The sequence below is a fragment of the Holophagales bacterium genome (assembly GCA_016699405.1).
In the GTDB taxonomy this organism is placed as follows: domain Bacteria; phylum Acidobacteriota; class Thermoanaerobaculia; order Multivoradales; family JAGPDF01; genus JAAYLR01.
The window spans coordinates 1457501-1514402 of record CP064972.1 but is presented as its reverse complement, the minus strand read 5'-3'; the positions used below and the strand labels follow the sequence as shown (position 1 = coordinate 1514402).

Here is a 56902-nt window from a genome sequence, read left to right as displayed (position 1 = left end):
GCGCGGCGGCCGACTCGAGGCCGCCTTCGCCGGCTCCCGCTCGACTCCGGCGATCGATCTCGCCGATCTCCCGTCAGGAATCTGGAGCACTCCGCATCGGGCGATCTTCCCGGCCGACGGCTTTCCCGGCGATCGCACCGCCTTCCGGCGGCTGGCGGAGAACGGCGTGCGCTATCTCTTCCCGCTCGTCGTCCGCCAGAAGCCGATCGGTCTGCTGCTGGTCGGACCCAAGGGCTCGGGCGTTCCGCTCAACAGCGAGGATCTCGATCTGGTGCGCTCGCTGCTCGACCAGGCCGCACTCGCGGTGGAGAACGCGCAGCTGCTCGATCAGGTTCAGCATCAGCTCGAACAGGTCACCGACCTGCAGCGCCACAACGAGCGAATCATCGAATCGTCTCCGGCCGGCATCGCCGTCATCGACGAGAGCGCGCACATCCGCCAGGTCAACGAGGCGTTTGCAGCGCTCGTCGAGCGCTCGGCGGCTGGCCTCGTCGGATTGCCGATCGGCGACATCCTCCCGGTGACGGGGATCCCGGCGCCCGGCTCCCCGTCCTGGCAGGTCGAGTGGAGCGCGCCGGACGGCGAGGTGCGGCATCTGCAGGTCGGTGTCGCGGCGATGCGCTCGAGCGACGGCCCCGGGGGACGGATCCTCGTCGTGCAGGACGTCAGCGACCGGGTCAAGATGGAGGCGGCGCTCAAGGAGCAGGACCGCCTTGCCGCCATCGGCCTGCTCGCCGCCGGCGTCGCGCACGAGGTCAACACGCCGCTGACCGGCATCTCGAGCTACGCACAGCTCCTGCTCGCCGACACACCGGAAGGCGACCCGCGGCGCGAGCTGCTGCAGAAGGTCGAGCGCCAGACCTTCCGCGCCGCCCGCATCGTCAACGGCCTTCTCGATTTCGCCCGGCAGCGCGGCGGCGAGAAGGGTTTGCTCGAGGTCGGCGCGGTGATTGGCGACTGTGCCGATCTGCTTCGCGAGCGCTTCTCCCGGAGGGGGATCCGATTCCGGTACGATGCCCCGGCCGAGCCGATTCACGTGCTCGGCAACGAAGGGGAGCTGCAACAAGTCGTGACCAATCTTCTTCTCAATGCCGTCGACGCGATGCCGGGCGGCGGCTCGCTCGTCGTCGAGCTCTCGGCTGACGCCACGATGGCCCAGCTTGTCGTCACTGACAGCGGCCACGGGGTTCCCCCCGAGCTCCTCGACAAGATCTTCCAGCCTTTCTTCACCACCAAGGCGGGCCAGGGCGGGACCGGACTCGGCCTCGCGATCAGCCAGCAGATCGTTGCCCAGCACAGCGGGCGCATCGGGGTGGACAGCCGACCCGGAGAAGGGACTCGCTTCACCGTCGTGCTGCCCCGGCAGGAGTCCCCCGGCACGCTGCCCGCCTCATGAACATCCTCATCGTCGACGACGAAGAAGTACTGCAGGACGTCCTTTCCGTCCTGCTCCGCCGCGAAGGGTACAACCCGGTCGTCGCGCGGACAGGGGAGGACGCGCTGCTGGTGCTCGAGCGCGAAGAGATCGATCTCGTGCTCCTCGACCTGATGCTTCCAGGGATGTCCGGCATCGAGGTTCTGCGCCAGCTCAAGGGGCGTGACCCGGACCAGGTGGTGATCGTGGTGACCGCCTACTCCTCGATCGAAGGTGCGATCGAGGCGATGCGCGAGGGCGCCTTCCACTACATTCCGAAGCCGTTCAAGAACGAAGAGGTCCTGCTCACCGTGCGGCGCGGGCTCGAGCAGCGCCGGCTCTGGGTCGAGAACCGGGCCTTGCGCGAGAAGCTCGGGCAACGATTCGGGCTCGACAACCTGATCGGCAAGAGCCGCGAAATGCAGCAGGTCTTCGACCTCGTGCGGCTCGCCGCACCGGCCAAGAGCAATATCCTGATCCTCGGCGAAAGCGGTACTGGCAAGGAGCTCGTCGCCAAGGCGATCCACCAGCACAGCCGCCGGTCGCAAGGGCCGTTCATCACCGTCAACTCCGGCTCGATGCCGCCGGACCTGCTCGAGAGCAACCTCTTCGGACACGTGCGTGGCGCCTTCACCGGAGCGATCGCCAACAAGAAGGGGCTCTTCGAGCTGGCCAACAACGGCTCGATCTTCTTCGACGAGATCGGCAACATCCCCCTCGAGACGCAGGCCAAGCTGCTGCGCGTCATCCAGGAGAAGGAGTTCATGCGGCTCGGCGGGATCGAGACCCTGCGAGTCGACGTGCGGATCATCGCGGCGACCAACGCGGAGCTCGAGGCCTCGGTGCGCCAGGGGGCATTTCGCGAGGATCTCTACTACCGGTTGAACGTCATCACCATCCAGCTCCCGCCGATGCGCGATCGGCGCGAGGACATCCCGCTGCTCGCCCGCCACTTCCTCGCCCGCTTCGCGGCGGAGAACGACAAGCCGTTGCGGGACATCGCCCCACGCGCCATGGAGCTGCTGCTCGACTATCGCTGGCCGGGCAACGTCCGCGAGCTCGAGAACGTGGTCGAGCGCGCCGTGGTGCTCTCGGAGGGCGAGGTGCTCGACGTCGACCTGCTCCCGGCCACCCTGCGGCGTTCGGCGAGCGAACCGACGGCCATCCCCCTGCCCCCCGAAGGGGTATCGCTCAAGGAAGCGATGGCCTCCTACGAGCGGCAGATGATCGTCCGGGCCCTGCAAAGCGCTGGAGGGGTACAGAAGCGCGCTGCCGAGCTCTTGCGGGTCAAGCCGACGACCCTCCACGAGATGATGAAGCGGCTGAATATCTCGGCCGAGGGCACCTCCGCCTGACCCGATCTGGGGGCAGAACCGGTCACCCGGACCCCTCGGCCCACGGTCCGGCATGGACAGACCCGCCCCCTCCGGCTAGAATGCCGGGTTCCGGGCCCGCGCGGCGGGACCGGCGGCCCGAAGGACTCCGACCATGAAAGAGAACATCCATCCGAAGATGTACCGGGTCACGGCGGTTTGCGCCTGTGGCAACACCTTCGAGACGCACTCCACGAAGAAGGAGCTGCGGCTCGAGATCTGCAACGCCTGCCACCCGTTCTTCACCGGCAAGCAGAAGCTGATCGACACGGCGGGTCGCGTCGAGCGCTTCAACCGCCGCTACCAGCGCACCGCCTGAGCACCCGGCTCCGCCGCCGGGCGCTTTCGCACCTGCCCCGGCGGCGATTCGCCCTCTCCCCCTGACCCATGCTCGAGAAGCTGGAGCAGCTCGCCAAGACCCATGACGAGCTGACGGCCCGCCTCGCCTCACCCGAGGTGCTGGCCGAGCCGCGCCTGTACCGGGAGGCGAGCAAGGCCCTGGCCGAGATCGACCGGGCCGTGGCGCTCTATCGCGAACGTTGTCGCGTCGATCGGGAGCTCGCCGAGGCGCGCGAGATGCTGGCCCATGCCGGCGACGAGCGCGACCTCGCGACCCTGGCCGAGCAGGAAGTCGCCACGCTGGTTGCGCGGCGGGACGGAATCGACGCCGAGCTGCAGCTCGAGCTCGTCCCCAAGGACCCCAACGACGGACGCAACGTGGTGCTCGAGATCCGCGCTGGGACCGGCGGGGACGAAGCCAGCCTCTTCGCGGCCGAGCTCTTCCGCATGTACAGCCGCTACGCCGAGCGACGGGGCTGGCGGGTCGAGGTGATCGACCTCTCCGAATCCGAAGCGGGAGGGGTCAAGGAGGTCTCGGCGATCATCGAAGGCGACGCCGCGTTCAGCCGCCTGAAGTACGAGGGGGGGATCCACCGCGTCCAGCGGGTACCCTCGACCGAGAGCGCCGGGCGGATCCACACCTCCGCGGCAACCGTCGCCGTGTTGCCAGAAGCCGAGGATGTCGAGGTCGACATCGCCGAGAAGGACCTGCGGGTCGATCGCTACTGCGCCTCCGGGCCGGGCGGCCAGGGCGTGAACACGACCTACTCGGCGGTGCGCATCACCCACCTGCCGACCGGGATCGTCGTCACCTGCCAGGACGAACGCAGCCAGATCAAGAACCGCGCCAAGGCGCTGCGCGTCCTGCGCGCGCGCCTGCTCGAGGCCGAACGCGAGAAAGCCGACTCGGCGCTGGCCGCCGAGCGCCGACGCATGGTCGGCTCGGGCGATCGTTCCGAGAAGATCCGCACCTACAACTTCCCGCAGAATCGCGTCACCGACCACCGGATCGGGGTGACGCTGCACCAGCTCCCCGACGTGCTGGAGGGCGGTCTCGACCCGCTGCTGGAGGCGCTGGGACGACACTTCCAGGCCGAGTTGATCGCCGAGACCGCGCGCTCGGCCGCTGTCTGATCGGCCTGCGCAGCTCCCGACTTCGACTTCAGACTTCGCCGCCAGGGCCGAGTGCCGGCGCTCCCGCCTCCGCCGTGGCGCCAGGCCGCGACGGCACGAGCACGATGAGCACGACCGCCACCAGGATCAGTGCCGCGGCCACCAGGATGCGAACGGAGAGCGTCTCTCCGGCGACGAGCCAGCCGAGCAGCACGGCGATCACCGGGTTGACGAAGGCGTAGGTCGAAGCGAGCGTCGGATGGGCATTCCGCAGGAGCCACCCGTAGGCCGAGAAGCCGATCAGGGTGCCGAAGATCATCAGGTAGAAGAATGCGACGACCGAGCGGGTCGAGAAGGTCGCCGGGTCGATCGTGCCCCACTCGCCGCGGACCATCCCGGCGATCGCCAGCAACGCTCCGCCGCTTGCCAGCTGCATGCCGTTGGTCAGCCAGATCGAACGCGGCATCGCCGCGCGCGAGGCCGCCAGCGAGCCCACCGCCCAGGAGAGTGCGGCGAACACGAGCGCCGCGGCTCCGAGCGGGTCGACGGCCCGGACTCCGGTGCCGAACGGATTGCCGATCAACAGCGCCACACCGCCGAAGCCAACGAGCAGCCCGGCGGCGGTCGACCAGCGCGGCCGGAAGCCGAACGGGCCGAGCGACCCGAGAACGGCGATCCAGAGCGGCTCCGTGGCGACCAACAGCGCCGTGAGCCCCGACGGAACGTACTGCTGCGCCCACACGACGCCGCCGTGTCCGCCGAGCATCAGGAGCGCACCGATACCGATCGCTGCCGGCCATTGCCCTCGCTCCGGACGAACGCCCTCGTGCCATCGGCCCCAGGCATAGAGCAGCAGGCCGGAGATCCCGTAACGCATTCCAGCCATGGTGAACGCCGGCAGCGTCTCCAGGGCATAGCGAATCGCGAGGTAGGTCGATCCCCAGATGATGTAGACCGCGAGCAGGGCGAGAATGAGCCGCGATCGCACCATGGACCCAGTCTACCCAATGCACGGACGCCCCCTTGTCGCCACCTCCAGGCAGCGATAGAACCACCGGCGTGACGACGGTCCGCGCCCTGCTCGCCGCGGCACGCCGCCGCCTCGCCGCCGCGCCGTTCGACGCGCCGCCGCGCGAGGCGCGCCTGTTGCTCGCCCACGTGCTCGGAAAGCGCGAGGTCGACCTGCTCGGCGGCGACGGCGATGCGATCTCCGCATCCGCCGCCGCGCGGTTCGCCGAGCTCCTCGAACGGCGTCTGTGCGGCGAGCCGGTCGCCTACCTGCTCGGCGAACGCGAGTTCTGGGGCCGGAGCTTCCGCGTCGATGCGCGCGTCCTGGTGCCCCGTCCGGAGACCGAACACCTCATCGAGGCGGCGCTCGCGCTCCCGCTCCCGCCGCAGCCGCACTTCCTCGACCTCGGTACCGGTTCGGGCTGTATCGCGACCACGCTCGCCTGCGAGCTGACGGCGGCGCGGGGTGTCGCCCTGGATCTCTCTCCGGCTACGCTGGCGGTAGCGGCTGGCAACCTCCACCGTCACGGCGCGAGCTCCCGCGTTCGACTCCTCGCCAGCGACCTCGGACGCGGTCTCGCGCTCTCCCGCTTCGATCTCGTGGTCTCGAATCCTCCGTACCTGGCGCTCGCCGACGCGTCGGCGATCTCGACCGAGGTCCGCGACCAGGAGCCCCACCTGGCACTCTTCTCGGGAGAGCGCGGCCTCGACACGATCGAGCGCCTGCTCTTCGAGGTCGGCCCAGCGCTCGCCCCGGCCGCCTGGCTCGCCTTCGAGATCGGCGCCGGCCAGCTCGATCCGGTCCTGGAAATGGCCGAACGCTCGCGGCTCGAGCCGGCACACTGGATCGCCGACTTGGCCGGGATTCCACGAGTTGTGGTACTAAGGCGCCGGGCAACGTAGCCTCGATCTCCGGAGCACTCATGGACCGATTCCGTATCGCAGGTCCGGCCGTCCTGGCCGGACGGGTGGCCGCCAGCGGTGCGAAGAACGCCGCCTTGCCGGCCATGGCCGCGACCCTTCTCACCGACCGCCCCGTGCGGCTCCAGCGCCTGCCGCAGGTACGCGACCTCGCCACCCTGCGACGACTGCTCGCGCATCTCGGCCAGGGATCGCAGGAGGAAGGCGACGTCACCACTTTCGCCCCCGCCGGTGAGCCCTGCCTCGACGACGCCCCGTACGAGCTGGTCAAGACGATGCGGGCCAGCGTTCTCGTCCTCGGTCCACTCGTGGCGCGGCGTGGCCACGCCCGCGTCTCGCTGCCCGGCGGCTGCGCCATCGGCGTGCGCCCGATCGACCAGCACCTCGCCGGGCTCGTCGCGCTGGGGGCCGAGGTCCGACTCGAGCACGGAAATGTCGACGTCGTCGCGCCCCGCCTGGTCGGCGCCCGCTTCCGCTTCTCGACCGTCACCGTCACCGGCACCGAGAACCTGCTGATGGCGGCCGTGCTCGCCCGCGGCACGACGGTGCTGCAGAACTGCGCGCGCGAACCCGAGGTCAACGACCTGGCCCGGTTGCTCGTCACCTTGGGCGCCAAGATCGAGGGGATCGGCGAGGAGACGCTGGTCGTCGAGGGCGTCGAGGCCCTCGATGGCGGTGCTCACACAGTGATCGCCGACCGCATCGAGGCCGGGACCTACCTGATCGGCGCCGCCCTGACGGGCGGCGATGTGACGGTCGACGGCGTGCATCCGGAAGCCTTGGCGTCGCTGCTCGAGAAGCTCGGCGAGGTCGGCGCCGAGGTGGAGACCGAGGGGACGGCGATTCGTGTGCGCCGCTCCGGGGAGCTGCGCTCGCGCGACGCTCTCACCGCTCCCTTCCCCGGATTCCCCACCGACCTGCAGGCCCAGTACATGGCGCTGATGACCCAGGCGCGGGGCGTTTCGACCATCTGCGAAAGTGTCTTCGAGAATCGCTTCCAGCATGCGGCCGAGCTCGGCCGCATGGGCGCCGACATCCGGCTCGATGGCCGTTTCGCCCGCGTGCACGGTCCGACGCCGCTCTCCGGTGCCGCGGTGATGGCCACCGACCTGCGCGCCTCGGCTTCGCTCGTCCTCGCCGCCCTCGCGGCGCGCGGCACGACGATCGTCGACCGCATCTACCACCTCGATCGCGGCTACGAGGCGATGGAGACGAAGCTCGGCGTGCTCGGCGCGACGGTCGAGCGACTCAGCGGCTCGTCCCTGGCCGCGCCGCCTTCGACGAAGGAGGAGCCTCATGTCGGATAGCTGCATCTTCTGCAAGATCGCGAGCGGCGAGATTCCTGCCCGTCGACTCTACGAGGACGATCTCGTCCTCGCCTTCGAGGATCTGAGCCCGCAGGCCCCGACCCACCTGCTGGTGATCCCGCGCCGCCACCTCGCGAGCCTGCTCGACGCGAAAGCCGACGACGAGGCGCTGCTCGGCAGGCTGCACCTGGTCGCTGCGCGGCTGGCGCGCGAGCGCGGCCACGACCATGGCGGCTTCCGCGTGGTCACCAACACACTCGGCGACGCCGGGCAATCCGTCTTCCACCTCCACGTCCACGTGCTGGGCGGTCGACGCTTCGCCTGGCCACCGGGATGATGCTGTTCGCCGCGCTCGCGCTGACCGCGGCGCTCGGCACACCGGACCCGCGGCCGGTGATCGCCGAGCAGGTGCGGCGTGGCGAGATCGACGCGGCGCTTGGCGAGGTGCAGGCCGGCATCGCCGCCGATCGCAATCCGGCGTCGAGCGAGGGCCTGCGCCTCCTCGAAGGCCGATTGCTCCTGGCGAAAGGCCACATCGACGAGGCCCGCCGCGCCCTCGAGCGTTCGATCGGTGACGAGCCGACACTCGCTCCTTGGGCACACCAGGAGCTCGGCGAGATCGAGCTCGCCGCCGGAGCCCCGGAGCGTGCGGCCGGTCGTTTCCTGCTCGTCCTCGGAAGCTCGACCGACCGTCGCCTACGCGAGCGCGCTCATGCGGGGCTGCGGCGATCCGCCGAAGCGGGAGGGGGGTGCCGCGCCGTGCTCGGCGCTCTGCCGTCGCGGCTCGAGCGCGACGATTTCCGACGACTCAAGCTACTCGCCTCGGAATGCGCCCTCGCCGCCGGCGACCTCGCGACCGTCGCCGAACGTTGGAAGGCCCTCCTCGTCGAGCGCGACGATGACCGTGTCGCCCAGGAGATCGTCGACCGGCTGGCCCGGCGCGAGCTCGCCGGCCTGCCGCTCCCCACCCTTCCTCCAGACCGACTCGGCCTGGCCTATGCACGCCAGCGGGATTTCGAACGAGCGATTCGCGCACTCGAACCGGCGCTCGCCTCGGCCCAAGGTCCGCGAGCGTGGGAGCTGGCCCTCACGCTCGCGCGCAGCCGGTTCTGGGCCGGCGACCACCTGACGGCCGCGCGCGAGCTGGAGCGTCTCGCCACCCAACCCCTGACGGCGACCTCCCGCGCCGAAGCGCTCTTCTACGCCGCGCGGGCACGCGAGCTCGCCGGTGACGCCGCCGGTGCGCTCGCCGACCATCGCGCTGCCGAGCTCGCGGCTCCGCGGGGCGGATGGTCCGATGCCTCGCGCTTCGCCCAGGTCCGGTTGGCTTCCCAGGCGGGCGACGAACGGGAGGCCATCTCCGCGATCGCCCGGTTCGGCCCCGGACGCGACGCCGCAAGTGCTCGCGCCCGCAGCCTGCTGACGTTGGCGGTGAACGATCTCGTCGCCGGACGCGGCGACCGGGCCGAAGCCTGGCTCGCGCAGGCCCTGCGCGCCGAGCCGGGAACAGACCGCGAGGTCGCCTACTGGCAGGGGCGACTCGCCGAGCTCCGCGGTCGCCAGGACGAGGCGCTCCTTCGCTATCGCCGCGCGTTCGACGGCCGGCCACACCATCCGTTCGCCGAGGCCGCCGTCGTGCGGTTGCAGGGCCAGACACTCCGCCCGTCGGCCGACGCGTCGGCGGCGCAACTGCTCCAGGGCGACCTGCCGGACCGGATCCGGGGTGCTGACCTGGCCCGGGCCCTCGGGTCTCTCGCGACAGGTGCCGGCGATCGCCTTGCGCAGGCGATCCGAAGCGACCCGCGCTACGCCCGCTTCGCCGCGCTGTCGCCCCTCTGGCCACCTCCCGGAGGCACGAAGGAGACGACGCCGGAGGAGCCGACGAAGCGACTCCTCCGGCTCGGTCTCTGGCGCGAAGGAGCGGCAGCTGCCGGGCTCCTCTCCCGCGGTGACCTCGCCGCGGCGCTGGCCGCGTCGATGTTCCTGCTCGAGGCGGGCGAGCCGTCCGCCGCCATGGCGCTGGCTGAGCGAGTCGGCGGAGCTGCCCCTCGTGGGCTCGGCGAATCGCAGTGGCCGCTCGTACTCCGGCGCCTCGTGCTGCCGCTCCCCTACCGCGAGCGGCTTCTCGCCGCGGCGACGCGACACCGCGTCGACCCCGCACTGCTCGCCGCGATCCTGCGAGAGGAGAGCCGGTTCGATCCACGCGCATTCTCGCCAGCGGCCGCTCGCGGCCTTGGGCAGTTCGTCCTGCCCACCGCTCGCCGCCTGGCGGCGCAACTCGGCCTGACAGACTTCGCCGCGAGCGCCCTCGACCAACCCGACGTCGCCATCGAGCTCGCCGCGGCCCACCTCGCCGAGCTCCTCGAACGTTTCGAGGGCCGGCCTGAACTGGCGGTGGCTGCCTACAACGCCGGAGAACCCCAGGCCGAGGCCTGGGCTCGCTCCTGCCGGACGGCGGAGACCGCCGAGCTCTTGAGCCGGGTCAGCTTCCGCGAGACACGAGGCTACCTGGCACGAGTCTTGGAAGCCCGGGGGCGGTACCGGGAGATTGCCGATTGGCCATCGATTCCCACCCCGTGATAGGTTTCCTCGCAGTGTCCTCGGACCTGGAGCTCCCTCTCGCGCCTGCGCCGGCCGTCGAGCCGGTGCAGCTGCTCCTCCCTTCGCCGATCGGCACACTGGGCCTCGAGCTCCAGGGCGCGGTGGTGACACGCCTCGTGCTCTCGCCTCCTCCCAAGGAGCGCAAGCAGTACCTCCCGCTCGGCAAGGTCACGCTCACCGACGAGATCGACGAAGTGGTCGGGCGGCTGTCGGAGTACTTCGCCGGCGCCCGGCGCAACCTCGAGCTCGAGTACGACCTCGGTCCGTCGGGAGCCGACGCCTTCGCGCGGCGCGTGCTCAAGGAGACGACACGCGTCGGCTTCGGTCGAACTCGCACCTACAAGGAGATCGCCGCGGCGCTCGGTCGGCCGAACGCCTACCGCCAGGTGGTCTCGATTCTGCTCGACAACCCGATTCCGATCATCCTGCCCTGTCATCGGGTGGTGCCCAGCAAGGCGGGGATCGGCGGCTACGTCGCCGGTGAGGCGAAGAAGCGCTGGCTGCTTCGCCTCGAGCGGATGACGCCGGCGGCCGGCTAGGAGCGATGGCGTCGGGATCGACGCCTCACCCCCGCCGGCCGCGACGAAGAAACGACCTCAGTTGATCGCCTCGAGCTCGATCTCGAGCTCGACCTCGGCCCCCGCCGAAGCCTCGAAGCTCCGCTCGACGCTGCGATAACCCGGCCTCACGACTTCCAGCCGATGCTGCCCGGGGTCGACCAGGAGGCCGGAGTGGAGTCTCGCGAGCTCCTCGCCGGTACCGAGGAATCGTCCGTCGAGATAGACCGAGGCATCCGCGGGGACGATTCCGAGTTGGAGCCGCCCCGGCTCGCCGCGCAGATCAAGCGCTCCGCGATCCTCGGGCGAGGGCTCGGCAGAGCGCGGCCGGAGGACGAGCTCTTCCTGACGCTCCCGGTCGCGGCGCAACCGCTCCTCGCGGCGCACCGTCGACTTCGAGGCGAGGTCTTCGGGCTTGACGGCATCGCCCGGCTCCATCCGGTCGTCGATCTGAACGAGCTCGCCCGCCTCGAGGGAAATCTGCCGTGCGATGGTGACGAATCCCGGCTCGTAGATCGCCAGGTCGTGCGTCCCCGGCTCGATCCAGAGGTAGTCCGGGAAGCCGTCGAAGTCGTCGCAGACCCCGACGAAGCGGCCGTCGAGGTACACCGAGGCCCGCTCCGGACTCACATCGAGATCGAGCGCTCCCGCTCGTGCGCCGTGGACCGGGCTGCCACCCGGAACGACGACGATTTCCGGTCCGTAGTAGGGGTAACCGTACCAGCCGTACCAGCCCGGGTAGTAGCCGCCCCAGCCCCACCCCAGGCTCCCGCTCCAACCCGGACGGACCCCCGGATGATGGCCTGGCCGCGAGGAGGGCCGATAGCGTCCATCGTGGGAGCTGCCCGGACGATGTCCGCCGGGTCTGCCCTCGGGTCGAGCCGACGGCGGCGCCCCACGATGGCTCTGCGCCGACACCTGCGGAGCACTGTGGTCGCTTCCCCCCTGAACGGCCGACGAGGTCTGGCCCTGCTGCCCGTGCCTGCCCCCGCCATGCTGCTCCTCGGCCACGGCAGGTGAGACGAGGGCCGGAAGCAGGCCCAGCGTCAGCGAGAGGAAGATGATCCGCCGGTCAAGCGGACGATTTGGGTTCCTGCGATCCTGCGGCTTGGCGCTCCCCATGGGAGATCTCCTTTCGTCCCGCCCCGACGACCCGATCCTGCCAACCCCGGTGGAGCCCGCGAATGTAGTGGTACCGAAGTGCGGCCTCCCAGAGGCGGGGGCAATTCACCGGAAACCTTTGCAAGGCCCGCGCCACCCCCTCTCTCAGCCACTGCAACGCACCTGACGGCAGCGGCGGCGGCCCCGCGGGAGAGAGCCCGAGGAAGGGCCCCAGCTCCGGATGCAGGCGGTAGAAGACGACCGCACAGTAGCCTGCACGCTCCTGCCGAATGGTGAACCGGTGAAACGACGTCGGGTGATCGTGCGCCACGCGCGCTTCCGGGGCATAGACCATCCGTTGCCCTCGTCGATCGAGCCGGTAAGACACCTCGATGTCCTCCCACGCAGCATAGGGAAAGGCGGTGTCGAACGGCTCGGCGAGCAGGCGATCACGGCCCAGAGAGATATTCGAGGTGTAGAAGAAATTGAACGGCACCCGCTCGGGATCCGAGATCAGCGCGAAACCGAACTGCAACCCGTTTTCGTTGATGTGCTCGAGAAAGGGGGTCCGCCGCATTCGTCGATGCCAGTCGGTGCGACCGAGCACCGTCACGGCCGGGTCGGCCCCCCGGCGCTGCCACGCCGCAGCATGAGCGGCAAGCCACCCCGGGGAGGGGACGGTATCGTCCCCCAAAAAGGCCACCCGCAGCCCCCGGGCGATGGCCACTCCGGCGTTGCGGGCAGCAGCCGGGCCGCGATTCTCCTGGCGGAGCGACCGGAAAGGGAACGCAGGCCGGAACGAGTCGATCCAGGCCGGCGTTCCATCGCTCGATCCGTCATCCACGACCACGACTTCGAATGTCGGCGCCTCCCGCTGGTCACCGAGCGCGGCGAGCACCTCGGGCAGGACGTCGAGCCGGTTGAAGGTCGGGACGACGACGGTGAAGAACGGATCACCGCCCGCTGGTCGTTCGCGAAGGGCGCTCATCCGCCGAGCTCCATCATTTCGGCGAGCGTCCGCTCGACGAGCGGCAGGTCCGCCGGCAACCAGGCGCGGAACCCTGGACTGGCGAAGAGCGCCGCGTCGCCCGGATAGGTCGGCACCAGATAGAGCGGAAACTTCTCGAACAGCTCGCGATCGCTCCTCCGCCGTCGTTCCTGCACCTGGCGCCGCTTCTCGGCGGAGCGGTCGAGATGCCCGAGGAGGTGGCTCATCGCTCGCAGCTGGGCGATCGACCGCGGATCGTCCAGCGCCACGCCGGGGCCTTCCATCCCGGCCACGAGACGCTTTTCGAGCGCACCGGTCGGATCGGCCAGGCGCGCCAGTCGCCTGGCCAGGCGCGCGGCAAGCGCTCGTGCCCGCCGCGTCAGCGCCCCGCCCCGTGCCGGCGCCCCACCGGCGCTCGGGACGGAATTCGCGCGATAGGGGTCTTCGTCGAGCAAGGCTCCTCCGGCGTTGCCCTCGACCAGCATCGCGCGAGTCCGCGAGAGGAAGGTCAGCAGAATCGCCGGCATCAGCCGCTCCCAGGTTCCCGCTTCGAGGTTCTTGCAGGCGGTAGCGAAGGCGTTGCGCTCGAAGAGCAGACCGCGATTGAACATGCCGAGCCTGTCGCTCGTCCCACTGGAGCGGTGGTGAACCACCGCCGCCGGCGACGAGACGACGCGCTCGCCGCCCGACCAGAGGCGCCAACCGAGATCGACGTCCTCGAAATAGGCGAAGTAGTCGGGATCGAACCCTCCAGCGGCGAAGAACGACTCTCGGCGGACCAGCATGTTGCCGCCACACGGGAACGGCAGCTCTTCCCCAGGGGCCGGCAGCGCCGCTGCCGCGAGGCGACGACGGTGGTCGAGCTGGAAGGCGTGGCCGTCGAAGGTCATCACCCCGCGCCCGAAGTCGAGCCGCTCCCCCTCCCAGTCGACGATCAGCCCCGCCACCGCCGCGACGTCCGCGGGCTGGGCGGCAGCCGTTGCCACCAGCTCACCCAGCCACTCCGGCCGCGGCCGGGTGTCGTTGTTGAGCAGCACCAGCGCGTCGCCGGTGGCCGCCTCGGCCAGCCGCATGTTGCCGGCGCAGAAGCCGAGGTTCCGCTCGCTCGCCAGCAACCGCACGTTCGGATAGGCGGAGCGCACCCAGTCGACGGTCCCGTCTCGCGAGCCGTTGTCGAGCAGCAGGATCTCCCACGGCACGCCCGGATCGTGTTGAGCGACGAGCGCCGGCAGACAGCTTTCGAGATGCGCTCGCCCATTCCAGGTGAGCACCAGAACCGAGACTTTGTGCGGCGCGCTCATCGCCCCTCGCTCGCTTTCAGAAACGTCGGCCGATGCCGCTTCAGCCAGCGCCGCAACCGCAACGAGAAATCGTCCGGTGGAGAGGCCGTGCCCGGACGAAAGGCAAAGGCCTCTTTCGTCGCATCGCGACGCGGTCGCTCGAGGAAGGACACCAGGGGAGCGATCGCCCGCTCCCAGACAAACGCCTGGGCGAGCTCACGTCCGCGCTCGATCCGCCGTTCGACCGCCTCGCCGCCGGCGAGGACCTCGCGCAGCGCCGCAGCGAGATCCTCCGGCCGCTCGGGCGGGACGACCCACCCCGCCGATTCGGCTTGCAGCATCCGGCTGAGCGCTCCCCCTTCGGAGGTCACCACCGGGCAGCCACAGGCCAGCGCCTCGAGGAAACGCGTGCGCAACGCCAATCGCGTCTCGAGCGTCAGGCGATGCGGGGCCACCAGGAGGTCGGCATCCCGCAGCAGATCGAAGCGACGATCGGCCGGAAGCCAGTCGAGTGCGTGCACCCGCTCGCCCCACCAACCGAGCGCGCGGCAGCGGCGCTCGACCTCGGCGAAGAGCCGTTGCGGCGTCGCCTGCGGGTTCGGATTGCGCAGCAGCCAGAGCGACCAACGTCGGTCCTCGAGGCGCTGCAGCGCGTCGAGAAGGGTGAACGGGTCGTACCAGTCGTAGAGACCGCCGAAGAGGATCCGTCGTTCGCCCGAGCTGCGGGCAGGAAGAACCGGCCGATGGCCGGGAAGGTGATCCGGCACGCCGAACGGGACGACGTCGATCAGCCCGCGCAGATCGGGGTCCTCGCGCAGACGGTGCGGGTTCACCCGGCCGAGCGCGCTCAGGAATCCGAGGTAGAACTGCCGCTGCTCCTCCGACGAGCAGAGGAAGAAGTCGCCGCGCGACATCTGCAGCACCCAGGTGGCGTGGTCGTTGCGATATGGATCGAGTCCGAGGCTCTCGACATACTGGAGGTTCTCGACCAACCACGGGTCGTAGAGGTCGATGACCACCGGGCGATCCGGGGCGGCGAGCACGGCGTCGTTGGCCAACTGCCCCTGGGCGACGACGACCTCGCGGTCGGCCAGCTGGTCGGCGAGCCGTTGCGCGTCGAATTGACGAAGCGAGCCCGCCGGCAGGCCGAGGGCAGCCATCTCCTCCACCGAGGCGGGCGAGATCGTCACGACGTCCAGGCCGCATCCGGCCAGACGTCGCGCCAACTCGAGGTAGCGGATACCGATGCCCGCCAGGCGGGGACGCAGCGGCTCGCTCGAGAGGAGGGCGACGCGCGTCACGGCTCCGACCGCGCCGGCGACCGATGAAGCCATCGATGAAGCCTCATCGCCCGCGTCGACTCCATCTCGCGGATCAAGGCACCGAGCCGCTCGATCTCGCCGTAGGTCGCTCGCAGACTCTCGTCGCGCGCGGCGAGCTCCCGACGCAGCGCGGCCTCTTCGCGTCGCAAGGCCGTCTCGACGTCGAACAGCCGCCCCACCTCCGCGTGAAGTCGCTTCTCCTCGCCGAAGAGGCGATCGAGCTCGGCTTGGCGCTCCTCGAGCACCCGCTCCAGCCGTTCACGCTCTTCGCGCAGGCCAACGGTTTCGCCGTGAAGGCGGTGGTAGTCGCTTTCGAAGCGTGCGGCACGACGAGCCAGATCCCGGCGTTCGCGCGACTCGCTCGCCGCTCTCTCGGACGATGCAACCTCTTCGTCACGCAACCGGGTCACGACGCGCGCCAGCCGCTCCGGGGAAAGCCGCTCGAAGTGGCGCTCGATGACCCGCGCCTTGACCGCGAGGAAGTCGCCTCGCTCCCGGGGGCTCTCGCCGAAGACCTGGGCTCCGCCGCGGAAATGGCGGTATTCGCAGGTCACCTGGGCGCGATGCTGGAAGGCCGCCACCTGGGCGAGGCGAACGAGCAGCTCCCAGTCCTCGAAGAAGGGCAGCGACTCGTCGACCGGGCCGACCGCGAGCAGGAGGTGCCGCTCGACGAGCAGCGTGTTGAAGGGAATGTAGTTGTCGACCAGCAGCAGATCCGGATCGAAGTCGCGACTGTAGGGCAGGCGGCGCTCGACCTCGAGCCAGCCATGCACCGGGTCCAGCTCGTAGATGCCGACCGCCGCGTCGCTGTAGGCAACCCGCGCGCCGGTGCCGTCGACGAGGCCGGCGAGCACCTCGAAGTGTGCCGGCTCGACGCGATCGTCGTCGTCGAGGAAGGCCACGAAGTCGCCGGTGGCCGCGGCGATCCCGGCGTTGGCCGCCGCCGCGCGGCCACGTGGCTCCCGGTGGTCGACCTGTCGCAGCGGAAACGGGAGGTCGACCGGGAGCTCCGGGGGCTTCCCGCCGTCGTTGACCAGGACCAGCTCGAGGTGGCGGTAGCTGCTGGCGGCGAGGCTGGCGATCGCCTCGGAGAGGAGCGCCGGCCGATCGCGGGTCCGGACGACGACCGAGATCCGCGGCCCCGCGTGCACCTCACGGCGTTCCAGGCTCCCGCCGAGCCGACCCACCAAGCCCTCGAGCCCGTGCGTCCGGAAATCGGCGCTCGTCAGGCGACGGTAGCCCTCGGCTGCCGTCACCGCCGGCGAGAGGGTCAGCGTGCGGTATCGGCGCAGGCCGAGCGCGGCGTTGAGGTAGGGGTGACGCTCTTCCTGGCTCGCGTAGTGCCGCATCGCCGTGGAAAGCGATTCGATCCGGCTGCCGACGTCGACGAGCAGGTCGGGAAACGCCGGCCGATTCACTTCGTAGACGAGGACTTGCAGCTCCTCGGTGGCCACCGACAGCGGATCGCCGCGCCGCAGCGGCGAGAGCACCCGATGCAAGGCGGCGAAGGCGGCGCGATGGTCCTCGGTCAGCTCCAGCGGAGAGGGAACCAACAGAAGCTGCGGGCGCTGCATGGTGATCGCGCGGGTGATCGCGGAGCTCGCGGCGTCGAGATGCGCGGCCAGCTCGCCGTCGGGCAGGTCGAGGAATTCGATCCCCACGATGCCGAGCACCGCGCCGGCGCGCGCCGCCTCCTCGCGACGGCGGCGGGCGTAGCCCGCGGGCGTGTCGACGGCCTCCGCACCGCGCCCACCCGCCCCGTCGGTCAGGAAGAGAATTCGGATCGCCGCACCCGCCTCCGCCAGCGTCGCGAGCAGTCCGCCGCAGCCGACCACCTCGTCGTCCGGGTGCGGCGCGAGCACCAGAACGCTCGCGGCGCGGACCTCGTCGGTGACCCCGGGAAGCTCCGGCTGCCGGATCACGCGCCCCCCCTTTCGGTCGACGGCTCGGGGCGCCCACGGGCGGCGAGCCGCCAGCGCAGGCGGACCACGTCACGCAGCATGCCGAGCGACGACCAGACGGGATGGACGCGCGACCCGTCGGCGTTCGCCCACTCGACGCCCACCTCGGCGATGGCATGGCCCCGCTGGCGCGCCCGCAGGACCAGCTCCACGTCGAAGGCGAATCCGTCCACGGTCATCTCGGCGAACAACTCGCGCGCGACCTTGCCGTCGAAGAGCTTGAAGCCGCACTGGGTATCGCTCAGCCCCCCGACGCCCAGCGCCCGGATGATCAGGTTGAACCCCCGCCCCATCGCCTGCCGGTACCACGGCTGATGGCGCACCACGCGAGAATCGTCCAGGCCGCGACTGCCGAAGACGAGCGGCGCCGCGGAGAGATGCGGTTCGAGGCGTGCGAGCTCGGCGATCGGCGTCGAGAGGTCGGCGTCGGAGAGCAAGACGGTGTCGCCACGGCTCGCGGTCACCCCGGCACGCACCGCCGCCCCCTTGCCACGATTGCCGGGCAGTCGGAGGAGGATGACCCCGCGTTCCCGGAACGGGTCGACCGTCGCCGCCGTCCGGTCGCCTGATCCGTCGTCAACGACGATCACCTCGGCCCCACCCTCGCGAGTCGCCACGAATTCGAGGACCTTCTCGAGGGTCGGGCCGATGCGGGACTCCTCGTTGAAGGCCGGAATGACGATCGACAGGCGCATGGCTGTGTCATTCTACGTCTGTCGTCCGGGCAGCATCGCGTCACACCCGGCCCAAGCGACCGCACCCTCCGCGATGACCGATCTCGAAGACACCCGGCCGGACTCGCCCGTTGCCCGACTGAGCTCCGCAGAGGTCCGCCTCCGGGCCTACCGTCCTGGGGACGAATCCGAGATCCTGAGACTCTTCGAGCGATGTTTCCACGTCCAACGCTCGCTCGAACAGTGGAATTGGCTTTACCGCGTCAATCCCTTCGGTGGGCCCTGGATCGAGCTCGCGGTCGATCCGAACGACCGGATCGTCGGCCACTACTCCGGCTATCCAGTGCGTTTTCACCGGCAGTTCGGCGGAGGATGGCGCGACCTCGTCGCCTCGCAAGTCGGCGACACGATGACCGCACCCGAGGTCCGCCACCTCGGTCGCGGACCGACGAGCCTTCTCGCTCGCCTGGCCGCGACCTTCTACGCCCGCCGTCGTGCGGACCGTGTGGCCTTCAGCTACGGATTCAATACCGGCAACATTCACCGCTTCTCGTTGCGCTACGTCGGAGCTCGCGAGCTCGAAGAGGCTCGTCAGTGCGTGCTGCGCCCCGCTCGGCTGGCCGAGTCGACTCGCGCGAGCGGGCGATCCTTGAGGCTCTGGGGCGCTCGCGTCGAGGTGCTGGACCCTCGCGATCGCCGTCTCGACGCGCTCTTCGAGCGGGTCCGTCACGGCTACCGCTACCTCGTGCGTCGGGATGCGGCTTACCTTGCTTGGCGCTACGGGGCGGCTTCGGGCCGGGACTATCGGGCATTCGCCGTCACTCTGCGCGGCGAGATTCTCGGTTGGTCGGTCTTTCGCCGCGAAGGCCCGCGGCTGCTCTGGGGCGATGCGCTGTTCGACCCGACAGCGACCGGAGCCGCAGCCCGCCTGCTCGATCACGTCCTGGAAGGAGAGCTCGGCAACGACCTCGAGCAAGTGGACGGCTGGTTCTCGCGAAATCCACCCTGGTGGTCCACTCAGCTCGCCGAGCTCGGATTCCACGTCGAGGCCGAGCCTCAGGCCCTCGGATTCGTCTTCGTTCCAGGACTGGACACCGATCCGTTGCCGGCCTTCCGCGACAGCCTCTACTACACTCGAGGCGACAGCGACCTCTTCTGATCCGTGTCGGCCGGCTTCGCCCAGTCGATGAACGGAATCAACCGCCGCTCGGCCCGGGCCGTTGCTCTTCCTTGACGAACCGACAAGCCGCGATCTCGCGCTGCTGATCGTCACAGATCGCCAGGCGCCAGACACCTGGATCGAGCCGCCCCAGCGCTTCGGCTGTCAGGCCAAGCTCCAACGGATCGCCGGCCAAGACCTTTCGCCCGGCCGCCGGGAATCCGGCGGCAAGCGGCGAGAGCTCGATCCACCGAGCATCGCCCGCTCGCGCAGCCGGAACCAGGCGGGAGAGGTCGGTCGGCGGAGCCGGCAGGACCGTTCCCGCACCGGATGGGACAGGAATCCGATCGAGAATCGCGAGGAGGATCCGGGCACCCCGGCGGAAGTGGAGACGGCGAAAGCGTTGTTCCGATTCGGCGAACCAAGCAGCGACCTCTGGCTCGAGTCGGGCACTGCGACCGAAGAAGTGAATCGCCGTCGCCGCGGGGACGAGGACGGTCGGCAGCCCCGCCCGCCGCGCTCGCGTCAGCCAATCGCACTCTTCGAAATACAGTCGGTACTCGGCGTCCATCGGACCGACCCGGTCCCAAGCCGAGCGCGAGACCGCCAACAGGGCCCCGCTCAGCGTTGGCGTTGCCAACGGCTCGCTCGCCGTCCAATGCCGACATGCGTGCTTCCTCCAGCGGCCCACGGCTCGCCGACGGAAGGGCTCGCCAAGTCGCCCGAGGCGCGACCAGCACTCGTCGACGAGCTCGCGACGTTCAGTCGGAGGGAGCAGGTAGCCGTCCGGTCGATCCCAGAAGAACCGCGGGCCAGCCGCTGCTGCGCCATGGCGGAGTGCCTGGAGCAGCGCCGCGAGACAGCCGGGCTGCACCAGCACATCCGGATTGGCGAAGAGCAGGAAAGCAGCTCGGGTCTCGGCCACGCCGCGGCCGATCCCGCCGGCGTACCCGAGGTTGGCGCCCGGCTCGATCAGACGAGCCGGCAGCGTCGCGAGCTTCGCGCGTTCCGCTTCGGTGCTGCCGTTGTCGACGATCACCCACTCGGCCGAGATGCCGCTCTCCCTGGCATCGTCTTGCAGGGCGCCGAGCGCTCTCGCCAAGAGATCCGGGGTCCGATAGTGCACGAGAACGACTGCCAGCTCGGGAGCAACCGGATGCGTCGACGGCGGATTGACGCGACCACCGGACCCCGCGATCTCCGCTCCGCCGTCGACGAGCGGGCTCGGCACCGGGTTGGCGAGGCCCGACGGGGCGGAGGCGTCGGGCACCGTGTCGCCGACGGGTTCGCCGCGTCTCATGCTCTTCCACCGGCCGACGAGGCGTCGATTGCCGTCATCGCCGCATCGTCCAGGGTGAAACGAAGCGCTTCGAGGTTCTCCCGGAGATGGCGTTCGTCACCGCTCGACGGCAACGGCGTCAGGCCCTTCTGGAGACACCAGCGCAGGAGGACCTGCGCCGGCGAACGACCGATGCGCCGGGCCACCGAGGTGACCTCCGGCAGCTCCAGCACTCCGGCGGTCGAGAGGGGTGAGTGCCCGAGCAAGGCAATCCCCTCCCTCCGGCACCACGCCACCGTGTCGGCATGCATCGCCAGCGGATGATGCTCGATCTCGTTGCAGCTGGGCCGAGGGTGCCCCAGTTGTTCGATCTCCGTCGGCGAGAAATTGCTGACGCCGATGGCCGTGGCGAGCCCACGCTCGGCGAGCTCGACCATCGCCCCCCAGGTCTCGGACGGCGCCACGTCGTCGCTGGCGATTCGTCCGTCGGCCTCGCGCGGCAGGGCGCGCCGCTCGAGCTCGGCCCGGCCGAGCTCCTCGACATCGCCCAGCGGCGCGACATGTCTCCATGCCTCCGGTGCATGCAGGAGGTAGAGGTCGAACTCGGCAAGACCCAGGCGGAGCAGCGAGGCCTCGCAGGCGGCGCGGAGACGGTCGGGGCGGAAGCTCGTCCTCCAGGCCTTGCCGACGACGACCACGTCACGGCGTGGCGGTGAGGTGGGCGCATCGAGCGCGCGCCCGACCTGCCGCTCGTTGCCGTAGAGCTCGGCCGTGTCCAGCAGTCGGTAGCCGACGGCGAGCGCCGTCGTCACGGCGGCTTCGAGGTCGACCCACCTGCCGCCCGGACGGAACGGCGAACAGCCGAAGCCGATCGGCGGAAGGTTCATGCCCCGGACCGCAGGAGGGTGCCGAAGAATCCAGCCAGCGCCGCAGCCGTCGCTTCAGGCCGGAACGACCCCGCTGTCGCTGCGCCACCCTGCCGCAACCGTTCGAGCTTCGCCGACCATGCCGGAAAGTCGTCGACGATCTCGATCACGCGCTCCACCAGCGCGTACACGTCGTGGTTCGAATGGACCAGCGCGTTCTCGCCGTCGCGTAGGAAGTCCCGGCCGCCGACCGCCTCGTAGCACACCGGGACGCACCCGGCAGCCATCGCCTCCGGGACGGTGGAGTTGAACGCCTCGTGCGAGTTGACGTTCACCAGGAGCTCCGACGTGCGCATGAGCCGGGCGACCTCGGGATGCGACATCCCTTTGAGCACCTGGAAACTCCAGGTCGGGCGCCGGGCGATCGCTCGCTCGAGCAGCGAAGCGGCGATCGGCTCGTCCGGCAGACCGGCTGCGGCGTAGCCCGGCTTGCTGACAAGAAGGACGCGTTGCTCTCTTCGTTCCGTCTCGTGGCGCTCGAAGAAGAGGGGTGCGACGAACGGAGGGATCAGAGTGGCGCCCAGCCCGAAGTGCCGCTCGACGACGTGGGCCACGTGCGGCAGCACCGCCATCGCCGCCCGATAGCCGAGATCCGGGTAGCCGTCGCGCCCCCCGAGGCCGCGAAGCACGAGGAAGCTGCCCTGCACGAAGACGATCCGCCGACCGGGGAAGGTCACTGCCGCATCGGTGGCGGCGAGGATCTCCGGCACGACGAGGAGGTCGTCCGCTGTCGGCGAGTAGTCGCGGTCGTCGAGATAGACCAATGGCTCGTCGAGCGTCCTCCAGAAGGGCCGGAATGGTCGTCGATGGTGGAGAACACAGGCCGCGAATCCGTCCCGCCGCAGCAGCGCGACGTGCTCGTAGAGCATCCCCACGCCCCAACTCGGCTCGGGATGGTCCGGACAGAGGTAGAAGATCATCCTCGCGTCGCCCTCGGATCCCGCGCCCGCGCGCTCAGCGCGTCAGCGCATAGATGCAGCCGCGGCAGATGAAGTCGGCGGGCGCCTCCTCCATCCCGTAGACCCAACGCCGGTAGAGCGCCATCCGTTCGCCACCGAGGATCTCGTCGAGCGTCTCGACGTTGAGGTCGCCCACGACGTACCGGTCGTGATAATCCTGGCAGCAGAGAACGCACTGGCCCATCGGGTTCACGTGGACCCATTCGACCGGTCGCGAGCCGGTCTGCTCGCACCCGCAGAGGCGGACCTGCCGGCTGATGGGGCGAAGCCCGATCGGCACAGCCCCGGCACGGTCCATCACCTCGTAGAACACCACGTTGAACCGACTGCCGCGGAAGCGCTCCTCGATCTCGGCGAAGTCCCTTCGATGTCTCTCGTCACCCGTCCCGAGCACCGCCATGTCCATTTGCGGCGCGAGTGGCTTGTCCTTGAGGTAGTCGAGGTGCCGCAAGACGATCGGCAGATGGTCGCCGCCTCTCTCGACGCGATAGCGCTCGCGGTCAAGCGTCGAGAGGTTGATCGAGAGGTAACGCAACCCTCCCATCTCGAGGAGCTTGTCCACGCGCTGCGGCGTGAGCCCGGTGGCGTTGGTCAGCACGGCGGGAGGCAGTCCATACCGCTTCAGCATCGCCACCTGCTCGAGGAATCGCTTGTCGGCCGTCGGCTCGTTGTAGTGGATCATCGAGACGCCGTCGATCGTCGATTTGTACGCCGCGAGCTGGGCGACGATGCGCTCGTAGAACTCCATCGTCATCGCGTGGTCCGCGCGGCGGTCGACCGACACCGGACAGAAGTAGCACGCCTGGTTGCAAACGGTGCTGGCCTCGAGCGAGACGTACTTGAGACGGAAGCGCTCGGCCAGTCGCGGCGCATCTTCGATGAGCCAGCCCTCGTCGACGAGGCGCCGACGCAGCTGCTCGTGCAGCTCGAGGATTCCCGCTTCCCCGGACAGAATCCGGCTCATCGCGACGAACGCCGGGTCGTCGGAGCGGAGCTCTCGGTCGGTGAGCGGATTTCGGATCTTGTCGGGAAACGCAGCCAGGAATGGCTCGCTGACGAGTCGGGTGGACTCGTTCGCTGCCAGTATCCGGCCGTGTGGGGTGTCGTTCATCGGTGCTCCGTGCGTTTCGCGTTCACGCCTGCCGGAATCTCGGGGATCGCACTCGCGTGGCGACGAGCGTGGATGGTACCACTCGGCTCCCGGCGCTCTCGTCGTGGGTTCGCTCGCTGGGTACTCGAATCAAGCGACCGGACTGGCCCATGGGCGGACCAGGAGGAATGACCGCCGAGGGCGAAGCCAACGCGGCGATGATCGGAAACCAGCGCCTCACTTCACGATCCAGCGGTGCGCCGTCTCCAGCAGGGCGAGCTGATACCGCCCGCCCTGGATACTGAACGCGGGACGGATGACGTGGCGGTCGAACACGTGCAGACCGACACGATCGAGGAGAAAGGCGTAGAGGACGAACTCGCCCTTGGTCAGCGGCAGGTCCGGGATCTCGAGCTCGGCGTGGTAGCGGGTCGAACCGGAGAAGGGCGGCACTCCGGAAAGATGCGTGGCGAACGACATGACCTCGACTTCGTCGCTGCGATTGACACCGATCCCGAGGTGAAATTCCAGGTCCGGCGAGTCGGCCTCCCAGTCGACACCGATGCGGAGCGTCTCGCCTCGCCGGAGAAACGGGTGCTCGCCTCGGCTGGGCTCCAGCCGCACGGCACGGATTCTCCCCGGCCGGGGCGCTGCGACGTCGTGGTGGACGGCAAGCTCGTCGGGCCTCACCCTCGGAGCGGACTTTCTCGTCAGGTGTTCTTCGTACTCCCGGATCACGTCGCTGGCCGGTCCGAAGGAGACGACCTCCCCTTTCGAGAGCCAGATCGCCCGCTCACAGAAGGTGGAGACGTAGTACATCGCGTGCGAGCAGAAGAGCAGGGTCCCTCCACGCTCGACGAAGTCGAGCATCCGGTCCATGCACCTCTTCTGGAAGTAGCCGTCGCCGACCGAAAGCGCCTCGTCGACGATGAGAACGTCTGGCTCGACCGAGGTGGCGATCGCGAAGCCGAGTCGCATGGCCATGCCGGTCGAGTAGGTGCGCACCGGTCGGTCGATGAACTCCCCGAGCTCGGCGAAGTCGAGGATTGCCGGGGTGCGTTCTGCGGTTTCGGTGGCGGAGAGGCCGATCAATGCGGCGTTGAGCTGGATGTTCTGCCGGCCGGTGAACTCCGGGTGAAAGCCGCTCCCGAGCTCGAGCAGCGAGGTGATCCGGCCGGTCACCCCGACCTGACCGCTCGTCGGAGCCGTGACGCCGGCAACGATCTTGAGCAGGGTGCTCTTCCCGGCACCGTTTTCGCCGATGAGTCCGAGACTCTCGCCCTTCTGCAGAACGAAGCTGACATCGGCGAGCGCCACATGGCGGCGACCGGGGGCGCCCAGTCCGGCAAGCGCGCCGAGGCGCTGCCAACTCGACCCATAGGTCGCGTAGGACTTGCTGAGCGCTCGGGCCGAGATGACCGGGGCCGGGGCGGGTTGGGGTGCGGACATCAGTGGAAGATACGGCTCAGGTCGCCGGGACGTCGCGAGACCTTGGCTCCGGTGGGACGAGGGGGAACCGGGCCGAGGCGCAAACGACATTCCTGGCGAGTGGACGGTCTCGCGTGTCGATTCAGGACGGACCCTCGTCTCGATCCGAGACGAGAGTCCGTCTGACCAAGCGACTCAGGAGGGCGGCCCGGGATAGACCTCGCTCCACCCTCCGGGCAATCCGAACGAGCCCGTCGCCTCGAGGCCCGAGAGGAAGAGCTCGGTGTTCGCCGGCGTGGACGCCGGCGCTTCGCCGCTATAGGCCGAGAATCCGCCGGCGTTGCTGGCCCGGACTCGGAAGGTGTACCCCGTCAGCGGGGCGAGGCCCGTGATCTCGGCGCGCGTCGCATCCGGCTCGAGGGTCAGCACTTCGGAGTACGGGCCGGTGCCCACCTTCATCTCGACTCGGTAGTCCGTTTCGTTCGTAGCGACGTCGGCCCAGTCGAGCCGAATCCACCCGTGCGAGATCGGGGTTGCCGCGAGGTCGATCGGCGCTGCTGGCGGAAGCGGCAGCGTGGTCGCAGAGACTGTTGAGGTATAGCCGGAGAATCCCTGGCCGTTGGCCGAACGCATCCGGAAGTCATAGGTCGTATTCGGGCTGAGGCCCGTGACGTCGCCCGTCGTCGTGTTGGCCCCGAAGCTCGCGACTTCGGCGAAGGCCGCAGCGCCGGTCCTCGCCTCGACACGGAAGCTGGTCTCGTTGTTGGAGTTGTCGACCCAGGTCAGTCGCACCGAGCTCGAGCTCAGCGTCGCGGCGGCCACGCTCGTCGGTGCCGCGGGGACCGACGCCTGCGTCGTACCCGAGGCGACCGCCGAATAGCTCGAGTAGCCGGCGTCGTTGCTTGCCCGGATCTTGAAGCTGTACGGCGTCGATGGGGTGAGCCCGGCCAAGGTCAGCACGGTGACGTTCGGTCGCAGGACCTGGATCTCGGAGTAGGCGCCGCCATTGACGGACATCATCACGTGGAACAGGTTCTCGAAGGTCGAGGTGTCCGTCCAGTTGAGGCGGATCGACGACTCCGAGAGCACCGTGGCGCTGAGGCCGGTCGGTGCCGTGGGAGGAAGTGTCGTCGACGGGTTGGCCCCCTCGAAGACGCGCATGATGAGGGTGCCGGTGGGGAAACCGTGAATCGCCGTCGCCGACTGGGCGTCCTTGCGAATGCGCATGGTCGCTTGGTAGTTGCCCGGCACGAAGAAGGAGCGGGTGAGGATTGAGCCCGTGTTTCCCCAGTCCTCGTAGATCCCGTCGCCGTTCCAGTCGTAGTCGTAGTACGTCGGCCCGCAGGCAACCTGTTCGTCGAAGGTGATCGGTCCGGCATCGACCACGCAGCCGAAGCCTGCGGTGCAGGTCATGTTGCTGCCGACCGTGGCGAGGAACTTCGTGATGCCAAAGCCGCTGCAGCTCGAGGTGACCTGGACCTGGATCGTGCTGCTCGTGATCGGTCCGGCGCCGCAGTTACGAATGTAGGCCGTGACGTTGTAGGTCCCGATCCCTGGATAGGTGTGCGCCGGATTCGGACCGGATGTGGGATCGCTCGTCCAGTTGAGCGGCGTGTTGTCGCCGAAGTCCCAGGCCCACTCGGTCGCTCCCTGGCTTTGGACGTGGAACTGCACGACGACGCCGACCGGCGTGTCGGCCGTCGGTGCCGCGAGGAAGGCCAGTGTCGGTGGGCTGTTGATGGTGATCGAGGCGGCCTTGGCGTCACTTCCAGCACTGTTCTGTGCCGTCGCGGTTCCTGTGTAGACACCGGGAGACGTTGTCGGACCGGTCTGCCAGGAGAAGGGATTGACTCCGCTTCCCGAGGAGACGAGCTGATTCGAAGGACTCCGAACTTCCCAGGTGAGCGAGGGCGTCGGCGAGCCGGTGACGCCGTTGGCGGTCAGTGTGACGAGACCGCACTGCAGGGCAGGGTTCGGCGAGGCGGTGACGCTGGCGATCGTCGGCGCCACCGGCCCAGCGCTCCCCCACGAATGGAAGTCGAACAGCGCGAAGGCGGCACGGTAGAAGATGTTGTTGTAGAACTTGCCACGCCGTGGCCCGACGTAGTTGAAGCCTGTCGGGTTGGCACGGAGGTACCAGCCCCAGTAGCCGACGCTGTAGGTCTGGGTCACGCCGTTGTAGATTCCGGACGCCTGGAGCGTCGGCGTCGGGGTGACATCGACCGGATTCGACGGCGTACTGACGTTGAACAGCCACTCGCGGTTGACTTCGGGGACACCGCAGCGGTTGTCGCTGCCGAGGAAGAGAAATGGCGTGGTGCCGGAGCGCGAGAACGTCAGGAAGTAGAACGACGTGTTGGCACTGATCAGGGACTTGGTGACCAGCGGCGCCGGTAGGCTGCCGCACGAGCTCGTGATGCAACTAACGTCGTAGATGCGGAGCTCGTTGAAGAGGCGCGCCCCGAGGTAGTAGACCGAGCCCTGCTTCCAAAGGGCGACACCGTAGACTCCCTGCGTGGACAGTCCCGAGAGCTTCTGCTGCACGGCCGTGCAAGTACCGCCGCTGCAGGAGGCGATGTTCGAGACGTCGTAGATCTCGAATCCAGTGGACGGTGCGTGGCTGACGACGATGTAGTTGTCGACACCCGCAACGTAGACGGCACCGAAGGAGCCGATCCGTCCCTTGTAGACCCCGCCACCGCAGTGGAGAGTCGTCTCGTCTTCGTTGCAGTAGGTCCCCAGGGAGAGCGCCGAGGTCATGTCGAGGGCGTATAGCCCAGGCAGACCGCTGGATGCCGCGTAGGCTGCCGCGAAGGCGTAGTGTCTCCCGCCGATCGTCGCGGCATAGACCTCCTCGACCGTCTTCTCTTTGAACTGGTATTTCACCGTCGGTGAGCTCTTGCTCGACAGGTCGAGGATCGCGGCTCCGAATCCAGCGGCGCCGCCGACAACCGCCACCGTGTCGACCCCCGACGGGGCGTCGACGGCGCGGATCGGCCACTTCTCCTCGCCCACCGTCCACCATGGGAAGGCACTCTGATGTGCCTTGCCCAGGAGTGCGGGGCTGTCCGGCGTACTGCGGAGGTCCCAGACCTGCAGGCCGTGGCTGTACGAGACGATGCCATAGCCGTTCTCGATGTCCACCCCGGTGAACATCGGGTAGCTGGCATAGGTCTGCTGGAACTCGTTGAAGCCCGAGGAGTCACGACAGTCTGCCGGCGACGGCTGCCCGGTGCTCCCGATGCAGTGGGTAATCGTCAGCGGCGAACCGTTCAGGTCGGTCACCGGCGTCAGGGTTCCCCAGAGGCTCGAGGGCGCTGGCGTGGCTGGCGTGGCGTTGCAGGTAATCGGCGGGACAGCGAAGATGGCGCCACATCCCTGCCGGTCGCACGTGAACTGGGCATTCGCCGGCGCTCCGAGGACAGCAAGCACCGCCGCTGCCTGAACGAGAGTTCGGACAGACGTCATGGAGTTCGATCGGGACATAGGCGATCCTCTCGTGTTCCGGGTGCAACTCTCCCTACTAGGGTGCCGGACCCGTCGTTCTGAGTGTAACCCAAACGGCCGATGCGCTCCTCGTCCCGAGGGGCAGGTGCACCAACTGGCCGAGCCAAATCAAGCAATGCAAGCCTCGGGCCAGGCCCGGCACCGACCGCGTCCGGACGAGCCAGGCCCCGACCTGATCGCCGACCGGAAAAGAAACGGGCCCCGGCGAACCGGGGCCCGTCGATGAGGCAGTGAGGCGGTCGAGCTTAGTTGCCGATGCGGGCGTGGCTGGCAGCCGTGGCGCTGTCGAGCTTGATGGCGTCGAAGCCCACGCTGTACCGGCCCTCGGCCGACATGATCGTCTCGACCCAAGCCTGTGCCGCGAGCGGATCCTCCGGCGGGTTGTTCCCGGCGGCGGCCACGGTGGCGTTCAGGTCGAGGAAGAGCCAGCCGAAGCTGAACGAGACCGGGAAGTCCTCGCCGTCAACAGCCGTGCGCTGGGCCTCGGCCGGGAACGGGATGATTCCCTCGTTCGGCAGCGGCGGCGAAACCGGCGTCGTCTGCGGAACCTCCGGGTGCTCCTGCTCGTCGAAGATCACGATCTGTTCCTGACCGAGCGGGTACCACGACGGACGCAGGTTGAGCGTCGCCGGGCAGGTGAACGCACCCTGGTTGACCTTCGAGTCGCGCCAGGCGATCAGGTCGGTGCCGCCCGAGAAGGCGCCGCCGAGGATGTAGCGGGTCGCGAAGTTGGTGGCGAGCGGCTCGCGGTTGTCCGCCGCCGTCCACGTCACGTAACGACCATAGAAGGTGTACTGACCCGGGACCGACGTCTCCGGATTCGTCGCCGAGGCCTCGATGTGGACCATCGTCTCGCCCGACGCGTAGTTCTCTTCCGGGGTGACGAAGAAGTAGTCGCCCCACAGCACGTTCTGGTTCGTCGCGTCGCCCGTGCCACCGGCCACGAAGTAGCCGGCATCGCCAGGGAAACGCAGCGTGCAGTTGTTGACCGTGTCGATCGTCACGTAACCACGAGCGACGTTGTCACCGAACACCTGGCCGGCGCAGCGGCCACCGAGCAGCGACGAAGCCTGGCCGGTGAGCGACTTCTTCAGGTGGTCGATGTAGGTCGCCGACAGCGGGCCGAGCGGCAGCTGGCCGGTGCAGCTCGCGAAGTTGATGTCCTGCGAGAAGGTGCCCTTCGGGCTGATCGTGTCGCCCGGGTCCTGACCCGCCGAAGCGGTGCGCGGCAGCGTGCCGTTGATGATGTCGCGCATGTTGACGGTCTGGACGTCGTAGCCGGTCAGGTAGATGTTGAAGTCGAGCACCGGCACCGACAGGTCGGACCACACCACGACGTGGGCGAGAACCGCCGTCGCCGAAGCGTTGTTGACCGAGAACAGGGTCGTCAGGCCGTTCGTGTTGGCCAGGTCGACCTCGAAGTACGGCAGCAGCAGGGTCGCGGCCGGCACGTCGTCGACGGTGCCGATCACGGCGGAAGCCTGTCCACCCAGAGCCACGAGGCTCACCAGGGCGAGGCAGAGAACGAGCTTCTTCATTTGAGAGATTCTCCTCGATTCGATTGAACATGCCGGCCGCGGGAACGCCCCGGGACCAGCCACTTCGGTTCCTTCGTCAAGCGCGCGGTCCCAGAGAATAGGACATCACCTCCCGCTCAAGACTTGAACTCGGTCCAGCATAGCCGATCGAGAGCCGGCCACCAAGGGCAGGTCTGACAGGCGCAGCCCGGAACCTTGCCAAAAAAGAAACGGGCCCCGGCGAACCGGGGCCCGTCGATGAGGCAGTGAGGCGGTCGAGCTTAGTTGCCGATGTGGGTGTGGCTGGCAGCCGTGGCGCTGTCGAGCTTGATGGCGTCGAAGCCCACGCTGTACCGGCCCTCGGCCGACATGATCGTCTCGACCCAAGCCTGCGCCGCGAGCGGATCCTCCGGCGGGTTGTTCCCGGCGGCGGCCACGGTGGCGTTCAGGTTGAGGAAGAGCCAGCCGAAGCTGAACGAAACCGGGAAGTCTTCGCTGTCAACAGCCGTGCGCTGAGCCTCGGCCGGGAACGGGATGATGCCCTCGTTCGGCAGCGGCGGCGAAACCGGCGTCGTCTGCGGAACTTCCGGATGCTCCTGCTCGTCGAAGATCACGATCTGTTCCTGACCGAGCGGGTACCACGACGGACGCACGCCCATCGACGCCGGGCAGGTGAACGCACCCTGGTTGACCTTCGAGTCGCGCCAGGCGATCAGGTCGGTGCCGCCCGAGAAGGCGCCGCCGAGGATGTAGCGGGTCGCGAAGTTGGTGGCGAGCGGCTCGCGGTTGTCCGCCGCCGTCCACGTCACGTAACGACCATAGAAGGTGTACTGACCCGGGACCGACGTCTCCGGATTCGTCGCCGAGGCCTCGATGTGGACCATCGTCTCGCCCGACGCGTAGTTCTCTTCCGGGGTGACGAAGAAGTAGTCGCCCCACAGCACGTTCTGGTTCGTCGCGTCGCCCGTGCCACCGGCCACGAAGTAGCCGGCATCGCCAGGGAAGCGCAGCGTGCAGTTGTTGACCGTGTCGATCGTCACGTAACCACGAGCGACGTTGTCACCGAACACCTGGCCGGCGCAGCGGCCACCGAGCAGCGACGAAGCCTGGCCGGTGAGCGACTTCTTCAGGTGGTCGATGTAGGTCGCCGACAGCGGGCCGAGCGGCAGCTGGCCGGTGCAGCTCGCGAAGTTGATGTCCTGCGAGAACACGCCCTTCGGGCTGATCGTGTCGCCCGGGTCCTGGCCCGCCGAAGCGGTGCGCGGCAGCGTGCCGTTGATGATGTCGCGCATGTTGACGGTCTGGACGTCGTAGCCGGTCAGGTAGATGTTGAAGTCGAGCACCGGCACCGACAGGTCGGACCACACCACGACGTGGGCGAGAACCGCCGTCGCCGAAGCGTTGTTGACCGAGAACAGGGTCGTCAGGCCGTTCGTGTTGGCCAGGTCGACCTCGAAGTACGGCAGCAGCAGGGTCGCGGCCGGCACGTCGTCGACGGTGCCGATCACGGCGGAAGCCTGTCCACCCAGAGCCACGAGGCTCACCAGGGCGAGGCAGAGAACGAGCTTCTTCATTTGAGAGATTCTCCTCGATTCGATTGAACATGCCGGCCGCGGGAACGCCCCGGGACCAGCCACTTCGATTCGTTCTTGCTCGTGCCACTCCGGGATGGAGAATCACCCCCCCTTCAAGGATTCTGATCACAAAGTCTGCCGCGTCCAGCTTCTCTCGTCTTCGAGAAAAGGCAGGGTCGCAGGCGAATTCTTGCCGATAGTACCCAAGACTCAGAAGCTCCGTCAATGCCCCCCATCGACGGCGGGCGCCTTGGCCGTTGCCTTCCAGGCTTGGATCCCTCCACCGTTGAGGCACTTGGTCGGATCGGCGAATCCGGAGACTTCGCCCGCGAAAGCGGTCACGAGCTCCTGTCGCCCATCGCCGTCGAGATCGCCGAGCTCCACGTGCGATCCGCCGCACCCTTTCCAGACCGTGATCTCAGGAGACGCCTCCCGTACCGCCCCCCCCTTGCCGTCCCCGAGCAGAACCAGCGTCGCGCCTTCGCCGCGCAGGGCGACGACATCGGCTCGACCATCCCCGTCCAGGTCGCCCACCGCCAGTGCCGAGAACCCTTCTCGAGAGGCCTCTCCGATGAGTTGATGACGCTCCCAATGATCGCCCCGGTTGAGATAGGCGTCGATTCCGGAGGTCCACTTCTTTCCGAGGAAGGTCAGGTAACCGGCGACGATGTCGAGCCGGCCGTCGGCATCGAGATCGCCGAGGGCGACGGCACGAACGTAGCTCTCGTCCGGCAGCGGATCGAGGGTCTGGGTGATCCAGGATCCATCGGGCTGACCGAGATTGATCAGGTCCTCTCGGCCCTGGATCCCCGACGCGGTCACGACATCGGCGAGCCCGTCGCCGTTCACGTCGCCGACCGCCAGCGAGTTGCCGAAGATGTTCCCGTCGACCATGCCGTGGTCGATGCGCTTCCAGGTCCCGTCGCCCTGATTGAGGCTGACGACCACTCCATAGGACTCCGACTGGCCCACGCGGGGTCCGTCGGAAGAGGCCGCCATTCTCGGCCCCTCGCCCAGGGTCACCAGGTCCGGCCTCCCGTCACGGTTCCAGTCGACCGCCGCGATGGCTCGCGAAGCGAAGCCCGCTGCCGCACCGCCACGACCCGGGACTTCGTACGGCAATCCACCGCTCCAGCTCTCGTAAGCACCTGACTTCTTGTCACTGGCGAGCACCATCAGGCCTTTGATGTGCATCGCCAGGGCGATGTCCGGAAGGCCATCCCCGTTGAAGTCCGCGACGGCAACGTCTCCGTAGTCATACGACAAGCGAGGAAAGACCGAGGGAAGGCGCTTCCAATTCCCCTTGCCGTCTCCGGCGAAAACCACCGGCGGTCCGGCGATCTTTCGCGCCGGGCCGTGGACGATGTCCAGCTTTCCGTCCTGGTTGAAGTCGAAGAGGCGGAAACCCTCCCGCCACTGCCCTTCTTCGGGAAGTCCCGCCCCGACGTTGCGGAACTCGAGCCGGTCCACTTCCGGAACCTCCGGACGGAGCGAGGCGAGCAGCCGGGCCTGCTCGGCCGGGTCGATTCGCCGCCGGCCGGGGCCGGTCGCCTCGGTCGTCGGCCGATACCACTTGATCAGGTAGTTCTCGCGGTCCTGACCCACCAGGTCCGCCTCCATGTTCCATCGCAGCTTGAGCAGCTTGCCTTCGACACCGATGACGAACGGGTCGGACTTCGGAATCTTGTGCACGAAGTACTCCCGTCCGCTCTCGTCTTTCAGCCACTTGCCGTCGGGCGGCTCGATCGGCTGCGCCGGCTGCTCGCCACCTGGCATCAGTGCGGCCTGGGACATTCCGAAGTGGGGCTGCGGGGTGGCCGCCGACGGCGCTGGCACCGCGGTCGCAGCTTTCGGCGGTTCATCCCCGGCAGCCGGAAGCGTCACGACTCCGAACGACAGGATGTTCGCCACGACGGCCAGGGACAAGCGGTAGGAGAGACGGTGCGACATCGAGAGCTCCCTCGTATGAGATGGCTGGCTGGAGAGGCCGGCGGTACCGGCGGCTTCCAGGAGATGCAAAGGGCAAGCCAGCACCCCATCAAATCTCGTCGGAGAAAGAGGGGCGCAGCCGTCGGAAGAGGGCCGCGCCGGCCGAGAACGCCAGCGCGGCCGAGAACGCCAAGACCGTCAGGGCCCGCCACGTCGGCATCGGTCCGCCCAGCAGCGCCGACCGATAGAGTCCGACCAGGGCGACGAGCGGATTGAGCTCGAGCCATCGGCGCCACGACTCGGGAACCATCGTCAGCGGGTAGACGATCGGGGTCAGGTAGAACCACCCCGAGAGCACGATCGAGACGAGCTGCGACGTGTCGCGAAAGAAAACGTGCACGGCCGCCAGGATCAGCCCGAGCCCCAACGTCAAGCCGCACTGCAGGATGACTGCCGGCACCAGCCAGTAGGCCTGTCGCAAGTCCCCCTCTCCCAGGACGAAGAGCGCTAGGCCGAAGACGCTGGCAGCAATGCCTTCGTGAACCAACGCGGCCGTCACCGGCGCCCCGACGAGGACCTCGCTCGGGAAGCTCAACCGCTTGACGAGCGTCGCGTTGTCGGTGACGGCGGTGGTCGCCCGAACGATCGCCTCCTGGACAGCGATCCAAGGGAGAAGCCCGGCGAAGAGGAAGATGGCGAATCGTTCCGTCCCTTGACCGGCCAGGGGCACCCGCATGACCCAGGAGAAGACGAAGGTGAACAAAGCGAGCTGCCAGACCGGATGCACGAAGGACCACAGGACGCCGAGGGCGGAGCCCGCATATCGTGATTGCAGGTCGCGGCGGACGAGCTCGCGGAAGACGAATCCGTGGCGGTGAATGGCGTCGAGAAAAGACATGAGCGCTCTGCTCAGCCTACCCCAGGCAATTCCTTGACACGACGTAGCGGCGCCGCTACTGTGCCAGAACGGCGCAGACGACGTGCAAGTTGGCCGGTTCGCCGAGGAGTCAAGGTGTCCCACGACCCGGACGATCGCGATGCGTTGCTCGGCACGACCTTGCGACGACTTCGCAGAGAACGGAAGCTCGAGGTGGCCGACGTCGCTGCCCGGGCAGGCCTGTCGGTCGTCGAACTGACCCGGCTCGAGCGCGGGACCTATCGCGTCGGGCTCGACACCCTGGTGCGGATCCTCTCGGCTCTGGGAGCCGAGCGCGAATTGGCCGCCGCGACGAACCCCGGCCCGACCGATCCACCGCCCGGCCGATCGACCGGCGCTGGCGGAGATCCCGATGCCGACGAGAGCGCCCCGCCCCGTCGCCGATCCCGCCCGGCAGGGCTTGGCGAACCCTTGACCTTGTTGTAATCTGACGGGCATGAATCTCATCGAGAGCCTCAACGACCTCGAGACGGCCCGCCCCCTCTGGATGGCGGCCGCGGAGGCCGGCGATCTCGACGAGGCCCGGCGCCTGGTCGATCTGGCTTGGGACTGGGCGAGCACGCACGGCAGCCCGGACGTCCGCGACCGACTGCTCTGCAACCGTGCCGCCCTCGCGCTCGAGCTTGGCGACGGCCAGGCCTTCGTCCCGGACCTGCGCGAGCTTCTCTTGCGCAGCAGCGACCGGGTGAACTGCCGGCTGGCTTCCTACACGCTCTCGCGCGCCTACGAGATCCGTCACGACTCGCGCAAGGCGGCCTTCTACGCCCGGATCGCCCGCGATGCTTCCGAGCTCCTCGGCGAGCCGGAGTGGATTGCCTCGAGTTGCAACCAGCTCGGCAACCTCCTGGTCGCGGAGAATCAGATCACCGAGGCCGCCACGCAGTACGAGCGTGCCCTGGCCGTGATCGGTGAGCGCTCACCCTTGCGGCGAGCCGTCTCGCTCTACAACCTTGGATACTGCCGCGTTGCCCTCGGCAGCGCCCGCGACGGGCTCCGCCTGCTGCTCGCCAGCCAGCGAGCCCTGCGGTCGCTCGGCGCCGAGCGCCATCAGGTGCTCTGCGGGCTCGATCTGGCGTTCGCCTGGCTCGAGGCCGGACGGCCTGACCGCGCCACTCGCCACGCGTCCCGCTCTCGTCAGCTCGCCACCCGTCTCGGCGAGACGGAAGCTTCGAAGAACGCGACCTATCTGCTCGGGCGAGCGGCCCAGGCTCGTGGCGACGAAGCTTCGGCTCGGCTCTTCTTCCGGCAGCTTCAGAGCGAGTTCTTCCCGGACGCCGAATACCTCTCCGAGCTGTTGATCCGCCACGACGTCCTCAATCTGGTGAATCTCCGAGGTTGATCGTGACGCGCCGCGGCCTTGCTCCCGTTCTTCTCCTGACCGCGCTTGCGGCGCCGGCGTTCGCCGAAGGCGCGCCTTCGCGGCTCGTCACGTCCGCGGGAGTCGTTCTCGAGGTCGGCAATGCGCAGGTGGTCGTGCCGGGCGGTTCGGGAGAGCCCGCGCACCCCGCCCTCTCGATGACCCTCTCGGTCCCCGGAGCTGCTCCGGCGACGCAGATCGTCCCCGGTACCGAGTCGGCCGCGACGGATCGACTGATCTCGGTCTCGCTCGCTGCTGATGGCGTGCGTGCCGACCTTCTCTGGATGAGCCAGGAGAGCGGCAACCAGCGCCGGTTCGTGTCCCGCATGGTTGACATCGAGTTCGGCACTTGGCTCGAGCCTCGCGACTTGCTGACCGCCGAGCTGGCCGCCGGAGCGCCCGAGCCGACCTGGATCCTGACGCGCGACCAGTATTCGGTCACCGCCGAGGACGGCAGCGACGTCCGCCGCCATTCGCGCGAAGTGGCCCACCTCTTCTGGTGGGCGCCGGGAGCGATTCGACCGAGCCTGCATTACGCGCCCGTCGTCCTCGTCGACGGCAAGCCGATCGGCTCTCCCCGCGTCTTCGCGCTCGACGAGCTCGATCAGGCGAGCGCTTTCGGCGCCCCGCCGGCGAGCGCCCTGTTCAGCTCCCTGGCGGTACAGCGCAACGGCGACGAACCCCGACTCGGCCTGATCTTCCTGAGCCCGCAGAGTGGGCGGTTGCTCGGCGTCGAATTGCAGGTTCTTCCCGGCGAGTTGTCGATCCTTGCCGATCGAGCCCGCGGCCATATCATCGACCTCGGCGCGACTCTCTACCCGGGTCAGATGAACACGTTGGCCGACCGGGCTCGCGGCCACATCATCGACCTCTCGACGCTGCTCCATCCCGCGGCGGCGCAGTTCGCCGCCGACGGGGTCCGCGGTCTCGTCGCCGGCTACGACACACTCGGCGGGCTCAACACCCTTGCCGAGCGCGCCCGGGGGCACATCATCGACCTCGTGTCGACGCCCGTTCGCGGCGGTGTCGCTACGGAAGTCCCGGCCACTTCGGTCGCGACGTTCGAGCTTCCCGAGATGGCGACCGACGGCTCGGTCGCGCTATCGCACCTGGTGCGTGCTCGCGCGCTTCACTCCTGGGCCATCCCGAGCGAGATCACCGTCGACGCCGAAACACGATCGCTGATTTCCGCCCGGGGAGACGCGGCGATCCTGGCGTGGCAGAGCGGAGACGGTTCACTCGCTTTCGTCGAGAGCAATGGCGAGAGCTTCGGCACGGTCCGCCATCTCTCACTCGCGACGATGAGCTTCGAGTCGGCCGTGGCCACGCTGCAGGACCGGCTCGGCGGCCGCTGAGCTCTCGCTACCGGCTCCCCGGTTTCCCGTTTCGCTCCAATTCGTCCAGGCGCGTCGCGCCCGGCTTTCGCGACAACAGCCAGCACTGACGCTCTCGTCGTCACCTCATCCCGGGCTCGCCACGACGCGACGACGCGTCTCATCTGCCCCAGCCCGCTAGTCGAGAAGCTCCAGGCCAGTCGCAGAGGGTTCCGCGGCGAGGACCTCGCCCCCCGCCGCCGTGCAGGCCTCGCGAACCGCGGCCTTCCGTTCGGGAGGCGCCAGGACGGCGATGCAGCCACCGCCACCAGCGCCACAGGCCTTCCCGCCCCAGGCGCCGGCCTGTCGCGCGACGGCCAGCAGGGTCTCGAGCTCGGGGGTGGAGACCCCGGGTGCCAGACCACGGCGGGCGTCCCACTCTTGCGTCAGTAACTCTCCACACCGGGACAGGTCGCCCGACCGCAGGCACTCGCCCATCGCGACGGCAACCTCGGCGATCCGGTCGAGGCGGGCCGTCACGTCCTGCTCTCCGTCCAGTCGGCGTCGAACGATCCCCCAGTTTGCACCGGCCGAGAAATGGCTATGCCCGCAGTAGGCGACGACAAGGCACGCCGAGAGGTCCGCGAGGTCCACGGGGATCGGCACGATCTCGGCTCCGCCCGGTCGCTGACGGATCTCCAAGGCTCCTCCCAGCAAGGCAGGGAGATGGTCCTGCATGCCGGTCGGCAACGACATGAGGCGGGCCTCGAGGTCGCGCGCGACCGCTGCGATCGCGGTGGGTGAGGGCAGCTCGCGCCCCATCGCGTGCCAACCCGCTGCCAGGAGCCCGACCGTGACCGCCGAGCTCCCCCCCAGGCCCGCCCCACGTGGCGAGCGCGTTCGGATCGTCACCTCGACCGGCGGAGCCTCCAACCAGGAGAGGACCTCTCCCACCAGGCGAGTCTGCGGCTCTTGGAGCAGCACTTCCACGTCGCCGGCTTCGATGATCGGAGCGCCCTCTGCACCGTCGACGCGGAAGCCTCGGGCAAGTGGCCGAAGTCGGATCTCCACCGACAGGTCGATGGCGACGTTGACCGTCCGTGCCCCCCGGTGCAGGAGTCCGAGCGGCCAGATATCCAGGGTCCCGCCTGCCAGATCGACCCGGCAGCGCGTTCTTGCTCGCGATGGTTGCATGTTCGGCTCGATGGTCAGAGGTGAGGCTTCAGCGGCTGCCCGCACGACCCGTCGGTTCGCGCCCCCCGGTGGCCTGCGCCGGCGAAGGCACGGTCCCGGCGCTGGCAAGCGTCGCCGTGCCGACCGTTGTCGCTGCGCGCTCGGCGAAGCTCACCCGCATCGCATCGCGCGCAGCGAGGAACTCGGGCAGCTTGGCGAGCGGCACGGGGTCTGCCGGAACCCGGTTGAGAGAGAGCGGATCGATCCAGCGCCCGTTCTGCTGCACGCGGTAGTCGAGGTGCGGCCCCGTCGCCAACCCCGTCGACCCGACGTACCCGATCACTTCGCCCTGGGCGACACGGCTTCCGACGGTGACACCCGCGGCGAATCGCGAGAGGTGAAGGTACCCGGTGAGGAACCCGTTCGGGTGGCGAATCTTCACCGTCTTGCCCCCGCCGCCGTCCCAACCGACGAAGGCAACGACGCCCGCAGCGGTCGCTCGCGCCGGGGTGCCTTCCGGAGCGCCGTAGTCCACCCCGTAGTGCGGCATGGCGACCTTCAACACGGGATGGAAGCGTCGCGAGGAGAATCGCGACGTGACCCGGGAGTAGGGGATCGGCGACCGCAGGAACATCTTCTGCAGCGGGCGACCCTCCGCGTCGAAATACTCCCCGGAGCCGAAGCGATAGGCCTCGAGGGTTCGACCGCGGTTCGTGTAGCGAACCGCCAGGACGTTGCCAAGTGAATAGGGCTTGCCTTCCAGCAGAATCTGTTCGAAGAGGATCTCGAAGCGATCCCCGCGTCGCAGGTCGCGGTTGAAGTCGAGATCCCATTGCAGGACCTCGGCTACCGCGTAGGCGAGATCGCCTGGAGCCCCCGCCTGCTCGACCGCCCCCTCGAAGGCTCCGTTCACCTCGCCCTGGATCGCCCGACGCTCGACCGTCCGCGAGAAGGCGCGCCAACTGCCCTTCCAACCCTCGCTCGCTCGTTCCGCGGAGAAGACGCCGCGGCCATCGATTTCGAGCTCGAAAGAGGTCGGGTGGCGATCCGCGTCGAGGCCGGCGGCCCATCGCGTACCGTCAGGAAGCTGGCGCAGGTCGACGAAGCTCGCGGAGACGGCGACGAGCGCTTGCGCCTCGCTCCCGCTCAGCCCGAGACCCCGCAGCACTTCGGCGACGGTCTGACCACGTCCGAGACGGGCTTCCTGGCGATGAACCGAAAGGGGGCGCTTGCTCAGCCGCTCGACCATCGCGGGGACTCGGCTTGCTGAGCGCATTGCCGCGACATCCCCGGCAATTCCGGGCGCCGGAGAAGAGCCCACGTCGGCAAGGCCACCAAGGACGACCGCGGACGCCGGCAGGAAGAGACCGAGGAGCCTCCCGGCCAGCGTTTTCCCCCAAGGCTGCGGCATCGGCGTCAGATCCTCCAAGGGGCCGTCGGTCGACCCGCGGCGAACCGGGAGAGCTTAGCACCGCCGCGGACCCGGCGGGATCGAGAATGCCAATGGCGACGGGCTAGGGGACGTGCTCGGAGAGAACTTTGTCAACGTCCGGGGGGAACTTCCCACTGTAAGCCACCTGCCCGTCGCGGAGCACGAGAAGTCCCGGGAGGTTCGTGACACCGAACGCCTTGGCGAACTCGCCGTCCGGATCGAGATAGACGGGAGCCCGCAGGTCCTGCTCCTCCGCGAAGATACGCGCCGCGTCCTTCTCCTCCTGGAAATTGACGGTCACCACCCGCGCCCTGCCCGACCACCGCTCGACGAGACCGTTGGCTTGGACGCCCACGTCGCGACAGCGAGGGGACCACGATGCCCACACCACGGCGATCGTCACGCCCTGGGAGACCTGGGCGCCGCCGAGCTCGGTCCCATCCAGTCCGACGAGATGGAACGCAGCCGCGGCACCGGCTACCGGCCTGCCGAGAAGGGTCACCAAGAGGGCCAGCGAGAGCCCAATCCGTTTCACGCGGGCAGTCAGTCGTTCAGCGCTCATCGTCCTCCCCTGCCTCGCTCGCCAGCCGGCCCGCGAGGAGCCCGAGCAGTCGCGAGCGCAGATGCGCCGGAGCGCAGTCGCGACGACACCGTTGTCGCAACAGCGCACGCAGCCGGATAGCTGCCTCGAGCTCACGCGCGCACTGCGGGCAGATCTCGACATGGCTGCGAAAAGCGACCTCGACCGCGCCGGCCACCTGCCCATCGGCGAACAGGAAGATGAAGCGCTGGACTCGCCTACAGTGCATGGAGTGTCGGTTGCTTCGAGTTCCGGTTCTTGCGGTCGGGTCCGTCCGTTCTAGTGAACCCTCGACGGCCGCCGGCTATTCCTTGCCGGTACCGGCGGGGTCGCCTGCCCGACCTGCGGCGGGGTCCGCACGCGTCTTGAGCTTGCTCGGCTCGACGTCTCGCAGGTAGCCGTGCTCGCGGGCATACCGCAGCATGTCGCTTTCGAGCTTCTTGCGGCCACGGTAGAGGCGGCTCATCACTGTGCCCACCGGAATGTCGAGAATCTCGGCGATCTCCCGGTAGGCAAACCCTTCGACATCGGCGAGCAGCACCACCATCCGGTAGTCGGCGGGAAGCCCGTCGAGCGCGCGCTGGACATCCTCGTCGAGGACGTTCTCGAGCGCCTCTTCCTCGGGGTTCTTGATCTGGCGGAGCGCCTCGTCGCTGACCTCGCTCTCGAAGGTCTCCTCGATCTCGGCGAAGTCGCTCGCGGGGGGCGCCAACTGGCGCTTCCGGTATTCGTTGATGAACGTGTTCTTCATGATCTTGAAGAGCCACGCCTTGAGGTTCGTCCCGGGCTGAAACTTGTCGTAGTGGCGGTACGCCTTGAGGTAGGTCTCCTGGATCAGGTCTTCGGCATCCTGCGGATTGCGCGTCATGCGCAAAGCGGTGTTGTACAGGGCATCGAGAAACGGCATCGCAGCCGCCTCGAAGGCATCCTGGTCACGGCGCAGCGCCGATTCGTTCGCGTTCACCCGGCTCGCATCCTTGGGACCGATCCTACCCCCTCTCCGTACCTACGCACGAAGGGTGCCATCGTCTCACTGGGCGCACTTCGGCGACCGCAACGGAGGGAGCCGTTGCAGCGTCGGGGATCGGTTCCGGGATCCCTCAGACCCCAGCGGTCAGGGAACCGGCAGGGCGGCGGAGCGGGCCAGGTCGATTAGCGGTCCGGGATACAGGCCCAGCACCAGCGTCACGAGGACGCATACGGCGATCGCCGCAGCCAGCGACGAGGACTTGAGTGGGCGGGGCGTGGCGTCCGTCGCATCCTGCTGATACATCGCGACGACCAGGCGGAAGTAGTAGTAGAGGGACATTGCCGACGTCAGCACGCCGATGACGGCGAGCCAACCCCAGCCTCCCTGGATCGCCGCCGCGAAGAGGTAGAGCTTGCCGACGAAGCCGCCGGTCGGTGGGATGCCGGTGAGCGCGAGCAGGAAGACCACCAGCGTGGCGGAAAGGAAGGGCGCGCGGCTGGCGAGGCCGGCGAAGTCCTCTGTGGTCTCTCCGGCGTACTCTCCCCGCTCGAGAAGGATCACCACGGCGAAGACACCGAAGGTCACGAAGACATAGGAGGCCAGGTAAAAGAGCACCGCCCACGATCCGATCGCATTGGTCGCCACGATCCCCATGAGGATGTAGCCGGCATGGGCGATCGAACTGTAGGCGAGCATCCGCTTGACGTTGCGCTGGGTCAGTGCGGCGACGTTGCCCCAGACCATCGTCGCGGCCGCGACCACCGCCAGGACCGACTTCCAGTCCGCGGCGAGGCCGGGCAACCCCTGGAAGAGGATGCGAACGATGACGGCGAAGGAGATCGCCTTCGAGCCGGCCGCGAGGAACGCCGTCACCGGCGTCGGAGCGCCCGTGTAGACGTCGGGAGTCCAGACGTGGAAGGGGACCGCCGCAACCTTGAAGAGCAGGCCGGCAAGCATCAGGAGCCAGCCGAAAGCGAGGACGCGATCGCCGCCGCCGGCCGACGTCGCCGCCGCCAGACGGTCGAGCTGGAGCGTGCCGGTCGCCCCGTAGACGAGCGAGATGCCGTACAGCATCACCCCGCTCGACAAGGCGCCGAGGACGAAGTATTTGAGGGCGGCCTCGTGCGAGCGCGTCTGGCTGCGGAAGTAGCCGGTGAGCACGTAGCTCGCCAGTGCCATGAGCTCGAGCGAAATCCAGATGGCGAGGAGGCTGTAGCCACTCGCCATCCCCGCCATGCCGGTCGACGCAAGAAGCAGCAGGGCGTAGTACTCCCCCGGACGCTGTCCCCCCTCCTCGACGAAGCGAAGGGACACGATCGCGGCGAGCGCTCCGCCGAGGATCACCAGTCCCTTCCAGAAGAGGGCGAACGGGTCGATGGCGAATCCGCCGTTCAGGATCAGTCGGCCGGTCGCATACTCCGGCCTCACGATCGCCAGGGCCACCGCCGCCGCAGCGAAGCTGGCGAGTGTCGCTCCCGCAGCGATGCGGTGCGAGAGACCACGCCCGATCACGCCGGCGAGGAGCAGGACGCAACCGCAGACTGCGAGCAGGATCTCCGGCGCCAGGGCCGCGAACTCCGCTGCGGGGGGAAAGGGGCTCACTTGGCCTCCTTCTCCGTCGCCGGGGCAGTGACCGACCCGGCATGCGCAGCGAGCGCCGGATCGAGCTTGGCGACGACATAGGTCACCGGCTTGTCGAGCACGTCGAAGAGCGGTCGCGGATAGAGACCGATCCAGAAGCAGAGGAGGACGAGCGGAACGAGGTAGAGCCACTCGCGGCGGTTGAGGTCGGCGACGCCGCGGTTCTCCGGATTCGTCAGCGGCCCGAAGAAGACCCGCTGGTACATCCACAGCATGTAGGCCGCCCCGAGGACGATGCCGATCGCGGCGCACACGCCCCACCACCAGACGCGGTTGAAGGCGCCGACGAGGATCGTGAACTCACCGATGAAGCCGTTGAGCGCCGGCAGCCCGATCGACGACATCGTGATGATGAGGAAGATCGTGGCGTAAGCCGGCATCTCCTTCGAGAGGCCACCGTAGTCGGCGATCATGCGGGTGTGCCGCCGCTCGTAGACGATGCCAACGAGAAGGAAGAGGGCGCCGGTCGAGATGCCGTGATTGATCATCTGCAGCACGCCACCCTTGATCCCGGGCCCGTTCAGGGCGAACAGCCCGAGCATGACGAAACCGAGGTGGCTGACCGACGAATACGCCACCAGCTTCTTCATGTCCTTCTGGGCCATGGCGACGAGCGCCCCGTAGATGATGCCGATGATCGACAGGCCGGCCATCCACGGGAGAAGGGCCACGGTCGCGTTCGGGAGGATCGGTAGCGAGAAGCGGACGAAGCCGTAGGTCCCCATCTTCAGCAGAACGCCCGCCAGAATGACCGAACCGGCGGTGGGCGCTTCGACGTGGGCGTCCGGCAACCAGGTGTGGAAGGGGAACATCGGCACCTTGATCGCGAAGCCGACGAAGAAGGCGAGGAAGATCCACCACTGGAGATCCGCCGGAATCTGCGCCGCGATTTCGTGGAACTTCAGGATCGAGAACGTCTGGGGATTGCCCAGACCCTTCCAGCCCAACAGCCCCTGGCCGTTGAAGAAGTAGAGCGCGAGGATGCCGAGCAGCATCAGCACCGAGCCGACCAGGGTGTAGAGGAAGAACTTGATCGCGGCGTAGAGCTTGCGTGGGCCGCCCCAGATGCCGATGAGGAAATACATCGGCACCAGCATGACCTCCCAGAAGACGTAGAAGAGGAAGAAGTCGAGCGCCATGAAGACGCCGAGCATGCCGGTCTGCAACAGCAGCATGAAGGCGTAGTACTCCTTCTCGCGCTCGTGAATAGCGGACCACGAGGAGAGGAAGGCCAGGACGCCGAGCAGCGTGGTCAGCAGGACGAGGAGAAGGGCGATACCGTCGATGCCGAACTGGTACCGGACGCCGATCGCGGAGATCCAGGGAACGTCCTCGACGAACTGGAAGAGCTCTCCGCCGCGGTTGAACGCGAACCAGAGTGGGAGGGACAGCAGGAAGTCGGCGAACGCCACGGCGGTGGCGAAACCGCGGATGCGCCCGGTCTGCTCCTTGGGAATCAGAAGCAACGCCAGCGCTCCCGCCAGCGGCAGGTAGGCAATCAGGCTGAGGATCGGAACTTGATGGACCCAGTCGAACATTTCGTCTCCCCGCCGGTCAGCGCATCACGATATAGAGACAGACCAGCGCCACCACGCCGACGGTGAGCGCGAGCGCGTACTGCGAGAGCAGCCCGCTCTGCGCCGAACGCAGGGCGCGCGAGCCCTGGCGCGACAGCCAACCGACGAGGTTGACCAGTCCGTCGACTACGTATTTGTCGAAGAAACCCGAAACCATCGAGACGGCGACGGTGACGTGCCGCGCTCCGTTGACCAGCAATCCGTCGATGAACGAGGCGTCGAAGCGATGGAGCCCGGCGGCCGTCGCCCAGGTCGCCCGGACGATCGTCGCGTCGTAGAGCTCGTCGACCCAGTACTTGTTCTCGAGGGTGCGCTGGACGGCCGGGAAGGCCGCCTTGAACGCGTCGTCGGCTGCCACGCCGCGGGTGCCCCACAGACGCCGCGCGATCCCGATGCCGACGACGGCAACCGCTACCGACACGGCGATCAGCACCCACTTCAACGCGTGCGACATCGCATGCTCGCCGCCGTGCTCCGGCACCTCCGCGATCACCGGCCCGAGGAAGTGGTGCAGCCAGTTCACGTCCTTGCCGAACGTCATCACCGCCGGGATCCCGACCCAACCCGCCACCACCGCACCGACCGCCAGGATCATCAGCGGCACCGTCATCACCTTCGGCGACTCGTGCAGGTGGTGCGCCTGCTCGTGCGTCCCGCGGAACTCCCCGTGGAACGTCAGGTACACCGCCCGGAACATGTAGCACGCCGTCAGCCCCGCCGTCAGCAGACCCACCGTCCACAGCAGATAGTGCCCGCCGCCGAACGCCCCGGCCAGGATCTCGTCCTTGCTGAAGAACCCGGCCAGCGGCGGAATCCCCGCGATCGCCACCGTCGCGATCAGGAACGTCCGGTAGGTCACCGGCAGGTGCTTGGCGAGCCCGCCCATCTTCTGCATGTTCTGCTCGCCCGACATCGCGTGGATCACCGAGCCCGAGCCGAGGAAGAGCAGGGCCTTGAAGAACGCGTGCGTCCCCAGGTGGAAGATCGCCGCCGTGTACGCCCCGACTCCCGCCGCCAGGAACATGTACCCCAGCTGCGACACCGTCGAGTACGCCAGCACCTTCTTGATGTCGTTCTGCGCCAGGCCGATCGTCGCCGCCATCAGCGCCGTCGCCGCCCCGATCCCCGCCACGAACAGCGACACCCCGGGCGCCAACTGGTAGAGGACGTTCATCCGCACCACGATGTAGACGCCCGCCGTCACCATCGTCGCCGCGTGGATGAGCGCCGACACCGGCGTCGGGCCGGCCATCGCATCCGGCAGCCAGACGTAGAGCGGGATCTGCGCCGACTTGCCCATCGCGCCCACGAACAGGCAGAGCGCCACGAAGCTCGCCAGCGACAACCCCAGCAGGTACGGCGACGTCGCCTTCTCCGGGTTCGCCGCCACCGCCTCGATCACCTTGCGGTACTCCAGCGTTCCGTACTGCGACACCAGCGCGAACAGTCCCGTCAGGAAGGCGAAGTCGCCCACCCGGTTGACGATGAACGCCTTGCGCCCCGCGTACGGCGGAAACTCCTGGTCGTAGTAGAAGCCGATCAGCAGGTACGAGCAGAGCCCCACGCCCTCCCAGCCGACGAACGTCACCAGGAAGTTGTTCCCCAGCACCAGCAGCAGCATCGCCCCCATGAACAGGTTCAGGTAGGCGAAGTAGCGCTGATAGCCCTCCTCGTGACCCATGTAACCCACCGAGTACACGTGAATCAGGAAGCCGACGAAGGTCACCACGAACAGCATCACCGACGACAGCGGGTCGAGGAGGAAGGCGAACGGGATCTGCAGGTCGGCGAGGACGCCACCGCCCAGGCTCACCAGGCCCGCGGGGACCCAGGACCACAGGACGAGCTCGAACGGCTTGCCGCCGGCGAACGCACCGTTCGTCAGGTAGCCGCCGATCGAGGCGAGCGCTGCCAGCAGCGACAGCCCGACGCTACCGCACGCCACGGCCGTCACACCGCGCTGAGAGATCCGTCCCTTGAGAAGGACGCCGTTGGTCAGTGCACCGAGAAACGGCAGAAGCGGGACCAGCCAGAGGAGCTTCTCCATCGGCTAGCCCTCCAACTCGCGCGCTCGATCGAGCTCGGTCGTCGACCGGAGCCGGTAGAGCGCAAGGAGGAGTCCGAGTCCGACGGCTGCCTCGCCGGCGGCCACGGCGATGGTGAACACGGCGAAGACCTGCCCGGTGAGGTCGGAGCGCTCGAAGGAGAACGCCACCAGGTTCAGGTTCACCGAGTTGAGCACCAGCTCGATCGACATCAGAACGGTGATCAGATTTCGGCGGGTGGCGATGCCGAACAGGCCGAGGGCGAAGAGGATCGCCGAAAGGGCAAGATAGTGGCTCGAGCCGATCTGCCAGAAGCTCATCCCTTCCTCCCCAGCACGACGGCGCCGATCATCGCAACGAGCAGAAACACCGAGGCGATCTCGAACGGCACCAGATAGTCCTTGAAGAGGACCCAGGCCACGGCTTCGGAATTGCCGGCCGTCGCTCCGGCGATCGACCGGAGCGAAGTGGAGGCAGCAACGGTCGGCACGGCCCGCGGAGCCTGGGCGAGCGCCCAGACGATCAGCCCGACGAGGAGGGCGCCGACCACCGCGGCAAGCGGTGCGGTGCTGGCGAACATGCGCGACTCCTGGAGCCGGTGCAGATTGACCAGCATGATCACGAAGAGGAAGAGCACCATGACTCCTCCTCCGTAGACGAAGATCTGGACCAGGCCGACGAACTCGGCGTGGCGCAGCAGAAACAGTGCCGCGACGCCGAGAAAGGCGCCGAGCAGCGAAAGCGCCCCGTACATCGGGTTGCGCAAGGTCACCACTCCGACTGCCCCGGCGAGCACCAAGCCCGCGAAGAGGTAGAAGAGCAGCGCCGAGCCGTGGGCGACGAGGAAACTCAAATTGTCCCCCTCCTCGCAGTCCTCAAGAGATCTCGTCGTCGGTGTACGACGGACGGACGCGCCAGCCCTCGAGTTGCGCCATGTCCACGTAGAGGTTCTGCCAGCGGTTGTAGCTCGCCAGCTCGTAGGTCTTGGTGGTCAGCCAGATCGACTTGGGCTCGGTCGGGCAAGCTTCCTCGCAGAGGCCGCAGAACATGCAGCGCTGCAGGTCGATGTCGAACCGGTCGAGGACCTTCTCCTTCTTCCCGGTCTCCGGATTGGCCACCTGCCGCCAGTCGATGTAGATGATGTCGATCGGGCAATCGCGCGCACAGAGCGTGCACTTGATGCAGCGCTCGGCATCGAGCCGAAACATGCCGCGGAAGCGATCGGCCGGCTCGAGGCGCTCCTCCGGATACTGAACCGTCTCCGTCTTGCGGAACAGGTGGCGGAAGGTGACGCCCAGGCCGGCGAAGAGGTCGAGCAACAGGAACCGATCGAGAAACCGCTTCATGGCGCTCATCTCACGCGGCTCCCTTGAGCACCACCACCAGCGCGGTGACCAGTAGATTGACCAGCGACAGCGGAATCAGCCACTTCCACCCGAGATCCATCAGCTGGTCGAACCGGTAGCGCGGGAACGTGCCGCGGAACCAGATGTAGACGAACAGGAACCCGGCGAGCTTCAGACTGAACCAGACGACGCCCGGCACCACGTCGAGGAAGGCCAACGCCTGCCAGCCCGGGAACGGCCGCAGCCAGCCGCCGAGGAACACCGTCGTGGCGATCGCCGAGACGACGATCATGTTCGCGTACTCGCCGAGGAAGAAGAGGGCGAAGCGGACACCGCTGTATTCCGTGTGGAACCCGGCAACCAGCTCCGACTCGGCCTCGGGCAGGTCGAACGGGTTGCGGTTCGTCTCGGCCACGCCGGCGACCAGATAGATGAAGAAGGCGATGATCTGCGGGAAGACGAACCAGATCCGCATCTCGCGCTGACTCTCGACGATCTGCACCAGCGACATCGAGCCGGCGAGCATCAGCGGCCCGACGATGGCCAGCCCCTGGGGCACCTCGTAGGAGATCATCTGCGCCGCGGACCGGAGCCCGCCGAGCAACGAGAACTTGTTGTTCGACGACCAGCCGCCGAGGATGATGCCGTAGACGCCCAGGGAGGCGAGCGCGATGACGAAGATGATCCCGACGTTGATGTCGGTGAGGAACCAGGAGGGAGCCCCGGCCCCCGCACCCGGCGGACCGTAGGGCACGATCGAGAGGATCACCAGCGCAGGAACCACCACGAGGCAGGGAGCGAAGACGTACGCCCAGCGCACCGCGCGGTTCGGGAAGGCGTCCTCCTTGATCAGCAGCTTCACCACGTCGGCGATCGGCTGCAGGAGTCCCCACCAGCCGACGCGGTTCGGCCCGAGGCGAACCTGCAGGAAGGCGAGGATCCGCCTTTCGGCGAGCGTCAGGTAGGCGATCAGCGTGAAGGTCGCGAGGAGAATGACCACCAGCTTGACCAGCGGGGCCACCACCCACGAGAAGAGATGCGGGTCGAAGAGCTGCCGAAGCGAATCGATCCAGCCCCACATCAGCGGTCCACCTCTCCGAGGACGATATCGACCGTTCCGATCAGGGCCACGAGATCGGCGATGAGCATTCCCTGCGCCATCTCCGGCAGCACCTGCAGGTTCATGAACGACGAGGGGCGGACGTGGCAGCGATAGGGATTCGCCGTCCCGTCACCGACGATGTAGAAACCGAGCTCGCCCTTCGGCCCCTCGACCGCGTGGTAGACCTCCGTGTCCAGGGCCGCCTTGAGAACCCGCGGTCGCTTGGCCATCACCGGGCCACCCGGCATCTTGTCGAGACACTGCCGGACGATCCGCGCCGACTGCCGCATCTCGACCATGCGCACCAGGTAGCGATCGTACGTGTCGCAGTTCTTGCCCACCGGGATGTCGAACTCGACTTCCGGGTAGGCCTCGTAAGGCATCGCCTTGCGGATGTCCCACGCGATGCCGCTGCCACGCAGCATCGGCCCGGTGACGCCGTACTCGATCGCCGTCTCCGGCGACAGCACGCCGACCCCGACGGTCCGCCGTTTCCAGATGCGGTTCTCGGTGAGCAGCTCTTCGTACTCGTCGACTTTCGACGGGAAGTCGTCGATGAACTCGCCGCAACGGTCGATCCAGCCGACCGGCAGGTCGTAGGGCTGGCCGCCAGGACGCATCGAGTTCAGCGTCAGGCGCGCCCCGCAGTACTGCTCGAAGAGGTCGAGGATGATCTCGCGCTCGCGGAAGCAGTAGAAGAACGGCGTCATCGCGCCGATGTCGATGGCGTGCGTCGCCAGCCAGATGAGGTGGCTCGAGATCCGCTGCAGCTCGCAGAGGATCGTGCGGATGTAGCGCGCCCGCGGCGGCGGCACGAGGCCGACGAGCTTCTCCACCGCGCCGACGTAAGCGAGGTTGTTCGTCGCCGAGGCGACGTAGTCCATCCGGTCGGTGTGCGGCACGTTCTGGAAGAACGGGTGGAGCTCGAAGAGCTTCTCGGTGCCGCGGTGCAGGTAGCCGATGATCGGATAGCAGTCGACGATCCGCTCGCCGTCCACCTTGAGCTTGAGCCGCATCACCCCGTGCGTGGCCGGGTGCTGCGGGCCGAAATTCAGCTCCATCTCCCGCAGGTTGAAGAGGGTTTCGTGCGCTGGAGTGGGCTCGCTCATCGGGATCGCTTTATTGGCCCTGCGGAGAGCCGGCACCAGGAGTCGAGGAGGCCTGCTCCCCCGCCGCCGAAGCGCCGGCGACCGGCGCAGGCTCGGGTGGTTTCTTCGGCTTCCAACCGGTCCCGGCTCCGGCAGCCGGGCCCTGGCGGGCGTCGTAGTACTCGGGATAGATCGCCGCGCCGGTGTCGATGCCCTCGATGGGGAAGTCCTTGCGCAACGGATGGCCGTTGAATCCTTCCCAGAGCAGGATGCGCGTCAGGTCGGGGTGACCTTCGAAGAGGATCCCGAACATGTCGTACGCCTCGCGCTCCGGCCAGTTCGCCGCCTTGAAGACGCCGCTGAGACTGGGCACGGGGGTGGTCTCGTCGGTGCCCGTCTTCACGCGGACGCGGCGATTCGTCTTGAAGCTGTAGAGGTGCGCCACCACCTCGAAGCGTGCTGGCCGCTTCGGAAAATCGACGCCGCAGAGATCGACCAGCAGGGTGAAGGCGTGGTCGCGCTTGAGCGTCGCGCAGATCTCGCGGAAGCTGTCCCGCTTGACCGCCAGCGTGAGGTCGCCGGCGTAGGTACGAGCCAACTCGACCGCCTCGGGGAAGCGCGAGCGCAGGTCTTCGACGATCGGATCGGCGGCCGCATCCTCCCACTTGGGGGCCACCGGCTCCTTCTCCCACACGGCGAGATCGACGGCGGGCTTGGCGGCCTCGGGCGCTGGCGTCGCCGGCTTTTCGGCTTCGCTCACGATGCCACCGCCCGATCCGCGGGCCCGACCGGCCGCGCGCGCATCCGGTCGATCTTGCGCTGCAGGTGGAGAAGTCCCCACATGAGGGCCTCCGGACGGGGTGGACAGCCCGGAATGTAGACGTCGACGGGGATCACTCGATCGACGCCCTGGGTCACGGCGTACGTCCGGTAGGGGCCGCCGCAGGTCGCGCAGGCGCCCATCGCGATCGACCACTTCGGCTCCGGCATCTGATCCCAGAGTCGACGGATGACCGGCGCCATCTTCTCGGTCACCGTGCCGGAAACGATCATCAGGTCGGACTGCCGCGGAGTCGAACGGAAGACCTCCGCGCCGAAGCGCGACATGTCATGGCGCGGATCGAGGACGGCCATCATCTCGATCGCGCAGCAAGCCAAGCCGAACTGCATCGGCCAGAGCGACGAGCGCCGCGCCCAGTTGTAGAGCCGCTCGTAGCTGGCGGTGACGACTCCTGCTTCGCCGGTCATGCCCAATCGAGGGCTCCTCGCTTCCAGATGTAGGCGTATCCGACCACGAGGATAGCGAGGAAGATCACCATCTCGATCAGGCCGAAGAGGGCGAGTCGATCGAGCATCACCGCCCAGGGGAAGAGGAAGATCGTCTCCACGTCGAACACGACGAAGAGGACGGCGATCATGTAGTAACGCAGCGAGAAGCGATGGTCGTGCGCGAAGCTGTCCGGCTCGTTGCCGCACTCGTAGGGCTCGCGGTTGGTCAGCGGCGAGTTGCGGTGCCGCATCAACCTCCCGACGACCAGGAGAATGACGACGATCAAGATCGCGACGACAGAGCTGACGAGAATTGGGACGTAGTGACCCACAGGTCTTCTTCTCTTTCGGCCGCGTGAACACGCGGCGCGGGGAATTGTAGCCGAAGCTTCGCGCGAAGCAAAGGGCGGTCAGCGTGCCGCGAGCAGCGGCACGTCGAACAGGGCGGCGACATCCGCTCGCCCGAGCCCGCGCGACTGCACGAGCACCAGCGTTTCGACGCCCGGCCCTTCGAGGTCGAGAAGCGCCATCGCCTCGGCACGAGCGCGCGGCTCGGCGTCGTCGAGGTCGCGGAAGAGTCCGCAGGCCACCAACCAGTTGGCCAGCCGGGTCACCGCGATCGTCTCGAGCCCCTCCGCTTCGCCGACGGCCCGCAGGAGATCGAAGTCGACATGCGCGGTGAGGTCCTGCATCCCCGGCTCGGCGAGGGCGTCGCGATGGACCCGATGCCGGCGATAAGCCGCGAGCGTTCCGTGCGGGCGAGCTCGCGCGTCGTAAAGGCGGCCTTCAGCGAATCCGTAGTCGCAGGTCACGACCAGGCCAGCCCCCAATCGCCGCGCCAGCTCGCGGTAGAGCGGTGCCCATCCGGGCGAGACGTCGGCGACCTGCCCAGGCAGGAGCCTCGCGACGACATCACGCAGCTCGTCACCCGGGCCAGGCGACGCCAGCGCCGCCTCGCGATAGGCGAACGAGCCGTCGTCGGCGAGCGTCACGAAGAGCTCACGCGGACCCTCGGCGCTGCCGACGACGCGGCGGATCGGCAGAGCGTCGAAGAGCTCGTAGGAGAAGACGAGCCCGCGCACCGATCCTGGCGCGATCGGCGCCAGATCTCGCCAGGTTGCGATCGGCTCCGGCGCACCTCGCCCGTTGCGGTCGACACCGCAGAGGCGCGCTCCGATGGCCTGGCTCGCCACCTGTCGCAGATGGGTGGCATCACCGTAGCCCACCTCGAGCATCTCCATGGGACCGAGCATCTTGCCGGCGAGTCGCTCGAGCAGCCGAGCGGTGCAGCCGCCGAAGAGCGGCGAGAGGGACGGGGCCGTGATGAAGTCGCCGCCCGCACCGACGGGGAAGTCCGCGCGCCGGTAGTAGCCGTCTTCGCCATAGAGCGCCTCTTCCATGAAGGCCGAGAAGGGGATGGCTCCCTGCTCCCGAATGCGATCGCGGAGGCGTTCGGCAACGGTTCCCATCGGGCGAGTCTACGAGAGTCGCGTGCTAGACTGCCCGGTCGATGGCCGGGTTGGCCCCCACCGCATCCAGCGAACGACTTCTCGCTCTCGTCGACCGGCTCGCCGGCGAGCGCGTTCTCGTGCTTGCCGACTTGGTGCTCGACCGCTTCCTGACCGGCACGCCCAAGCGGATCAGCCGCGAGGCACCGGTGTTGATCCTCCGTTACGAGAACGAGGCTCGCGTTCCCGGCGGCGGGGCGAACGCGATCGCCAACATCCGGGCGCTCGGCGGTGAGCCGCTGCCGGTCGGAGTGGTGGGCGACGACGAAGCCGGAGCCGCTCTGGTGGAAGAGCTGGCCTCGCGCGACATCTCCACCGAGGGGATCGTCGTCGTATCCGGCTATCGGACGCCGACGAAGACACGCATCCTTGCCGGCTTTCCCCACGGCAGCAAGCAGCAGATCGTGCGCTACGACGTCGAGGACGAGCTCGCACCCGCTCCGGAAATCGAGGGTCGGATCGCTGCCGCACTGGCGACCTTCGCCGATCGCTGCCGGGTCGCCGTGATGAGCGACTATGGCTACGGAACTGCGCGGCCGGAACGGGTGCCGACGGTTCGCCAGGCGCTCTGCGCCGACTCTCGGATCGTCGCCGACAGTCGCTATCGGCTCTCGGCCTTCGCCGGTCTCGACGGCGCCACCCCGAACGAAGAGGAGACCGAGGCTCTCGCCGGTAGCCGTCTACCCACCGATCCGGGTCAACTGGCCGAGGCGGTCGAGCGACTGCGTGTCCGGCTCGGCTCGGCGTTCCTCCTCGTCACGCGGGGCAGTCGGGGGATGCTCCTCGCCGACGCGCGCGGTCAGCTCACGGTGCCGGTGCACGGCACGAATCAGGTCGCGGACGTGACCGGAGCCGGCGACACGGTGATCGGGACGTTCGCCCTGGCGCTCGCCGCGGGGGCCGACCCGATCGAAGCTGCCCTGCTTGCCAACTACGCCGGCGGCGTCGTGGTGATGAAGATGGGAACGGCCACGCTGGATCGGACCGAGTTGGTGGCCGCGATCGAAGGAGACCGTCGACCGCTGACGGAGGCGCGATGGGTCGCCTGGTAAGCCTCGAGGAGCTCGAGGCCGCTCTCGCTCCGCTGCGCCGCGCCGGCCGCAAGGTGGCCTTCGCCAACGGGCATTTCGACCTCGTCCACGTCGGCCACCTGCGCTACCTCGCGGCCGCCCGGCAGGAAGGCGACCTGCTGGTCGTCGCGATCAACGACGACGCCTCGGTCGCCCGGCTGAAGGGTGCGGGGAGGCCGATCGTCCCGGCCGAGGAGCGCGGCGAGTTGCTCGCCGGCTTCTCCGTCGTCGACTTCGTGGTCGTCTTCTCGGGCGACAGCCCTGCGCCACTGCTCGCGCGGCTGCAGCCGGACGTGCACTGCAAGGGCACCGACTACGGGACGCCCGAGCGCGTCCCAGAACACGCCACCGTTCGCGCGTACGGTGGCCGCACGGTGCTGGTCGGCGACCCGAAGGATCACGCCACCAGCGACCTGATCGCCAGGGTCCGCGCCCTGCCGTGAGCGCACCCCTCCGGGTCCTGCTCGTCCGCACCAGCTCGCTCGGCGACGTCGTCCACACCCTCCCCGTGCTTTCGGCGCTGCGCCGCTCCTGGCCTTCGGCTCGCATCGCCTGGGTCGTCGAGGAGGCCTACGTGCCGATGCTCGAGGGTCACCCCGACCTCGACGTGATCCTCCCGGTCGCGCTGCGGCGCTGGCGCCGATCGCCCTTGCGGCGGCAAGTTCGGGAAGAGGTGGCCACTGCGCTCGCACGCCTGTCCGACTTCGGCGCCGACCTCGCGCTCGATCTGATGGGGAGCTTCAAGGGTGCGGCACTGGCCGCCGCCTCCTACGCGCCGCGGCGCATCGGCCTGCGTTTCGCGGATCGTCGCGAGGGTGCGAGCGCGCTCTTCATCAACGAGCCTTGCCCTGCACGCGGGGCGCATGCGGTCGAACGCCAGCTGTCGCTGCTGCTCCACCTGGGCATCGGGTCCACACCGGTCGTCTTCGAGGGTGAGAAGCTCTTTCGCCGCCACGGCGCGTCGCTTCCCCCAGAGGCAAGCGGCGAACCCTTCGTCTACATTCACCCCGGCGCGGCCTGGGGAAACAAGCAGCTACCTGCTTCGACGTGGCGAGCGGTCGCAGTGCTGCTCCGCCGGCGGCTCGGTTTGCGCGTGCTGGTGGGTGCGGGCCCCGGAGAGGAGGATCTGGCACGCGAAGTCGCAGCGCACGATGGCGCCGAGGTCGTCGGCGCCCGGTCGCTCGCCGAGCTGGGCGCGGTGGCGCGGCGAGCCCGGCTCTTTCTGGGCGGCGACACCGGTCCGGTCCACCTGGCTCACGCGCTGGGTACTCCGGTCGTGTGCGTGATGGGACCAACCGACCCGGAGCGGCACGGACCGTATGGGTCGCCTGCGTCGGTCGTGAGCCTGGGACTCCCCTGCAGCCCCTGCCATCGACGCATGGACGATTCGCGCGCCTGCCTCGTGGGCATCCGACCCGAGCAGATCGCCGACGCCGCAGTGCGCCTTCTCGCACCGCGTCGTGAGGTTTGACCCCTCTCGAAAGGCACTGCTAGACTTGAATTTAGCGTTCGATGCTCGGCCGCCGAGCCGTTCTTCCTCCCGGCCCCGCGGGCGCCGGAAACGGACGGTTTCGCGGCGGGAAATGGGTGACCATGGCAAGTAATCGGCTCGGGGATCTTCTCGTCCAGTCCGGCAAGATCACGCAGCAACAGCTGCAGCAGGGTCTTGCCAGCCAGAAGGACAAGGGCGGTCGGCTCGGCTCGAATCTCGTCAAGCTCGGCATCCTCAACGAGAAGGAGCTCGTCGAGTTCCTTTCCCAGCACTTCGGCGTGCCCGCGATCGATCTCAACCGGGTCGAGATCGACGAGGGCGTGATCAAGATCATCCCCGCAGACGTCGCCCGCAAATACACGATCCTCCCCGTCACCAAGGTCGGCGCCAAGCTGACCATCGCGATGATCGACCCGACGAACGTCTTCGCGATGGACGACATCAAGTTCATGACCGGGTACAACGTCGACCCGGTCGTGGCCTCCGAGACCTCGCTGCGCACGGCGATCGACCGCTACTACGGGTCGACCCACGCCATCGAGCTCAAGAAGGTGATGGAGGACCTGACCGAGCCGACCGACGCTTCGCTCGAAGTGCTCGAAGAGGAGGAGGACCTCGACCTCGCGGCGCTCGAGAAGGAGTCGGAGGAGGCACCGGTCGTCCGGCTGGTGAACATCATCCTGACCGACGCGATCAAGCGCGGCGCCTCCGACATCCATATCGAGCCGTACGAGAAGGACTATCGCGTTCGCTACCGCATCGACGGTGTGCTCTACGAGATGATGCGCCCGCCGCTGCGTCTCCGGGAAGCGATCACCAGCCGCATGAAGATCTTGGCGAAGCTCGACATCGCCGAGAAGCGGCTGCCCCAGGACGGACGGATCAAGATCAAGACCCGCATCCAGGACCGGGTCAAGGACCTCGACTATCGCGTGTCCGTTTTGCCGACGATCTTCGGCGAGAAGGTCGTGCTGCGACTGCTCGACAAGGACAACCTGATGCTCGACATGACGAAGCTCGGGTTCGAACCCGACTCGCTCCGTCGTTTCGAGCATGCGATCCTGAAGCCGTTCGGCATGGTCCTCGTCACCGGGCCGACCGGTTCCGGCAAGACGAATACGCTTTACTCCGCCCTGCAGCGGATCAACACCCCCGAGGTCAACATCATCACAGCCGAGGACCCGGTCGAGTTCAATCTCGCCGGCATCAACCAGGTGCAGATGAAGGAGCAGATCGGGCTGAATTTCGCCACGGCCCTGCGTTCCTTCCTCCGGCAGGACCCGAACATCATCCTGGTGGGCGAGGTTCGCGATTTCGAGACCGCCGAGGTAGCGATCAAGGCCGCGATGACGGGTCACCTCGTGCTCTCGACCCTCCACACGAACGACGCGCCCTCGTCGATCAACCGACTGATGAACATGGGGATCGAGCCGTTCCTGGTCGCGACGTCGGTGCACATGATCGTGGCGCAGCGTCTGGTGCGGCGCGTCTGTTCGTTCTGCAAGGAGCCGGCCGAGGTTCCGCCGGCGGCGCTCATGGAGGTCGGATTCTCCGAGCGCGAGTCGCGCACGTTGAAGCTCTTCCGCGGCCACGGCTGCGAGCGCTGCAGCAATACCGGCTACAAGGGGCGCGTCGGACTCTACGAGGTGATGGAGGTCACCGACGACGTGCGGGA

The 56902-nt window shown here is 68.1% G+C and carries 51 protein-coding genes (2 of these 51 cut by a window edge); 17 read left to right on the top strand and 34 right to left on the bottom strand.

The genetic code is table 11. The features are described from left to right. From IPJ17_06530 to prfA, 4 genes are all read left to right on the top strand, one after another. Positions 1-1396: the 3' portion of a PAS domain-containing protein gene (locus IPJ17_06530; protein QQR75228.1), read on the top strand. 1376 nt of this gene lie to the left of the window's left edge; the window shows 1396 of its 2772 coding nt (coding positions 1377-2772); the start codon falls outside the window, past its left edge; the stop codon is at positions 1394-1396. Next, positions 1393-2769: a sigma-54-dependent Fis family transcriptional regulator gene (locus tag IPJ17_06525; GenBank protein QQR75227.1), complete on the top strand. Its 1377-nt coding sequence runs from the start codon at positions 1393-1395 to the stop codon at positions 2767-2769. The genes IPJ17_06530 and IPJ17_06525 overlap by 4 nt, the downstream gene beginning before the upstream one ends. A 133-nt stretch (positions 2770-2902) precedes the next feature. Further along, on the top strand, positions 2903-3106 hold the full coding sequence (gene rpmE, locus IPJ17_06520) for a 50S ribosomal protein L31 (protein QQR75226.1): 204 nt from the start codon (positions 2903-2905) through the stop codon (positions 3104-3106). Positions 3107-3174: 68 nt separating this feature from the next. After that, positions 3175-4260 (top strand): peptide chain release factor 1, encoded by a 1086-nt coding sequence (prfA, locus tag IPJ17_06515; protein ID QQR75225.1) that lies wholly within the window; start codon positions 3175-3177, stop codon positions 4258-4260. A 28-nt stretch (positions 4261-4288) separates the two neighbouring features. Here the strand turns inward: prfA and IPJ17_06510 are convergent, their stop codons facing one another. Next, positions 4289-5230, bottom strand: coding sequence for an EamA family transporter (locus IPJ17_06510; protein QQR75224.1), 942 nt, complete (start codon positions 5228-5230; stop codon positions 4289-4291). Between the two features lie 68 nt (positions 5231-5298). Here IPJ17_06510 and prmC point away from each other — a divergent pair, with 68 nt between their 5' ends. From prmC to IPJ17_06485, 5 genes are read left to right on the top strand one after another with little or no spacing between them, the layout of a single operon-like run. Further along, the gene (gene prmC, locus IPJ17_06505) at positions 5299-6150 is read left to right on the top strand and encodes a peptide chain release factor N(5)-glutamine methyltransferase (protein ID QQR75223.1); all 852 of its coding nucleotides are present in this window, start codon (positions 5299-5301) and stop codon (positions 6148-6150) included. A 20-nt stretch (positions 6151-6170) separates the two neighbouring features. Next, complete coding sequence (gene murA / locus IPJ17_06500) at positions 6171-7475, top strand: UDP-N-acetylglucosamine 1-carboxyvinyltransferase (protein QQR75222.1); 1305 nt, start codon at positions 6171-6173, stop codon at positions 7473-7475. Continuing rightward, positions 7465-7812 (top strand): histidine triad nucleotide-binding protein, encoded by a 348-nt coding sequence (locus tag IPJ17_06495; protein QQR75221.1) that lies wholly within the window; start codon positions 7465-7467, stop codon positions 7810-7812. Before murA ends, IPJ17_06495 begins: the two co-directional genes overlap by 11 nt. Then, complete coding sequence (locus tag IPJ17_06490) at positions 7809-10055, top strand: transglycosylase SLT domain-containing protein (protein ID QQR75220.1); 2247 nt, start codon at positions 7809-7811, stop codon at positions 10053-10055. The genes IPJ17_06495 and IPJ17_06490 overlap by 4 nt, the downstream gene beginning before the upstream one ends. Before the next feature lie 14 nt (positions 10056-10069). Then, positions 10070-10615 carry a methylated-DNA--[protein]-cysteine S-methyltransferase gene (locus IPJ17_06485; GenBank protein ID QQR75219.1) on the top strand — a complete coding sequence of 182 codons (546 nt, stop codon included), beginning with the start codon at positions 10070-10072 and terminating at the stop codon, positions 10613-10615. 57 nt (positions 10616-10672) lie between these two features. Here IPJ17_06485 and IPJ17_06480 read toward each other — a convergent pair whose 3' ends face one another. From IPJ17_06480 to IPJ17_06455, 6 genes are read right to left on the bottom strand one after another with little or no spacing between them, the layout of a single operon-like run. Then, entirely contained in the window at positions 10673-11755 is a 1083-nt protein-coding gene (locus IPJ17_06480) for a PEGA domain-containing protein (protein QQR75218.1), read from the bottom strand. Next, positions 11706-12722 carry a glycosyltransferase family 2 protein gene (locus IPJ17_06475; protein ID QQR75217.1) on the bottom strand — a complete coding sequence of 339 codons (1017 nt, stop codon included), beginning with the start codon at positions 12720-12722 and terminating at the stop codon, positions 11706-11708. The genes IPJ17_06480 and IPJ17_06475 overlap by 50 nt, the downstream gene beginning before the upstream one ends. Further along, positions 12719-14023, bottom strand: coding sequence for a glycosyltransferase family 2 protein (locus IPJ17_06470; GenBank protein ID QQR75216.1), 1305 nt, complete (start codon positions 14021-14023; stop codon positions 12719-12721). Before IPJ17_06470 ends, IPJ17_06475 begins: the two co-directional genes overlap by 4 nt. After that, positions 14020-15336 (bottom strand): glycosyltransferase family 4 protein, encoded by a 1317-nt coding sequence (locus IPJ17_06465; GenBank protein ID QQR75215.1) that lies wholly within the window; start codon positions 15334-15336, stop codon positions 14020-14022. Before IPJ17_06465 ends, IPJ17_06470 begins: the two co-directional genes overlap by 4 nt. Continuing rightward, positions 15300-17246 carry a PIG-L family deacetylase gene (locus IPJ17_06460; GenBank protein QQR75214.1) on the bottom strand — a complete coding sequence of 649 codons (1947 nt, stop codon included), beginning with the start codon at positions 17244-17246 and terminating at the stop codon, positions 15300-15302. The genes IPJ17_06465 and IPJ17_06460 overlap by 37 nt, the downstream gene beginning before the upstream one ends. Continuing rightward, positions 17243-17980: a glycosyltransferase family 2 protein gene (locus IPJ17_06455; GenBank protein QQR75213.1), complete on the bottom strand. Its 738-nt coding sequence runs from the start codon at positions 17978-17980 to the stop codon at positions 17243-17245. The genes IPJ17_06460 and IPJ17_06455 overlap by 4 nt, the downstream gene beginning before the upstream one ends. Between IPJ17_06455 and IPJ17_06450 the strand changes: the two genes are divergently transcribed. Beyond that, positions 17979-19118, top strand: a complete 1140-nt coding sequence (locus IPJ17_06450) for a GNAT family N-acetyltransferase (protein ID QQR75212.1) — start codon at positions 17979-17981, stop codon at positions 19116-19118. The two genes, IPJ17_06455 and IPJ17_06450, sit on opposite strands and share 2 nt — an antisense overlap. 37 nt (positions 19119-19155) lie before the next feature. On the opposite strand, the gene IPJ17_06445 is transcribed toward IPJ17_06450, so the two are convergent. From IPJ17_06445 to IPJ17_06400, 10 genes are all read right to left on the bottom strand, one after another. Further along, on the bottom strand, positions 19156-20418 hold the full coding sequence (locus IPJ17_06445) for a glycosyltransferase family 2 protein (GenBank protein QQR75211.1): 1263 nt from the start codon (positions 20416-20418) through the stop codon (positions 19156-19158). After that, the gene (locus IPJ17_06440; GenBank protein QQR75210.1) at positions 20415-21284 is read right to left on the bottom strand and encodes an aldo/keto reductase; all 870 of its coding nucleotides are present in this window, start codon (positions 21282-21284) and stop codon (positions 20415-20417) included. The genes IPJ17_06445 and IPJ17_06440 overlap by 4 nt, the downstream gene beginning before the upstream one ends. Next, on the bottom strand, positions 21281-22243 hold the full coding sequence (locus IPJ17_06435; protein QQR75209.1) for a glycosyltransferase: 963 nt from the start codon (positions 22241-22243) through the stop codon (positions 21281-21283). Before IPJ17_06435 ends, IPJ17_06440 begins: the two co-directional genes overlap by 4 nt. A gap of 34 nt (positions 22244-22277) precedes the next feature. After that, complete coding sequence (locus IPJ17_06430; protein ID QQR75208.1) at positions 22278-23393, bottom strand: radical SAM protein; 1116 nt, start codon at positions 23391-23393, stop codon at positions 22278-22280. 216 nt (positions 23394-23609) lie between these two features. After that, positions 23610-24821, bottom strand: a complete 1212-nt coding sequence (locus tag IPJ17_06425; GenBank protein ID QQR75207.1) for an ABC transporter ATP-binding protein — start codon at positions 24819-24821, stop codon at positions 23610-23612. Positions 24822-24995: 174 nt separating this feature from the next. Beyond that, positions 24996-28268, bottom strand: coding sequence for a fibronectin type III domain-containing protein (locus IPJ17_06420; protein ID QQR75206.1), 3273 nt, complete (start codon positions 28266-28268; stop codon positions 24996-24998). A 284-nt stretch (positions 28269-28552) separates the two neighbouring features. Further along, complete coding sequence (locus IPJ17_06415) at positions 28553-29845, bottom strand: hypothetical protein (GenBank protein QQR75205.1); 1293 nt, start codon at positions 29843-29845, stop codon at positions 28553-28555. Positions 29846-30105: 260 nt separating this feature from the next. Next, entirely contained in the window at positions 30106-31398 is a 1293-nt protein-coding gene (locus IPJ17_06410) for a hypothetical protein (protein QQR75204.1), read from the bottom strand. A 222-nt stretch (positions 31399-31620) separates the two neighbouring features. After that, positions 31621-33348: a VCBS repeat-containing protein gene (locus IPJ17_06405; protein QQR75203.1), complete on the bottom strand. Its 1728-nt coding sequence runs from the start codon at positions 33346-33348 to the stop codon at positions 31621-31623. Positions 33349-33436: 88 nt separating this feature from the next. Continuing rightward, a complete protein-coding gene (locus tag IPJ17_06400; GenBank protein ID QQR75202.1) occupies positions 33437-34225 on the bottom strand; it encodes an ABC transporter permease in 789 nt (262 codons plus the stop codon). 114 nt (positions 34226-34339) lie between these two features. Here IPJ17_06400 and IPJ17_06395 point away from each other — a divergent pair, with 114 nt between their 5' ends. The 3 genes from IPJ17_06395 to IPJ17_06385 are packed head-to-tail and all read left to right on the top strand — an operon-like array spanning position 34340 to position 36976. Continuing rightward, entirely contained in the window at positions 34340-34690 is a 351-nt protein-coding gene (locus IPJ17_06395; protein QQR75201.1) for a helix-turn-helix transcriptional regulator, read from the top strand. A 10-nt stretch (positions 34691-34700) separates the two neighbouring features. Then, positions 34701-35603, top strand: a complete 903-nt coding sequence (locus tag IPJ17_06390; GenBank protein QQR75200.1) for a hypothetical protein — start codon at positions 34701-34703, stop codon at positions 35601-35603. Between the two features lie 2 nt (positions 35604-35605). Beyond that, on the top strand, positions 35606-36976 hold the full coding sequence (locus tag IPJ17_06385; protein QQR75199.1) for a hypothetical protein: 1371 nt from the start codon (positions 35606-35608) through the stop codon (positions 36974-36976). A 156-nt stretch (positions 36977-37132) separates the two neighbouring features. Here the strand turns inward: IPJ17_06385 and IPJ17_06380 are convergent, their stop codons facing one another. From IPJ17_06380 to IPJ17_06300, 17 genes are all read right to left on the bottom strand, one after another. After that, positions 37133-38128, bottom strand: coding sequence for a hypothetical protein (locus IPJ17_06380; protein ID QQR75198.1), 996 nt, complete (start codon positions 38126-38128; stop codon positions 37133-37135). Positions 38129-38156: 28 nt separating this feature from the next. Then, entirely contained in the window at positions 38157-39356 is a 1200-nt protein-coding gene (locus IPJ17_06375) for a peptidoglycan DD-metalloendopeptidase family protein (protein ID QQR75197.1), read from the bottom strand. A 265-nt stretch (positions 39357-39621) separates the two neighbouring features. Further along, positions 39622-40101 carry a TlpA family protein disulfide reductase gene (locus tag IPJ17_06370; protein ID QQR75196.1) on the bottom strand — a complete coding sequence of 160 codons (480 nt, stop codon included), beginning with the start codon at positions 40099-40101 and terminating at the stop codon, positions 39622-39624. After that, positions 40091-40348: a zf-HC2 domain-containing protein gene (locus IPJ17_06365; GenBank protein ID QQR75195.1), complete on the bottom strand. Its 258-nt coding sequence runs from the start codon at positions 40346-40348 to the stop codon at positions 40091-40093. The genes IPJ17_06370 and IPJ17_06365 overlap by 11 nt, the downstream gene beginning before the upstream one ends. A gap of 75 nt (positions 40349-40423) precedes the next feature. Then, positions 40424-41026 carry a sigma-70 family RNA polymerase sigma factor gene (locus tag IPJ17_06360; GenBank protein QQR76106.1) on the bottom strand — a complete coding sequence of 201 codons (603 nt, stop codon included), beginning with the start codon at positions 41024-41026 and terminating at the stop codon, positions 40424-40426. 207 nt (positions 41027-41233) lie between these two features. Beyond that, positions 41234-42691 carry an NADH-quinone oxidoreductase subunit N gene (locus tag IPJ17_06355; GenBank protein QQR75194.1) on the bottom strand — a complete coding sequence of 486 codons (1458 nt, stop codon included), beginning with the start codon at positions 42689-42691 and terminating at the stop codon, positions 41234-41236. Continuing rightward, the gene (locus IPJ17_06350; GenBank protein ID QQR75193.1) at positions 42688-44268 is read right to left on the bottom strand and encodes an NADH-quinone oxidoreductase subunit M; all 1581 of its coding nucleotides are present in this window, start codon (positions 44266-44268) and stop codon (positions 42688-42690) included. The genes IPJ17_06355 and IPJ17_06350 overlap by 4 nt, the downstream gene beginning before the upstream one ends. 16 nt (positions 44269-44284) lie before the next feature. After that, on the bottom strand, positions 44285-46354 hold the full coding sequence (nuoL, locus tag IPJ17_06345; protein ID QQR75192.1) for an NADH-quinone oxidoreductase subunit L: 2070 nt from the start codon (positions 46352-46354) through the stop codon (positions 44285-44287). 3 nt (positions 46355-46357) lie between these two features. After that, positions 46358-46657, bottom strand: a complete 300-nt coding sequence (gene nuoK, locus IPJ17_06340; GenBank protein ID QQR76105.1) for an NADH-quinone oxidoreductase subunit NuoK — start codon at positions 46655-46657, stop codon at positions 46358-46360. An 11-nt stretch (positions 46658-46668) separates the two neighbouring features. Continuing rightward, a complete protein-coding gene (locus IPJ17_06335) occupies positions 46669-47205 on the bottom strand; it encodes an NADH-quinone oxidoreductase subunit J (protein ID QQR75191.1) in 537 nt (178 codons plus the stop codon). Positions 47206-47227: 22 nt separating this feature from the next. After that, positions 47228-47707 (bottom strand): NADH-quinone oxidoreductase subunit I, encoded by a 480-nt coding sequence (locus tag IPJ17_06330; GenBank protein QQR75190.1) that lies wholly within the window; start codon positions 47705-47707, stop codon positions 47228-47230. A gap of 1 nt (position 47708) precedes the next feature. Continuing rightward, positions 47709-48779, bottom strand: a complete 1071-nt coding sequence (nuoH, locus tag IPJ17_06325) for an NADH-quinone oxidoreductase subunit NuoH (GenBank protein ID QQR75189.1) — start codon at positions 48777-48779, stop codon at positions 47709-47711. Then, positions 48779-49909: an NADH-quinone oxidoreductase subunit D gene (locus IPJ17_06320; protein ID QQR75188.1), complete on the bottom strand. Its 1131-nt coding sequence runs from the start codon at positions 49907-49909 to the stop codon at positions 48779-48781. The genes nuoH and IPJ17_06320 overlap by 1 nt, the downstream gene beginning before the upstream one ends. A gap of 10 nt (positions 49910-49919) precedes the next feature. Continuing rightward, positions 49920-50564 (bottom strand): NADH-quinone oxidoreductase subunit C, encoded by a 645-nt coding sequence (locus IPJ17_06315; protein QQR76104.1) that lies wholly within the window; start codon positions 50562-50564, stop codon positions 49920-49922. 80 nt (positions 50565-50644) lie between these two features. Beyond that, a complete protein-coding gene (locus IPJ17_06310; GenBank protein QQR75187.1) occupies positions 50645-51136 on the bottom strand; it encodes an NADH-quinone oxidoreductase subunit B in 492 nt (163 codons plus the stop codon). After that, a complete protein-coding gene (locus IPJ17_06305) occupies positions 51133-51489 on the bottom strand; it encodes an NADH-quinone oxidoreductase subunit A (GenBank protein ID QQR75186.1) in 357 nt (118 codons plus the stop codon). The genes IPJ17_06310 and IPJ17_06305 overlap by 4 nt, the downstream gene beginning before the upstream one ends. A gap of 78 nt (positions 51490-51567) precedes the next feature. Next, positions 51568-52626, bottom strand: coding sequence for an SAM-dependent methyltransferase (locus tag IPJ17_06300; GenBank protein QQR75185.1), 1059 nt, complete (start codon positions 52624-52626; stop codon positions 51568-51570). A 50-nt stretch (positions 52627-52676) separates the two neighbouring features. On the opposite strand from IPJ17_06300, the gene IPJ17_06295 reads away from it, so the two are divergent. The 4 genes from IPJ17_06295 to pilB all read left to right on the top strand — a co-directional run. Then, positions 52677-53717, top strand: a complete 1041-nt coding sequence (locus tag IPJ17_06295; GenBank protein ID QQR75184.1) for a hypothetical protein — start codon at positions 52677-52679, stop codon at positions 53715-53717. After that, positions 53702-54178 carry an adenylyltransferase/cytidyltransferase family protein gene (locus IPJ17_06290; protein ID QQR75183.1) on the top strand — a complete coding sequence of 159 codons (477 nt, stop codon included), beginning with the start codon at positions 53702-53704 and terminating at the stop codon, positions 54176-54178. Before IPJ17_06295 ends, IPJ17_06290 begins: the two co-directional genes overlap by 16 nt. After that, on the top strand, positions 54175-55206 hold the full coding sequence (locus IPJ17_06285; GenBank protein QQR75182.1) for a glycosyltransferase family 9 protein: 1032 nt from the start codon (positions 54175-54177) through the stop codon (positions 55204-55206). The genes IPJ17_06290 and IPJ17_06285 overlap by 4 nt, the downstream gene beginning before the upstream one ends. Before the next feature lie 122 nt (positions 55207-55328). Then, positions 55329-56902, top strand: partial view of a type IV-A pilus assembly ATPase PilB gene (pilB, locus tag IPJ17_06280; GenBank protein QQR76103.1) — the 5' portion only. The gene runs 145 nt beyond the window's last position; the window shows 1574 of its 1719 coding nt (coding positions 1-1574); its start codon is at positions 55329-55331; the stop codon falls past the right edge of the window.

What these genes read in the sequence shown, in the direction of transcription:
- nuoH (QQR75189.1), bottom strand. Translation starts at nt 48,779, where the DNA reads ATGTGGGGCTGGATCGATTCGCTTCGGCAGCTCTTCGACCCGCATCTC.
- IPJ17_06425 (QQR75207.1), bottom strand. Translation starts at nt 24,821, where the DNA reads ATGTCCGCACCCCAACCCGCCCCGGCCCCGGTCATCTCGGCCCGAGCG.
- IPJ17_06350 (QQR75193.1), bottom strand. Translation starts at nt 44,268, where the DNA reads ATGTTCGACTGGGTCCATCAAGTTCCGATCCTCAGCCTGATTGCCTAC.
- IPJ17_06410 (QQR75204.1), bottom strand. Translation starts at nt 31,398, where the DNA reads ATGAAGAAGCTCGTTCTCTGCCTCGCCCTGGTGAGCCTCGTGGCTCTG.
- IPJ17_06490 (QQR75220.1), top strand. Translation starts at nt 7,809, where the DNA reads ATGATGCTGTTCGCCGCGCTCGCGCTGACCGCGGCGCTCGGCACACCG.
- IPJ17_06420 (QQR75206.1), bottom strand. Translation starts at nt 28,268, where the DNA reads ATGACGTCTGTCCGAACTCTCGTTCAGGCAGCGGCGGTGCTTGCTGTC.
- IPJ17_06450 (QQR75212.1), top strand. Translation starts at nt 17,979, where the DNA reads ATGGCTGTGTCATTCTACGTCTGTCGTCCGGGCAGCATCGCGTCACAC.
- IPJ17_06370 (QQR75196.1), bottom strand. Translation starts at nt 40,101, where the DNA reads ATGAGCGCTGAACGACTGACTGCCCGCGTGAAACGGATTGGGCTCTCG.
- IPJ17_06400 (QQR75202.1), bottom strand. Translation starts at nt 34,225, where the DNA reads ATGTCTTTTCTCGACGCCATTCACCGCCACGGATTCGTCTTCCGCGAG.
- IPJ17_06470 (QQR75216.1), bottom strand. Translation starts at nt 14,023, where the DNA reads ATGAGCGCGCCGCACAAAGTCTCGGTTCTGGTGCTCACCTGGAATGGG.
- nuoL (QQR75192.1), bottom strand. Translation starts at nt 46,354, where the DNA reads ATGGAGAAGCTCCTCTGGCTGGTCCCGCTTCTGCCGTTTCTCGGTGCA.
- IPJ17_06510 (QQR75224.1), bottom strand. Translation starts at nt 5,230, where the DNA reads ATGGTGCGATCGCGGCTCATTCTCGCCCTGCTCGCGGTCTACATCATC.
- IPJ17_06375 (QQR75197.1), bottom strand. Translation starts at nt 39,356, where the DNA reads ATGGTCGAGCGGCTGAGCAAGCGCCCCCTTTCGGTTCATCGCCAGGAA.
- IPJ17_06475 (QQR75217.1), bottom strand. Translation starts at nt 12,722, where the DNA reads ATGAGCGCCCTTCGCGAACGACCAGCGGGCGGTGATCCGTTCTTCACC.
- murA (QQR75222.1), top strand. Translation starts at nt 6,171, where the DNA reads ATGGACCGATTCCGTATCGCAGGTCCGGCCGTCCTGGCCGGACGGGTG.
- prfA (QQR75225.1), top strand. Translation starts at nt 3,175, where the DNA reads ATGCTCGAGAAGCTGGAGCAGCTCGCCAAGACCCATGACGAGCTGACG.
- IPJ17_06435 (QQR75209.1), bottom strand. Translation starts at nt 22,243, where the DNA reads ATGATCTTCTACCTCTGTCCGGACCATCCCGAGCCGAGTTGGGGCGTG.
- IPJ17_06290 (QQR75183.1), top strand. Translation starts at nt 53,702, where the DNA reads ATGGGTCGCCTGGTAAGCCTCGAGGAGCTCGAGGCCGCTCTCGCTCCG.
- IPJ17_06480 (QQR75218.1), bottom strand. Translation starts at nt 11,755, where the DNA reads ATGGGGAGCGCCAAGCCGCAGGATCGCAGGAACCCAAATCGTCCGCTT.
- IPJ17_06390 (QQR75200.1), top strand. Translation starts at nt 34,701, where the DNA reads ATGAATCTCATCGAGAGCCTCAACGACCTCGAGACGGCCCGCCCCCTC.
- IPJ17_06525 (QQR75227.1), top strand. Translation starts at nt 1,393, where the DNA reads ATGAACATCCTCATCGTCGACGACGAAGAAGTACTGCAGGACGTCCTT.
- IPJ17_06455 (QQR75213.1), bottom strand. Translation starts at nt 17,980, where the DNA reads ATGCGCCTGTCGATCGTCATTCCGGCCTTCAACGAGGAGTCCCGCATC.
- IPJ17_06320 (QQR75188.1), bottom strand. Translation starts at nt 49,909, where the DNA reads ATGAGCGAGCCCACTCCAGCGCACGAAACCCTCTTCAACCTGCGGGAG.
- IPJ17_06465 (QQR75215.1), bottom strand. Translation starts at nt 15,336, where the DNA reads ATGGCTTCATCGGTCGCCGGCGCGGTCGGAGCCGTGACGCGCGTCGCC.
- IPJ17_06445 (QQR75211.1), bottom strand. Translation starts at nt 20,418, where the DNA reads ATGAGACGCGGCGAACCCGTCGGCGACACGGTGCCCGACGCCTCCGCC.
- IPJ17_06430 (QQR75208.1), bottom strand. Translation starts at nt 23,393, where the DNA reads ATGAACGACACCCCACACGGCCGGATACTGGCAGCGAACGAGTCCACC.
- IPJ17_06310 (QQR75187.1), bottom strand. Translation starts at nt 51,136, where the DNA reads ATGACCGGCGAAGCAGGAGTCGTCACCGCCAGCTACGAGCGGCTCTAC.
- IPJ17_06300 (QQR75185.1), bottom strand. Translation starts at nt 52,626, where the DNA reads ATGGGAACCGTTGCCGAACGCCTCCGCGATCGCATTCGGGAGCAGGGA.
- IPJ17_06495 (QQR75221.1), top strand. Translation starts at nt 7,465, where the DNA reads ATGTCGGATAGCTGCATCTTCTGCAAGATCGCGAGCGGCGAGATTCCT.
- IPJ17_06415 (QQR75205.1), bottom strand. Translation starts at nt 29,845, where the DNA reads ATGAAGAAGCTCGTTCTCTGCCTCGCCCTGGTGAGCCTCGTGGCTCTG.
- IPJ17_06440 (QQR75210.1), bottom strand. Translation starts at nt 21,284, where the DNA reads ATGAACCTTCCGCCGATCGGCTTCGGCTGTTCGCCGTTCCGTCCGGGC.
- IPJ17_06365 (QQR75195.1), bottom strand. Translation starts at nt 40,348, where the DNA reads ATGCACTGTAGGCGAGTCCAGCGCTTCATCTTCCTGTTCGCCGATGGG.
- IPJ17_06380 (QQR75198.1), bottom strand. Translation starts at nt 38,128, where the DNA reads ATGCAACCATCGCGAGCAAGAACGCGCTGCCGGGTCGATCTGGCAGGC.
- IPJ17_06405 (QQR75203.1), bottom strand. Translation starts at nt 33,348, where the DNA reads ATGTCGCACCGTCTCTCCTACCGCTTGTCCCTGGCCGTCGTGGCGAAC.
- IPJ17_06360 (QQR76106.1), bottom strand. Translation starts at nt 41,026, where the DNA reads ATGCCGTTTCTCGATGCCCTGTACAACACCGCTTTGCGCATGACGCGC.
- rpmE (QQR75226.1), top strand. Translation starts at nt 2,903, where the DNA reads ATGAAAGAGAACATCCATCCGAAGATGTACCGGGTCACGGCGGTTTGC.
- IPJ17_06330 (QQR75190.1), bottom strand. Translation starts at nt 47,707, where the DNA reads ATGAGCGCCATGAAGCGGTTTCTCGATCGGTTCCTGTTGCTCGACCTC.